Consider the following 57,671-nt stretch of genomic DNA (forward strand, 5'->3'; position numbering starts at 1 on the left):
GGATCTGTAATTGAATTAAAATGTTTCAGAAAAGTAGTGCTCATATTTATGCGACCAAGTAATTATTATGCCTTGATCTGATCACTACTTGCTCTATAAGTTCAATTTATAATGATCTTGCCGTGGTCTTTTAGTCGAAACTAATTTCCAATATGTCGCTAATAGTGGTGAGTCATGGTAGCGTTAGCTCAAACACACTATTTTAAGCGTAACAATGGATTTGATCAGTTGGCAGTTTTTGGGTGGAGATTTATTAAGTCCGATCAGCACAATCATGCTCATTGTGGTTGCGGGCTTTACTTCAATGATTTCAGCGGCTTTTGGTGCGGGTGGCGGCTTAATGCTGCTGGTGATCATGGCATCTATGCTTCCTATGAGTGTGGTTATTCCTGTCCATGGGTTAGTGCAGTTAGGCTCTAATGCAAACCGCTTTTTATTTACGTTTAAGTATATTGATGGCGCTATGTTTGTGTACTTCTCTTTAGGGGGAGTCATCGGAGCATTGGTTGCCTCTACGATTGTCACATCAATTCCCCTTGAATTAATGAAATTAGTGGTCGCTGCCTTTGTGCTTTATTTACTCTGGGGTGTGACGCCAAAGCTCAGAGAAACCTCAAAGTTATGGCGTGTTCTCGCTGGGCTTTGGACCACGTTTATCTCGATGTTTGTAGGGGCAAGCGGGCCTTTGGTTGGCAGCTGCTTATATGTAAATAATTATAATAAGCTTAAATTTACCGCCACATTTTCAAGCTGCATGACAGTACAACATACCTTAAAAGCGATTTTATATGGGGCTGTGGGGTTTGCATTTTGGCAGTGGTTGCCGCTGGTTATGCTCATGATATTGAGTGGTGCTTTAGGCACTTGGCTTGGTCTTAAGTTACTGCACCGCATTTCGTCAGATAAATTTAAAAAGATTTTTCGTTTAGTGTTAACGGTGCTTTCCCTGCAACTTGCGTGGCAGGGAATTATGGCTTTTAGTATTTAAACAAACCCAGTTTGGCAACGATGCCGCGTTCTAATTCATTGAGCTGGCCTATGGTGTTATCGAGGTGCTGAGCTTCTTGCGATAGGCTCTTAGCGCCTTGGTTTATGAGCTGCATGGTATTTAAGATATCAGCGGTCACACTGGTTTGCTCTTCAGAGCTTGCTGCAACGCTCTCGTTCATTTGATTAATAGTATTGATTTGTTTAGCAATATCTTTAAACACCGCTTGGCTTTTTTGATTCGCTTGGCTCACTTTATCGCTGAGTGACTTACTTTGCTCCGTTGCGGTTACACAATCAGAGGTATTGTTGTGTAGCGATACAATAATCGACTCAATCTCAGACGTTGAATCATAGGTTTTACTAGCAAGCGCTCTTACTTCATCGGCTACCACAGCAAAGCCACGACCAGATTCACCTGCACGAGCCGCTTCAATAGCAGCATTTAGAGCCAGTAAATTGGTTTGCTCGGCAATACTTTTTATAACATCGAGCACTTGGCTAATTTCATTACTACTGGCGTTTAGTTGTTTAACTACGTTTGATGTGTGGTCGAGCTGTGCAGCTAACTCATCCACCATGTTGCCATTGGCATTCATGTTTTGTTCGCCCTGTTGGCATAAGCGATGTACGTCGGTTGTTTGCTGCGCGGTTTGATTAGCCCCTTGCGCAATCTCTTTGGTTGCTTCACTTAACTGACTAAGCGCATTGGTTGCAGAATCAGTGCGGTTATATTCAAGTTCGGCTTCGTTTTTAGAGCGCACAGATGCTTCGTTTACTGTGCTGGCTATCATTTCAAGCTCACTGGCTGTGCTGCCTAGCTCTGTAATTATTTCTTGCACTTGCGCTATAAATCGATTGAAACCATCAACCAAATAGCCTATTTCATCATTCGATTGATAGCTAATACGTTTTGTAAGGTCGCCTTCACCTTTGACAATTTCATCAACAAGGTTATTTACGCTATCGATTGGTTTTATCACTAAAAGCCGCACGATATAAATAATCACCGCACCCAAGGCGATAAATGAGACCATCAAGGTAATAAACATGGTGCGTGTCGACTCAGCAATGGTGCTATGCAGTGCTTGTTGTGAGTAACCAATTTTTATGTGACCAATTAAATTATCTAAATAGTGCAAATCAATAGTTTTGCTAACCGATGCGTTATTGCTTTGTTTAGTGATAGCGGCCAGTGGCTTATTGCGATGATCTGTCACTGAAATGCTATGTACATGTTTGTTTTGCGAAAAGGCTTTAATAATCTGATTGATTAACGGCTCATCATAAGAGAATACCGGCTCGGCTAAAATAACCTGCATTTGCTCATTAAGGGCGGTGATGTCGTCTTGCCATTGTTGTGTTTGACTCGACTTTGCCAGCAGATAGTTTGCACTGATCACGAAGATCACGCTCAGTAAAAGGCACAAAGACAGTGCCAAGGTCATTTTATATTTTAATGATTTCATTGTGCGCTCATTGAAATGGGTTAAACCACAAAGGGCTATTTTTATTAGGTGTGTTCGACGATAACGTTGGGTTATCTAGCTCAATTACGCGACGCGAGCTTAAGTTGGCTTTTGATAAAACCGTTTGTACTTGGCTGTCTGCCAAAAACATGGCGTTAAATGTGCCATCAGCAATCATCTCGTTTAGCGCATCATTTAGCTGTTTATGTAGCGTGTGGTTGTTTTTGTTGACGAAAAAGTAAAGTGGTGCGGTGTACTTAATGACCAAGTGCGGCTCAACAGTGAGGTTAAGCTCTGAGTGATTGGCAATTTCATCCCAAGGTTCATTCACCCCACGCGGGAAGTAATCAAAGCGCTCGCCTTCAAGCATTGGGAACAAATTAGGGTATTTTAATGTAGTAACAACAGGCAGTTGATTTGCTTTTAATATTTTCGTATCTGGCCAGGTTTTACCTTGCCCAGCGGTAAAACGTTTTAAATCTTGTAAGCTAGTTACCGAGCTAAACAGTTCGCGATTTTGTGCTTTCACAATCGCGACTCGCATGCCAAGTAAGCCACGAAACAAGGGAATATAAACGGCTTGATAATCCTGTTCTAACTGAGTTGATGTCATGCTCCACATCACATCCAGCTGGTTGTTTTTTACATCGTTTAAGATACGTGCATTAGAGATATCTTTATTGGTTTCATAAGGGTGAATATACTCTAAGCCAGCACGTTCGATGGCGCTGATCAGTAATTTGTGGGGAAGGGAGGTATCGCCACTGTAGCTTTGAACTTTTACCGGTGCGGCAAAACAAGCCGACGTAAAAGCAAAGCAAAAAAGTAAAGCAAAATGACGCATAAAGCACCTTTGTTATTATTATGTAAACAATAAACTAAAGTGCTTTACGCGCTTTCTCAATCTTATTTCTTATGCATACGTATTCAATTGCTTAGTAGGCTGTCGATTGACTTATCACCATTAAACAATTCAAACACTTGCGGTTTTTTCGGTGTATGTTCAGCAAGGTATAGCAGGGTATCTGCCACATCTTCACGATTGATCACCGCATCTTGGCGTGTTGCAGGGCGCGTGGTGGTTAATAATCCCGTTGCTGCATCATTTAATAGCGTGCCAGGTCTGACAATGCTGTAATTTAATTCGCTATTGATTAAATGTTGGTCAGCCATGTGCTTTGCAATTAAATACGGTTTTATACTGCTTTCAATATTATCAGGGGCATCAGCACCGATTGAGCTCACCATTATAAAGTGCTTAACCTTGGCATCTACCGCATAATTAATCGCTTTGACTGCGGCCCATAAATCTATTAGTAAGGTTTTATCAGCACCCGTAGCGCCGCCGGATCCCGCGCTAAAAATCACTTGCTCAACCCCTTCGAAGGCGCGACTAAAATCGTTTTCTAGGTCTTGCTCTACAATCGTTATATGATTACTTTCAAGCGCAGTCAGTTTGCTTTTGTCTCTAACCAGAGCCACTACGTCATGGCCACTTGCCAGCATTTTTTCGGTGGTCATTTTACCTATTTGGCCCGTTGCGCCAATGATTAAGGTTTTCATATCAAACTCCTTCTAATTGCTGTGTAACTAAAGACCTTGGGGTGTGGATTTATTTTTAAAGGGGTACAAGCAAACTTTGAATAAAAAAGTATTATTTGGCATAGTATTTAATCAGGTACAAAATCAATTAAAAGGACTTAAAGTGAAAATATTTATTAAACTTTTGGTGTTAGTAATATTGGCATTTTGCAATGCGGTATCTGCTAATCAATGGCTATCGCCTTATCCAAATAGTGACGTTGAAAAGTCGGTTAAACTCAGTGGCGAACAGACACAATTACTGAGCCAGTTTGATGACAGTAAAAAGTCATCAGAACGATTTAGTTACACAGACTTTATTGGCGATGTAAACCACACATTGTACGAAATAAACAATGTTGCCACTCTCAAAGTATTTGAAAACTATAAACAAGCTTTACTCACCGATGGTTTTAATATTGTTTATTCTTGTCAGCTAGACGCTTGCGGTGACAGCAGTGATTTTGCAGAGGAAGTCGGTTACTTTCAGCTCTATAATTATCATCGTAAGCCATATTATCTTATTGCCACTAAAGGTGAAAAGCCTGAGTTTGCAGTGTCGTTATTTGTTGGCCAGTACAACAGTAAAACGCGTGTTATGAGTAGCTCAATTGCGATTAAAGAGCTTGAAACGGGTCTGATAAAAGCCAATACAGCTGCTTTTGCAAAACAGCAATTAAATCCAGTTACCAAAGCACCTAAAGACGATATTAGAGGCTCAAGCGATCATCCATTACTTAGCCGTTATCCTGGTAGTTTTATTGAAGACTACGAGCAAATTGATTACGAGGAATTTTCACTACCAACAGGAATATTTAACCGTAAAAACAAAGCGCTACCTGCTGAAGATGTGACAGGCGATATCACTCGTATTACTTATGAAATTAGAAAAGTATCAACCCTTAAGGTTTTTCATAACTATGTGTCTGCCTTAACAAAAGAAGGCTTTGAAACGGTATTTAGTTGCGAACGTCAAGCATGTGGTGACGACCGTAAGGCAATACAAGCACTTGGTGATCACTTGTCGGTAAAACAAGTTTATAACTATTATCGCCAGCCGCGTTATCAGTTAATGAAAAACACCATAGAAAATCAAACAACCTTTGTCGCATTTTTTGTGGGTAATTACCAAGGCACTACGCGAGTGCAGCTCGTTATAATTCGAACAGAGCCTTTACAAGGAGATTTAGTTAAAACCAATCCGGACCAGGTGTTAAAGCAGCTAGAGCAAAAAGGTAAAGCAGCCATTTATGGCATTTACTTTGATCATGATAAATCAGACATTAAGCCAGAGTCAGCAGAGTCATTAAAAGTGATTGCGGATGTTTTAAATAAAAATAACAGCTTAAACTTGTACGTTGTTGGTCATACTGATGATAAAGGAAGCCCAGAATATAATTTAGGGCTGTCATCTAAGCGAGCTAAAGCAGTTGTTAAAGCGCTCGTGAGTCAATACGGCATTAAAGAGTCGCGTTTAATTGGTTATGGCGTAGGCCCTTATGCACCAGCTGCCAATAATAAAAATGATTTGGGTCGTCAGCTAAACCGACGCGTAGAGCTAGTTGAGCGATTAAGTAATTAACAATCAAAAGGGGCTTTTTAGCCCCTTTAAATTTTATTACGAATTAGGTCGCGAACAATAAAGCGGGCGGGGTGAATAGCCTGACTCACACGTTCGCTAAATGGCCTTGGTTCATTGTTTAAACAAGCAATTAAATGTTCAGCACATAAAGGGGCACTGCACAGGCCTCTTGCACCAAAGCCTGTGAGTACATGCAAGCCTTGCTGAGGTTTCGTTAACGTTTGGTACTGATAACGCTTACCTAAGCGTAGATTAGCAAACGCGCTTACATAATCACTTTGTTCAGCCCATTCACCTGCCATAGGTAGATGGTCGATAAAGGTGCACCTTACAGCTGCTTTTGCCGCTGTTATCTCACCTAAGGTCGTTGCAAACTCGCTGTTTGTGTAAAAACTTAATAGTTGTTCACGATTGGTGTGGTTGTCTTGCTCTTTAACTTCACGGCTTTTTGAGTTTTTTTCAAAAGTCGCGCCCATGCAATGATGGCCCTGATATTCAGGAGTAAAATAGCCCTTATGGCAAAGCACGGTCTTTAGGCTTTTTGACTGCTCGCTTGCTTGCACATGCGAGACTTGGCCGCGCACACCAACAATAGGTAGCGCTTGAGTTTGGCTAAACTGGTCACTGTGTTCACCTGCACAATTAATCACATCGCTAAATGGCCCGAAAGTTTGCTCTTTGCTGTGTAGTAACCAGCCATCAGCGGTTTTTTCGAGCTTTTCAATATGGCAATTAAAGTGACTGTCCATTTTATTATTGGTAGTGGCAGTTAACGAATTTGCCGCATTAAATAGTGCTGTAACCAGGGCTGGTGGATTTACCCAGCCGCCTTTTGCAAAGAATACACCTGAGTAGTCTGTTTCTACACCGGCAATTTCGTCACCTTCTTCGGCGCTTACATTACGCATTAATTCAACTGGCCAAAGTTCTTTATCGGCAAGGTTTTGATGTTTATCAGCTAGGCCTTGTTTAACCGCGTGCTGTAATACACCACACCACTGGTGAGGGTAGTCAAAACCATCATCAAGTAATTGTTGATATAGACGCATCGCATATAAAAAGCTATGAGCGAACATTTCACTGTGCGGTGAGTTCTTCGCTTGCAAATGCGGATAAACAGCCCCTTGTACATTGTGAGAAGCACCCATGGCAAGCGCTTCATCTTGGCAAAACAGCATGGCTTTCAGGCCTCTTTTTGCCAGTGAATACAGTACACTGCTACTGGCAATACCACCGCCAATAACAGCAACATTACTTAGTTCACTTTGCTGATGAGCAAAATAGGCAGGCCCTGATTGTTGCTCATTAGGCTCAGTGAGCTCGCCAATCAGCATTTCGCGCTTTTTACCATAGCCTTTTGCTTTACTCATGCTGAAGCCTGCTTCGATTAGCCCTCTTCTTACAAAGCCTGCGGCAGTGAAAGTGGCGAGTGTGGCATTTGCTCTTGAGATAGCACGCATCTTGTTGAACAAACTCTGTTGCCACATATCTGGGTTTTTACTTGGTGCAAAGCCGTCTAAATACCACGCATCAACAACCCCTTCGCTTGGGTAGCTCATGGCGTCAATGCTGTCTTGCACGTCACCAAAGTAAAGGTCGAGTATTAGTTTGCCGCCTGCAAATTCAAGGCGATGACAGCCGGCCAAATTAATTGGGTATTGAGTAATTAGTTGCTCACTATACTTGCTTAAACTAGGCCAGGCTTTGAGTGCTTGAGCAAGGTCATCACGCTTAATAGGAAATTTTTCAAAAGAGATAAAGTGCAAGCGGGTAACACTTTTTTTACCACTATGGTCGGGTTGATTTTGAACTTCTTGCTCTGCATGCTGCCTATCAATGTGAGCAGCAAAGTGCTGCCATGTATTTAAAAAGTTAAGCCCGGTACCAAAGCCTGTTTCAGCAATTGCAAAGTGGTCACGGTCATGATTTTGTAATCGTTGCGGGATATGGTTTTGTTGATAAAACACATAATGTGATTCGGCTAAGCCATCGTCATTAGAGAAATAAACATCGTCAAACTGATCGGCGACAGGGGTACCAAGGTGATTAAAATGAATATGTGCGTTTTTGATCATGGTTTAACTAATTAACTACAAACTTTTTTCATTATTTTACGTGTTTTCTTTGAAATAGTCTGGCGTTATTTATAAGCTAGACATTCAGAGTACATGTGTACGCTAGAAAGCTGACCACTTCGAAAGTAATTTCAGCGTAAAATAGAACACAATTTAGTATAGAGCTAAGGTAATTACCCATGAGAAGAGCCGTTATTACGGGCATCGGTGTTGTTTCAAGCATCGGTAACAACAAAGAAGAAGTATTAGAATCATTAAAACAAGGCCGTAGTGGTATCGCGTTCAACCAAGAGTTTGCTGACTACAACCTACGTAGTAACGTATCTGGCAAAATCGATATTGATGTTAAAGAGTTTGTTGATCGTAAAGCAATGCGCTTTATGGGCGATGCTGCTGCATACGCTTATATCTCAATGTCACAAGCGATTGCAGATGCTGGCCTTAGTGAAGATCAAGTTTCAAACGAGCGCACTGGTTTATTAGTGGGTTCAGGTGGTGGTTCATCTAAATGGCAAGTTGAAGCGGCTGACATTTTACGTGAAAAAGGCGTAAAACGTGTTGGTCCTTACATGGTACCACGTACTATGGCGAGTACGACTTCGGCGTGTCTTGCAACACCATTTAAAATTAAAGGTGTTAACTACTCACTAAGCTCTGCATGTGCGACATCTGCACACTGTATCGGTCACGCGGTTGAGCAAATTCAACTAGGCAAGCAAGACGTAATCTTTGCAGGTGGTGGTGAAGAGCTTCACTGGACGCTAGCAATGGAATTCGATGCAATGGGTGCATTGTCTACTAAGTACAATGAAACACCAGAGAAAGCATCACGTACATACGATGCAAACCGTGACGGTTTCGTTATCTCTGGTGGTGGCGGTATCGTTGTTGTTGAAGAACTTGAGCATGCACTTGCTCGTGGAGCGCACATTTATGCAGAAATCACTGGTTACGGTGCAACGTCTGACGGCTACGACATGGTAGCTCCATCAGGTGAAGGCGCTGTACGTTGTATGAAGCAAGCAATGCAAGATCTTGAAGGCGGTATTGATTACTTAAATACTCACGGTACTTCAACACCTGTTGGTGATGTGAAAGAGCTTGGCGCTATTCAAGAAGTATTTGGTGGTAACTCACCAATGATCAGTGCAACCAAAGCGATGACAGGTCACGCTTTAGGTGCAGCAGGCGTTCATGAAGCAATCTTCTCGCTATTAATGCTTGAGCATAACTTTGTTGCTCCATCTATCAACATTGATGAACTAGATGAGCAAGCTGAAGGTCTAAATATTGTAACTGAGCGTAAAGACGTTGAACTAAATACAGTTATGTCTAACAGCTTCGGTTTCGGTGGCACTAACGCCACATTAGTAATGAGCAAATATAAAGGTTAAACCTCTCCAGTATTTGCTTAAAGCCGAGCAATAGCTCGGCTTTTTCATTTGTTATAAAGTCTTAGTTGTTACCTATCCGAATACTGATAAATTCGCTACAATAGCGCCACTTTCTGCCTCTCGGACACACAAATGAAAATTCTTGCAGATCAAAATATGCCATTGGTTGAGCAGTACTTTGCCGATTTTGGTGATGTTGAGCGATTTGATGGCCGTAATCTTCAACCCGAGCAGCTAGTCGGGGTCGATATTTTGTTAACCCGCTCTGTTACCAATGTAGATAAAACCTTACTCACTCAAGCAGATAAATTAAAATTTGTGGGCACAGCAACCATAGGTGTTGATCACATTGATACCGAATTACTTGCTGAGCAAAATATCGCATTTAGCAGCGCACCAGGTTGTAATGCCGTGGCGGTTGCTGAATATGTTATTAGCTGCTTGTATGCCTTGAGCCAAGAAAATGCTAGTTCATTACAAGGTAAAACCATCGGCATAGTGGGTGTTGGCAGTATAGGTAGCTGTTTACGTGATAAGCTAAGCTTGCTTGGTATGAATGTGCTGTTATGTGATCCACCGAAGCATGAAGCCGGTGAACTTGCAGAGCATATTGAGTTAGACACATTACTAGCTCAAGCCGATATTGTGACTTTTCATGTGCCATTGGTTAAACAAGGTCCGCATAAAACCTTGCACATGCTAGACGAAACACGCTTAAAAGCACTTAAGCCGGGTATGACGATTATCAATGCAAGCCGTGGTGATGTGATTGATAACCAAGCATTGCTAGCATTGTTTGAGCAAGGCGCAAAATTAGATTGTGTGCTTGATGTTTGGGAAAACGAACCCAATATACTGACACCTCTGCTTGATTATGTACGTTATGCCAGTGTGCATATTGCAGGGCATACACTTGAAGGCAAAGCCCGCGGTACACAAATGCTGTATCAGCAAGTATGTGAGCTTGAAGGCATCGCAGCGCTTAAGTCTCTGGACGATTTTTTGCCAGAACCAATTAGCCACTCTGTCACGCTAGGTGAAACCTTTAACCTAGATGATATAGGTCGCTTAGTGCACTTAATTTATGATGTGCGTCGCGACGATGGCATTTTACGAAGTAAATTAGCAAGCGAAGGCTTTGATAGTTTACGCAAGAATTACCCGCCACGACGCGAGTTTAGTACTTTGTCGGTGGCTGCCAACAGTGCATGTGAAGGCGCATTAGCTGCACTGGGATTTAGAATTAACGAATAAAGCCATTTGCTTTATTCAAAAGAGGAAAACACATGTCGCAAAAATTTAATGTAGCCGTATTAGGTGCCACAGGTTTAGTGGGTCGTCAGATTATCGAAACTTTAGAAGATCGTAAGTTTCCGGTAGACCAATTATTTTTACTTGCAAGCAGCCGTAGTGCTGGTGAAGAAATTCAATTTCGCGGTGAGAGCATTGAAGTAATTGATGTTGAAGAGTTTGATTTTAGCCAAGCTCACATTGGTTTATTTTCAGCAGGCGGCAGTGTTTCTGAAAAATACGCACCGATTGCGGCGGACGCAGGCTGTGTGGTAATTGATAATACCTCACACTTTCGTAATGACTACGATGTGCCACTAATTATTCCTGAAGTGAATGCATCAAGCTTAGCGGATTTCAGAAACCGTAACATCATTGCAAACCCTAACTGCTCAACGATTCAAATGCTGGTGGCATTAAAGCCAATTTATGATGCTTATGGCATTGACCGCATTAACGTATCAACTTATCAAGCTGTATCAGGGGCGGGTAAAGAAGCCGTTGATGAACTAGCTAAGCAAACAGCAAACTTAATGAATGCGCGTCCGATGGATAATGCCGTTTTCCCTAAACAAATCGCTTTTAACGTGATCCCACAAATCGACAGCTTTGAAGATAACGGTTATACCCGCGAAGAAATGAAAATGGTCAACGAAACACAAAAAATCTTAGGTGATAACAGTGTTGTGGTTAACCCTACTTGTGTTCGTGTTCCCGTGTTCTTTGGTCACAGTGAAGCGATTAATATTGAAACGCGTATGCCAGTAGATATCGAACATGTGAAGCAGCTATTAAACGATGCACCTGGTGTAGAGTTTATTGAAGACTTAGCCGATTACCCAACAGCAGTATCAGACGCAAGTGGTAACGATACTGTATACGTGGGTCGTTTACGTGCTGATATTTCGCATCCTCATGGTTTAAACATGTGGGTTGTTAGCGATAATACGCGCAAAGGTGCGGCAACAAATAGTGTGCAGATTGCTGAAGAGCTAATCGCAAATTATTTATAAATCTGATGATTTAGGCTGAGCTAAATTTAAGAAAAGCGGCAATTTGCCGCTTTTTTTGTGAATTCACTGCCAAATTATTGCCGCATACGCTGTAAAAGCGTATAAACTTAACGATAACAATAAAAAAGCCTCTCAGCCGCTATTATTTAAGCTATTTACTATCAAGGTGTTGCAATAGATATTGCAAGGCAACTAAGTTATAGTTTGCAGCTGGAATAGAGCTTGCAAGAAAACATAATTAAGAATCAATTCTGCAAGAATTACTTGATGTTTAAGCAACCAAGGTTGCTGCGTTAACATTTAAAACATAAAGGATCAGCATGCGCGGTTTAGCAACACTCTTCATATTAGCGTCTGCATTGGTGGTAACACCGACATACTCTGATGAAGGCACCACACTTAAAGGCCCTAAAGGTGTCGATTACGGTGCGCAGGGGCGCTCTATTGGTCCAATTAAACCGACCGATACATTATGGCGTATTGCCGCTAAAATTCGCCCTGACAACTCTGTAAGCATTTATCAGGTCATGCAAGCTCTGTATGACAAAAACCCATCGTCATTTTTAGATCAAAACCTAAATCATATGCGTGATGGCGCATACCTAAAAATTCCAACCATTGCAGAAATGCGTGCGGTCAACCCGACATTAGCAAAAGCCCGCTCTGAACAGGATGATGAGCTGTGGGAAAAAAAGAAAAACGGCACGCTGACTACAGCTGAAATTAATGAATCGCAAAAGAAAGTAACTCAAGCCCGTAAAGTTGATGTAGACGAAGCAAAACAAGAACTTAAGAAAGAAATCAACACCATTAAAACAGAGCAGGGCACGCAGCTAGTAGAGCTTCAAAAGCAGTTTAAATCGTCGGTTGAAAATGTTGAAGAGATTTTAGCTGAGAACAACAAGCTCAAAAAGCAACTGAGCGGTATTTCTAAAGAGCTTGAAACCGTTCGTGATCAACTTGGCCAAGACAGTGAAATTCAAAAGCAACTGAAAGAGCTGATAAATAAACAAAATGAAATCATAGAGCAGCAAAAAGCAAAAAAGATTGAAGAGGACAGTGGGTTTAGTTTTTCGAGTTTACTGAGCAACCCATTTGTTCTCGGTGCTTTAATGTTTATTCCTGCATTACTGATCATTGCAGCCGTTGTGATGTTTTTGAAAAAACGCAACAGCACCAATGATGATACAGATGCCAGCGATGACGATGGATTTTTACCACAAAGCCCAAGTTATAATGCTGATGATGATTTAGAACCAATTATAGAAACTGATCCGCTAGTTCCTGATCCGGTCGAAGACAATGATGACTTGAGTGTGCGGTTAGATGACGACTTAGACCAAGACATGCTGCCTGATGATGACATCATTTTTGACGACAGCATTGATGATAGTTTTGATGAAGATGACAGTGTTTTAAATCAAGATGAACTAGAAGGTTTATTAAGTGATGACATCGAGTTTAATGATGAGTCTTCAAGTAGTGCTGACGATGATGATTTAGATGCATTTTTACAGCAAGATTTCGATCAAACTGATGATGACAGTTTAGGTGATGAAATTGACCTAGATAGCGAACAGTCTCCAGCAGATTCATCGGGTGATATTTTAAGTGCTGATGACATTGATGACCTTTTTGATACTGATGAAGATGACTCGTTAGATAACGCCAATGATGAAATGGCAGCGCTTAGTGAAGAGCTTGCAGAAGATGACGCTGAAGATGATTTTGACATTGATAGCTTAATTGATGAGCAAAACAACACGGATTCTAATCAAGATGTAAACCTAGACGATATTGATGACTTACTCGATGAAAATAATGATGCCTCAACAACTAACGTTGAAGCTGAACTCATCGATGAAGATGATTTCGATATCGACAGCTTAATTGATGAAGCGCAAACAGACGAGCCAGCAGCCGAAGCTAACGATGCATTAGAAAACGACGATCTTGATGATGCGCTGGATGTTGATGACATTGACTCGCTATTAGATGAAGCTCAAGAAGAAGCGCCAGCCGAAGAACCAAGCGCGGATGAGCTCATCGATGAAGATGATTTCGATATTGACAGCTTAATTGATGATGCACAAACAGAAGAGCCAGCCGCTGAAGCTAACGATGCATTAGAAAACGATGATCTTGATGATGCGCTGGATGTTGATGACATTGACTCACTATTAGATGAAGTTCAAGAAGAACCTGCAGAAGAACCTAGCGCAGACGATTTAATCGACGAAGACGAGCTTGATGATGCCCTCGATGTTGATGACATTGATTCATTATTAGATGAGGCACAAGCAGAGCCTGAAGCGGAACTTGTTGAAGAGCAGGCTGAAGAGCTTGCAGAAGAACCTAGCGCAGACGATTTAATCGACGAAGACGAGCTTGATGATGCCCTCGATGTTGATGACATTGATTCATTATTAGATGAGGCACAAGCAGAGCCTGAAGCGGAGCTTGTTGAAGAGCAGCCTGAAGAGCTTGCAGAAGAACCTAGCGCAGACGATTTAATCGACGAAGACGAGCTTGATGATGCCCTCGATGTTGATGACATTGATTCATTGCTAGATGAGGCACAAGCTGAGCCAGAACTTGAAGAAACACTAGAACCTGAAGAGCTCGTAGAAGAGCCAAGCGCAGATGATTTAATCGATGAAGACGAGCTTGATGATGATTTAGATGTCGATGACATTGATTCATTATTAGATGAAGCTCAAGAAGAGCAAGAGCCTGAAGCAGAGCTTGTTGAGGAGCAGCCTGAAGAGCTCGTAGAAGAGCCAAGCGCAGATGATTTAATCGATGAAGACGAGCTTGATGATGATTTAGATGTCGATGACATTGATTCATTATTAGATGAAGCTCAAGCAGAGCAAGAGCCTGAATCGGAACTTGATGATGAGCAGCCTGAAGAGCTTGTAGAGGAACCTAGTGCAGACGATTTAATTGACGAAGATGAGCTTGATGATGATTTAGATGTCGATGACATCGACTCACTACTTGATGAGGTTGATGCAGAGTCAGAAGAACCTGAGTTTACAGATGAAAGTAGCTCAGATATTGATGACAATGCTGAGCAAGACGATGAACTCGATGTAGCAGATATTGACTCATTACTTGATGAAGACGCTAGTGATGAGCAGGACTCTGACGTTGATGATGAGCTTGAAGAGCTTATTCAGCAAACAAATGAGCTGAAGCAAGACACTGAAGCGCAGATATCAGATTTAAGTCATGAACAGAGTGACAGTGCAGAGCATGATGAGAATCTACAAGAGTCGCTAGAAGATTTAGCCGATGCTGATCAAGCGGTTGATGACATGAATGTTGAATCAATTGCATCAGAGTTGGTTGATGATACGGATGATAGTGACGAAGTTGATATCGATGAAGCGCTTAATCAAGAGTTTAATGAAGATAGCGATGAGCTATTAGATGAAGATGATAGCCTTGACGAGTTTGATGATCCGTCACTGAAAAGTGTTGATGAGTTATTAAATGAAATTGGTGAAGAAGATGACTATGTCGAAGCACCAGACTGGTCAATAGATGAACCAGAGCAAGACATAGAAGAAGTTGAAATTGATTTAGGCGATGATCCGCTAGCAGATGAAGACCTAACTGATGAATTTGATTTAACCGCCGATGAAGAGCCATTACAGCAAGATACCGTGACTCCTAGCCAAGAGTTGGAAGAGTATCCAGAGCTTGAGCTAGATGAAGCCGGTTTTGAATTGGATGAATCTGATGAAGACATTTCTGGTGAGTTAGATGAAGATGCACCATTACAGTTAAGTCAGGCAGAGCAAGACCTTGCTAATTCATTAGCAACGGGTAATGAGCTTGATCAGTTAGACGATGATTTTGATGATGAGATCTTGCTTGATAATGAATTTACAGAAGATGATGTTCTTGATCCTGAGGACGACTTATCGGATCAATCACAGAGTGAAGGCACAACAGAGTTAACGAGCGAAGCGCCAATTGACAATGAGGTGGCTGATAGCCAAGACGAATTAGAAGAGTTCCCTGAATTCGAATTGGACGATATTGAACTTGATGATGCCGTAGAAGCTGAGAAAACATTAGCTGATATCGAGTCTAATTTAGCTGACGAGGCTGATTTAAGTGAGCTGTCAGACGATGAAATCGATGATGATTTTATGGCTGACCTTACTCAAACAGACTTTGATGCACTGTTAAATGAACTAGCAGAGCCAGATGAAGCTGATATTGCTGATGCAAGTGAATTCGACGTTGATTTTAATGCACTATTAAATGAAGACTTACAGGGTGAAAGCGAACAGCCAGTTGAACCTGAAGTACAGGCATTAGATGCCGAGGAGCAACAAACTACTTCAACGGATGAGTTTGTAGATATCGATTCATTACTTGAACAAAGTGACGATGAAGCACTCGACCACGAACCTTATGATGAGGTTGATATGGATGTAGGACTGAGTGATTTTAATGACTTACTAGCGGGTGATAACCCAACTGATGTTGATGCCGAAAGTGGTGGTTACTCAGCAAAACTGGACTTAGCGCGGGCATATATCGAAATAGACGACTTTGACTCAGCGCTGCAAGCCGTTGAAGATGTTATTGCCAATGGCCCAGACGAAGTGCAAGAAGAAGCACAATCACTTAAAGCTAAAATTAACGAGTAATAAGTAAAACTGACAATAAAAAACCGAGCAACTAGCTCGGTTTTTTGTATCTAAGCGAAGATTATTGCGTGTCTTGTAAGCGACGAGCTTTGAAATCAGACTCGGCTTTCCACTTAGGCCAATCGCCGTTATCAGCAAGTTTGGCAGCAATATCAACGATCAGCTCGATATCTTGCTCAACACCACCCATAGACCAATCTGCTGAATAGTCGTCAGCTTCTTTATGATATTTGTGCGCGATGTAATCAGGATCTGTATCACCTAAACTCATAAATAGTAAGCTAGGAACGCCTTGCTTAGCTAGAGAGAAGTGATCAGAGCGGAAGAACAAACCATTTTGAGGACGCGGGTCCATTTTTACATGACGACCTTGTGCTTTCGCTGCATCTGCAAGGTAGTCTTCCATTTCAGACATGCCTTTACCGTATTGTAATATGTAGTCAACGCCGTCTAGCACGTTCATACCATCAATATTAAGCAGTGCGACCATTTGTTTAGTTGGTACAATTTCGCCAGTAGCGAATTGTTCTGAGCCAATAAGCCCTGTTTCTTCAGCCGTAAAGTTGGCAAAGATAATAGAGCGTTTAAATGGTTTTTTCTTATGCATTTCAGTAAGAATACGGGCTATTTCAACCGTTGCTGCGCTACCTGATGCGTTATCAACAGCACCATTGTAGATTTTCACACCGTCATCAGTTTGCTTGGTGCCAAAGTGGTCCCAGTGCGCACCAATTACAATGTACTCATCAGGAGTTTCGCTACCTTTAAGCGTTGCAACAACATTATGCGATTGCGCTTGAGAGATATCACTTTTCAGTGTCAGCGCTGCTTTCGCTTTTAAGTCGACAGGTTTAAAGTCAGCTTTTAGTGCGTTGGCTTTTTCAGTTTGATAATCAAGGCCAGCTTGAGCAAAAATTTCATTTGCCGCTTGCTCATCAATCCAACCCATTACAGGGATGTCAGAAGCATTTTTATCTTGGTCGATTAAGGTATATTTGCTACCCGTGTTCGAGCTTTCTACAACGCCCCAAGGGTATGCGGCAGGAGCCGTTTCGTGAACGATAAATACCGCTTTTGCACCTTGGCGAGCACCTTCTTCATATTTGTAAGTCCAACGACCGTAGTAGGTCATAGCATTACCGGTGAAAAGCGCGTCGTCTTGGGTGGCAAAACCAGGATCATTAACAAGCACAATGATTGTTTTGTCTTTTACATCAATATCTGCAAAGTCATCCCAATTATATTCAGGTGCATTGATACCATAGCCAACAAACACAACATCAGAGCCATCGATGTTGATTTCAGGGTTAATTTGTTGGGTACGGGCGGTAAAATCACTGCCAGCATTAAAGCTTAAATCACCCACTTGTAAGGTCATGTTTTGATCTGGGGTGAGTTTTGCCATAGTAACTGGCTGTAAAAACTCGCCATTAAAACTACCGCTTAAGCCGAGTTTTTTATATTCATCGGCTAAATAGTTAATAGTGAGCGTTTCGCCTTCAGTTAAAGGGCCACGGCCTAAGAATTCATCAGAAGCGAGGGTTTTAATATGTGAGCGTACATTGGCAATGTTTACGGCTTCATTGCTTTCAGCGTTCGGTTTATCAGTGCTTGTTGTTGGTTGCTCAGAGCATCCGAATATACCAATTGCAAGTGCCAAGCTTGCATACTTAAGGTGAGTTGTCATAGTTTTTCTGGTTGATTGCACAGGGTTTCACTATATGGGACGCGAAGGGGGGCTGTCCAGAAGGAGTCTACAAATAACTAATTATTCAGGATGAAAGGATAATAATGCACCTTTCATCCTGCCAATTTTACCACCACGTTTTATCAATCGCCGTATCTTGAATTTTAAATACCTCTCCAACTAGCGGAGTACTCAGTGATACTTGCTCTTGTCCTGCTTTTTTAGCGACACGTTTAAGTGGGTCATACCAAGCATGAAAGGCGAGATCGAATGTACCATTATGCACTGGCACCATTACATCACCTTGTAAGTCGAGGTGAGCTTGCACTGATTGTTCTGGTGTCATGTGAATGTCAGCCCAATCTTTGTCGTAAGCACCGGTTTCAATAAAAGTGATATCAAACGGCCCATAGCGATTACCAATCTCTTTAAAGCCAGCAAAATAGCCAGAGTCACCGCTAAAATAAAAGCGCTTGTCATTTACTTTAATAGCCCAAGAGCCCCAAAGAGTTTTATTGCCGTCTGTTAAACCTCGGCCAGAAAAGTGCTGGGTTGGTGTAAATACAATTTGGCTATTTGCCATATTTTGCTCTTGCCACCAATCAAAACTATGCACCTTTTTTTCATCAACGCCCCATTTTTTCAGGTCGTTTTCGACTCCTAATGGCACATAAAAAGAATCTGTTTTATCAACAAGCTGTTTAATTGCTGCTTTATCTAAGTGGTCATAATGGTTGTGCGAAATAAACACTTTGGCAATGTTTGGTAGCTCTTTAATGTTGATAGGTGTTGGCTGAAAGCGCTTTGGCCCCATGAATGAAAAAGGCGAAGCGCGCTCTGAAAATACCGGATCAAATAGCCAGTATTCGCCATACACTTTCGCTAAAATAGAGGAGTGACCTAACTTCACAAAATGCACTGTGTCATTAGATAAACGCTCAAGCTGTGCATGAGAAACACAGTGCATAGGAAGCTTGCCTTTTGGCTCTGCATCAACTTTCTTTTCTGTAATAAAGCGTTTGAAGATACCTAGCGTTTTCTTAAAGCTGGGTCTTTCTACCTCAGCACTATTGTGGAACTTGCCATCAGATAATTGCGCAGAGTGGCTGTTATCACTCACACCTTCAGCGGCTAATTGATTATTCATAATAAACACTCCTATCACGATGCATAGAGTGGCGATTGCGAGCCATTTTAGAAATTTCATATCGTCACCATAAGTAAACTACACGGTGTAGTTTTTCATGGTTTGCTATAAAAGTAAACTATCTAGTGCATTTTTTATTTTTGCGTTACACTAGTAACCCTTATCGGAGGGGTCCATGAAATTATCACAGAGAAAACGATTAGATATTTTGAATGCAGCTGAGACATTGTTTTTTCAGCAAGGTGTTGAGCATACCAGTATGGATCAGGTTGCAAGCTTAGCGGGTGCCTCAAAGCGTACCGTATATAATCACTTTGAAAATAAAGATGTGTTGTTTCAAGCCATTCTAGTGTTTATGTTTGAAAAAGTCCGCCAAGAGCAAGCAGTTGTATTTGATGCTGCTGTGCCAATTGCACAGCAGTTAACACGCATTGCTGAGCAAGAAGTGGCGCTTTTGACCTCTGAAGAGTTTTTAAAAGTAGCGAAAGTTGCTTTTATGCAGATGTTACAGCAGCCTGATTTAGCAAAATCATTAGCCAGTAATAACATGGGCTGTATGCAAGATCTGGTGGCGTTTTTAGAAGCAGGTGTGCAAGCACAGATTTTAACGATTGATGATGTTGAGTTTGCAGCAAAACAATTTGTGTATCAGTTAAAGTCTCTGATCTTTTATCCGTTGCTGTATGGCTTTGAGCGCCAAGAAGGCGACTCCGATAACAAAGTAATAAGCGAAACTGTAAAAATGTTCTTAGCGCGTTATGGGCGCTGATATTTTGGCACATAAAAAAGCCCGCTTAATGCGGGCTTTTAAATAATTGTAAAAGTATTACTTCACTTCTTTACCAGCTGCTTGTTGGTCTGCATGGTAGCTTGAGCGAACAAATGGACCACAGGCCGCATGTGTAAAGCCAATTTCGTCTGCATAATCTTTTAAAGCATCAAACTCTGCTGGCGGCACATAGCGTTTAACCGGTAAGTGGTGCTTAGAAGGTTGTAGGTATTGACCTACAGTTAGCATATCAACGTTATGCTCGCGTAAGTCACGTAACACTTCTTCGATTTCGCTAATTTCTTCACCTAAACCTACCATCAAACCAGATTTAGTTTTCACATCTGGATGTGCTTCTTTAAAGCGGCGTAACAACTCAAGTGACCACTTATAATCAGCACCTGGACGCGCTAATTTGTATAAACGCGGTGCTGTTTCTAGGTTATGGTTAAATACATCTGGCGGCGTCTCGATTAAGATATCAAGGGCTCTGTCCATACGACCACGGAAATCAGGTACTAGAATTTCAATCGTGATTTCTGGGTTGTGCTTACGAATTTCACGAATACAGTCAGCAAAGTGCTGTGCACCACCATCACGTAAATCATCACGGTCTACTGACGTGATTACAACATAGCTTAGCTTCATGTCTTTAATAGTCAGCGCTAGCTTTTCTGGCTCAGCTGCGTCTGGCTTTAATGGACGGCCATGGGCAACATCACAGAACGGACAACGACGAGTACAAATAGCACCTAAGATCATGAAAGTCGCAGTACCATGGTTGAAACATTCAGATAGGTTAGGGCACGAAGCCTCTTCACACACTGAGTGTAAACCATGTTTACGCATCGCTTGTTTAATACCATCAATACGTTCAGTTGATTTTGGTAAGCGAATTTTTAGCCACTCTGGCTTACGCAACATTTCGTTTTTTTCAGTCGGTAAAACTTTAACTGGGATCAGTGCCATTTTTTCTGCATCACGCAGTTTTACGCCTGGTTCCATTTTGACTGGTTTATTCATTCGTTTTCAAACCCTTCAGTGTGCTTAACCACAGTAGCATTAAGCTTTTTAATCATGTGTTTTACAAGCCCTGCACCTGCTTGCTCGAGGTTTTGCGGACCGTTAAGATCGGTTGTTTGCACCATGTTCATGCCAGCATAGCCGCATGGATTAATACGTAAGAATGGACTTAGATCCATACTTACATTTAGTGCTAAACCGTGGAAAGAGCAACCGCGGCGAACGCGAAGGCCTAATGAGGCAACTTTGCTGTCGTTAACGTAAACACCGGGTGCATCCGCTTTCGCGTAGGCATCAATGTCGTAGTCTTTTAACGTATCAATAATGCACTCTTCAAGCCAAGTTACTAGCTCCCTTACACCAATGTTTAAACGACGTAAGTTGAATAGCACATACATCATTTGTTGGCCTGGTCCGTGATAGGTAACTTGACCACCACGGTCCACTTGGATCACTTCGATATCACCGGTATTTAATAAGTGCTCAGCTTTGCCTGCTTGGCCTTGCGTAAATACTGGCTCGTGCTCTACAAGCCAAATTTCATCTGCTGTGTGCTCATCACGGGTGTCGGTAAAAGATTGCATTTTTTGCCAAATTGGCATGTAACGCTGACGACCTAATTGACGAACGATTAATTCTCTTTCGCTCACGACTTACTCCGTAATCGGCCTATAGCATGTGACGTACGTCATCGATGTTGCTGATCACGTTATAAATTTCTTCGATGTGCTCTTTACTTGTAACCGTTGCTACAAGCGTTACAGATTCGTAATTACCTTTGCTGCTTGGTTTTACCTTTGGCGCATAATCGCCAGGTGCAATTGGTTGCAGCTTTTCTAGGATCTGATCTGTTAGATTTACGTTAGCTAAGCCCATTATTTTAAATGTGAATGGGCATGGGAAATCTAAATACTCGTCAAACTTAGTATTTTTTACAGGTTGAACCACGACGGTGACTCCTCAAACAGTGAGTGTGCTTAATAGAGGTGTTCTCTGCCATTTCCTGGCGTTAAGCAAACTTAGATTACGACGCACTCGACCCAGCGCGACTGATATGGGGCGCATTCTATCATTTTTCAGACAAAAAAAAACGCCTTGCGGTGCAAGGCGTTTATAAACTTTATGACCAGATTACTGAATTTGTAAACGTAGGTAATCGTAGATCTTGCTAAAGAAGCTGCCTTCTTCCACTTCTTCTAGTGTAACTAGTGGATATTGTGCAATTTCTTCACCTTCAAGCTGTAAGAATAGCGTGCCTACTTTAGTACCTTTAGCAAGCGGCGCTTCTAATGTTTTATCAAGCTCGAAGTTCGCTTTTAAGTTTTTACGCTGACCACGTGGAATAGTAATAGGTGTATCTTCTAAGATACCTAACGATACGTTTTCTTTGTTACCCATCCAAATACGTTGCTCAGCAAAGCTGTCGCCTGCTTTATATGGCGTGATTGTTTCGAAAAAGCGGAAACCGTAGTTCAATAGTTTTTTGCTTTCAACTTTACGAGCACGTTCGCTTTCTGTGCCCATTACTACCGCGATTAAACGCATGTCATCTTTAGTTGCAGAAGTTACTAAGCTATAACCCGCTTCTGATGTATGGCCAGTTTTAATACCGTCAACGTTCATGCTTTCATCCCATAACAATGAGTTACGGTTGTATTGCTTGATGCCGTTAAAAGTGAATGATTTTTTCGCGTATACTTCGTACTCATCAGGTACATCGCGAATAAGTGCAGCACCTAAGGTTGCCATATCACGTGGTGTCGTGAAGTGTTCGTTAGTATCTAAACCATGGCTATTCACGAAGTGGCTGTTAGTCATGCCAAGCTTTTCAGCGTGGGCATTCATTAAATCAGCAAATGCGCTTTCACTACCAGCAATGTGTTCAGCCATTGCTACACAGGCATCGTTACCTGATTGAATAATGATACCGTGGTTTAAGTCATCAACACTGATCTGCTTACCGACTTCGATAAACATTTTTGATGACTCAGGAAAATTCTTTGCCCAGGCTTTTTCACTGACTGTAACCATATCAGTTGGTGCAATATTACCTGCTTTGATTTCAGTACCAATTACATAACTGGTCATCATTTTGGTTAAACTAGCCGGTGCTAATTTTGTATCTGCTTCGCCTTCGGCAATTACTTTACCTGTGGTGAAATCAACCAAGAAATAACCTTTCGCATTAACTTGAGGTGGGGCAGGGATAATTTGGGCTGTTGCAGTAAATACGCTAGCAGTGCAAACAAGGCCACAAACGCCACTTAAGATTTTATATTTTATAGATTTCATCGTACTCATTAATGGTTAAAGTTAAACATGTTGCGTTGACCTATTCTAAAGGTCTTACTCACTGTAAAGCAAGAACGCGTTCTGAAATTGGTTTTGTTTTAGCTTTTCTAAAACTGCTTGTGCTTCTGCGGCATCTTTTATTGGACCAAGACGTAATCGATAGATTCCATCTTTTTCAACAATGTTTGTTGGCACATGATATTGCTGACGAAGTTGAAACGCGAGCGCTTCAACATTAGCAAGAGTACTTCCCGCTGCAACCTGAATGTAGCTTAAACGAGGGGCAGAATTGGTAAGGGTAACAGCCTCAACCTTAACACGGGCTGTACCTTGTCGGTAATAACCTAATTTATAGGCCGCAGAATAAGATAAATCGATAATCCGGTCATCATGAAACGGGCCTCGGTCGTTTACGCGAACAATTACTGATTTTCCGTTGTCTAAATTTGTTACTCTGGCAAAGCTCGGTAGCGGCAGCGTTTTATGGGCTGCTGTCATCGCAAACATATCGTACACCTCGCCGTTTGAGGTGTGATAATTGTGAAACTTTCGACCATACCACGAAGCAATGCCTTCTTCAGAGTAGCCAGTTTCATCTAACATCGGCGTGTAGCGTTTACCACGGACTTCGTAAGGGCGACTAGCGCTTGCGCTTTTAACAACCGGGGTGACTATGGCATCTTGCATTTCAAGTTCGGTTGGTTTTCGAAGCGGGGCTGCATCATGCTCCATAGCATAACGGCCTTGCTGAGATGAAGAGCTACATGCTGCTAGCAGCACAGAAAATAACGCTATAAGTAAGTAATTGACTCGCTGTGTCATTATTTTAAAAGCATCCTTTTATCGGTAGCGATAGACATGATAATGCCAAACCCGGCCATCAAGGTCACCATTGAGGTGCCACCATAGCTTATTAGAGGTAACGGAACACCTACTACAGGCAGTAAGCCCGAAACCATGCCAATATTCACAAATACATAAACAAAGAAGGTCAGTGTTAATGCGCCGGCAAGCAGTTTACCAAACGCATCTTGCGCATTGACCGCAATATATAAGCCACGACCAATAATAAACAAGTACATACAAAGTAATAAACAAACCCCAAACAGGCCAAACTCTTCGCTCAGTACAGAAAAGATAAAATCGGTATGACGCTCAGGTAAAAACTCTAATTGTGATTGTGTGCCTTGCAGCCAGCCTTTACCTTCAACGCCGCCAGAACCTATCGCAATTTTCGATTGAATAATGTGGTAACCCGAGCCAAGCGGATCGCTTTCAGGATCTAAAAAGGTCAATACCCGTTGTTTTTGATAATCAAGCATCACGTAATGCCAAAACGGCCATGCTGCCAAACCAACAGTAGCAGATAAAAAACCAATAAGACGCCAACTTAGCCCAGATAAAAACAATACAAATATCCCTGAACTGGCAATCAGAATAGAGGTACCTAAGTCGGGTTGCTCTTTAATTAAAATGGTTGGCACCATTACAATCGCAAAGCCAATAATTAAATGAATGATTCTTGGCGGTAAATGGTTACGCCCGATATACCATGCAACCATCATTGGCACGGCTATTTTCATTAACTCTGACGGCTGGAAACGGGTCACTCCTAAGTCAAGCCAACGCTGTGCACCTTTTGAACTAACCCCAAATAACAACACCCCAACCAGCATTAAAAGCCCCACGCAGTAGAGCGGAATAACCATACTTTTTAATGTGTTAGGCGAAAACTGGGCGAGTATAAACATACCTAAGATAGCGCCAAACATACGTGTTGCGTGGCGTATCATCATTGCAGAGTCTTGGCCGCTAGCGCTGTAAACAATTGCTAGGCTGGCTACCATCATCGTCATAAGGGCGATAAGTAGTGGTAAATCGAGGTGTAGGCGCTGCCAAATTGAGCGTTTTTTATTTAATGGGATCATGGCGCGTCACTTTGGGCTATTTGAATCGGGTTCGCTGAGAAGTAGTAATCCATTAATTGACGCGCAATAGGCGCACCAACTGTACTACCACCACCGGTGTTTTCAACCACCACAGAGACCACAATTTGTGGATCGTTATAGGGTGCAAAACCAACATAGATAGCGTTATCACGTTGGCGCTCTTTAAGTGATTTTGCGTCGTAACGCTCACCTTGAGCAATACTCACAACCTGTGCAGTACCGGTTTTACCAGCTGGGTCGTAATTCGCCCCTTTAAATGCTTTATGGGCCGTGCCTGTGACTTTATGTACGGTGTTGTGCATCGCATCTAGCGCAATTTGCCAATGATGAGGGTTTTTTAATACTACAGGTGGCTTTTCATCATTATTGATTTGCGTTACTTCGTTTTCTTTTTTAGCGACTTGTACAAGGTGCGGAGGGTGATCGAGCCCGCGGTTCACTAATATGTTGGTTGCATTAGCTATTTGCATTGGTGTTGCGGTCCAATAACCTTGGCCGATACCCACTGAAATGGTGTCGCCGCGCCACCATGACTCTCTAAAGCGGGCTTCTTTCCATTCTCGCGATGGCATAATGGCAGATGTTTCTTCGTGAATATCGATTCCAGAGAGTTCGCCAAAGCCAAACTGCGTCATAAAGTCACTGATTTTGGTGATCCCTAAACGGTAAGCAACATCGTAAAAATAGGTATCGCATGACTCTTCAATAGCACGATAAACATCAACATGACCATGGCCCCAGCGTTTCCAGTCTCGCCATTTATGCTCCACATTAGGAATTTGGAAAAAGCCCGGGTCCCAAATTTGTGTTTGCTCGGTTACCAGTCCTTCTTCAAGGGCAAGGATCGACATATGAGGTTTAACTGTAGAGGCAGGTGCATAACGCCCTTGCGTGGTACGGTTAATTAGCGGTCGGTCTGGGTTTAACAACTTTTTGTAATCTGTGCTGCTGATACCATGAACAAATAAATTCGGGTCATAACTTGGATTAGAGTAGAGTGCTAAAACGCCGCCATCTTTAGCATCAAGCACTACAATGGCACCACGCATATCTTTTAAGGCATGTTGAGCAATTTGTTGCAGGCCAATATCCAAAGTAAGTACTAAGTCGTGACCAGGCTCAGGTGGTGTGAGGCTTAAAGTACGGATAACTCGGCCACGGTTATTCACTTCAACGCGCTGTGAACCAACCACACCATGAAGGAGTTCTTCGTAATACTTTTCGATACCGAGCTTACCAATGTCGTGTGTTGCACGGTAGTTAGTAGCTTGGTCTTCTGCTTCAAGTTTGGTGAGTTCTTTTTTGTTGAGTTTGGCAACATAACCTAGGGCATGGGTAAGGGTATCGCCATAAGGGTAATAGCGAGCTAAACGAGCTTCGATACTAAAGCCAGGAAACTTATGCTGATTAACCGAGAACTTTGCAACTTCGGTTTCGTCTAAACGGGCTTTTAATACTTGGCTTTTAAAGCGGCGGTTGTGCTTAATGTCATCTAGAAAGTCAGCTTTTTGTTGCTCAGTTATTTCAATAACTTTTTCAACTTCGCTCAGTGCCTCTTCAAGGTTATCAACTTCCTCGGGTATTACTTCTAAATTATAAACTGGCTTGTTTTCAGCAAGTAATACGCCATTTCTGTCGTAAATAAGCCCACGGTTAGGGGCAATTGGAATAACTTTGATGCGGTTATCGTTCGAGCGTGTCTGATAGTCTTGATGTTCGATAACTTGGATGTTGTATAGGTTAGATAACAACACACCAATTAACAGTGTAACAAACACAAAACCCACAAATGCTCGGCGAGCAAATAAGTTTGCCTCAGCCGAGTGGTCTCGAATCGTGGGTCTGTGTTTTCGCATTGGCTTTACTACTCGCGATGATAAGGGTGGTTGTTATTCAAGCTCCAGCCTCGGTATAGGCTTTCTGCAACAATAATGCGTACTAGTGGGTGCGGTAGTGTCAGGTTTGATAATGACCACTTTTGCTCAGACGCTGCAATACACTCAGGTGCTAAGCCTTCTGGTCCACCGATCAATAAGCTGACATCGCGACCATCAAGCTGCCACTTTTCCATACTTTTTGCCAACTGATGGGTATCCATTGGCTTACCGGTCACCTCTAGCGTAACAATGCGGTTGCCTTTAGGGATCGCAGCAAGGGTCTTTTCGCCTTCAAGTTGTAAAATACGTTTGATATCCGCATTTTTACCACGTTTACCTGCGGGGATTTCAATTAGCTCAAGGGGCATATCACGTGGGAAGCGACGTTGATATTCTGTGAATCCGGTTTCAACCCATGCTGGCATTTTGGTGCCAACAGCAATCAATTGTATTTTCAAAATGGTTACCTATGTCCTTGCTAAGGGTTAGCCCCAAAGTTTCTCTAGATCATAGAAGTCGCGAGATTGGTCTTGCATTACATGCACAACCACATCACCTAGGTCTACAAGCACCCATTCGCCTTCGTTTTGGCCTTCGTAACCGAGAGGCTCTTCACCTGCATGGCGTGCTTCTTTAGCAACATGATCAGCAATCGATTGTACATGGCGTTTAGAGTTACCTGAGCACACTAACATGTAATCAGTAATGTCAGACTTACCACGAACATCCAGCTGTACCACATCACGGGCTTTCATATCGTCGACTTTATCAAGGGCAAATGCGAGTAGTTGTTTAGAATCCAAAGTGTTTTCTCAAAAATAAATAATCTTAATTTGTTATTTTATCACGCAGGCAGTATTTATTCATCTGTTTGGTAAAGATGATGCTGCGCAATGTATTGACTTACATTGGTAGGTAAAAGTTCCGCTATATCATTATTTAAATGCAGCTTTTTTCTGATTTCGCTTGAGGCGGCATTAACTTGTAAGCCATTTAAAAAGAATAACTTACCTGCAGGGGCTTGTTGTAGCTGGCTAAGTTGCTCTGTTACGGCATTCTCTTTATAAGCTGCAAGTTCACCAGATACTTGGCAGTGCTGCCCCGGGCGCTGGTACACGACGATATGACAAAGTTTGACAATCTCTTGCCATTTAAACCATTTATCTAGGCTATTGAATGAGTCCATGCCGATTAAAAACATAATCGGCGCTGCTGGGTTTTCTGCACGAAGCTCTTCTAAACTCAGCAAAGAATAAGACGCACCTTCTCGGTTTAGTTCGCGGTAATCGATAGCAAAATGCGGATTGTCGTCAATCGCAAGTTTTAGCATATTAATGCGATGCTCATCACTTATTCCTGGCTTGGCTTTATGAGCAGGAATAGCGCAAGGCATGAAGTAAAGGGTATCGAGTTGGCACTGCTGAACACACTGCTGGGCCATATTAATATGACCTAAGTGAATTGGATCAAAGGTGCCACCAAAAATAGCAATCATGAATTGTTACTCTTAGTCAAAGACCGGGTGGCAAGGTAAAGGTATCGCCACAGGTTGGCAAAACACTAAGCATATTTGCATTAATGCTTGGTAGGGGGCTACAAGGTTGCCTTGTTTATATGCGGCATCAAACTGAGCTAATTGTTTGGTAATTTGTTCGAGTACTTGGATGTTCAAGCGATTTAAGGCCTGTTGTACAACAGCTTGTTGGTTTTTCCAAATATTATACTTTTTGTATAAATCAGCCATATTGGCACCATTCAAGCGCCCGTGTTGCATAGCCAGTAAGTTAGCTGCTTCTTTATTGATGGCCCAAAAAATACTCATGGCTTCAGTGTTATCAGCAGCCAGTTTAGTCATTACTTTAACCGCTTGTTCGGCGTGGCCATTTAACAAAGCATCACTTAAATCAAAAATATCAAATTTTGACTGATTCAGTAGCCCTTGCATAACGGCTTGCTGGTCAATTAGCTCACTACCATAAAGCAAAGATAGCTTTTCTAACTCTTGATGACAGGCAAGTAAATTTCCTTCAGTGGCATCAATTAAGCTTTGTTTCGCGTTGTTGTGAAGGTTTAAGTTTAAACGATAGCATTGCTCATCTAACCAGCGGCTCAGGTGATTACCTGTTAATGGGTAACAAGGAACAAATAAGCCTTGCTTATCGAGGGCTTTAAACCAAGCACTGCGTTGAATATCTTGGCTGGCTTTGGCACCTTTTAAAACCAAAATAGTATCGGGATTAGCAAGCTCAACAAGCTGCTTAAAGATTTGACTGCCTTGCGTACCTGGTTTCTGCTCGTTTAAATCAAACTCAATGAGGGTACGAGCGCTAAACAGTGACATACTTTGGTATTGAGCAACAATTTCTTGCCAATCAAAACCCGGCATTAAAGTAAATTTGATTACCTCGTCAAAGCCTTGCTGTTTAGCTGCTTGACGAATTTGCATGATGCACTGAGCAATTTGATAAGGCTCTTCACCAAACACCATGTAAAAAGGCGCGAGGCCTTTTTTTAACTGGCTAGGAAGCTGGTTTGCATAACAACGCATTACAGTTGTGATAACTCACGAACAATACGACGACTCGCTTGCTTACGAATTTCGCCTAATAGCAAATCAAGCTCTTTTGCTTTTGCAAGTGCATTGTCTGGGTCGTCTTGGTAGTTACGATACAATTCAAAGCTTTGATTAATCGCTTTTTGTCCAGGGCGCTTGAGGGTATAACTTACGCTATAGGCAAGTTCATATTCAGCAACCTGACCATTATCAAATAATGACAAGATTTGACGCTCTAAGCGGTCTTTGTGAATCTTTAACTCAGGGTGTTTACCAACTTGGTTAAGCTCAACTTTACTCGCAATCAGTTCTTTTTCGACTAATTCGAATAAGGCTGACTTTTCATCATCACCAACAAGGGTGAGTACTTTCAAGTCGTCAGGCAAGTTAGAGGCTTTCTTTAAGTGAAAGCCACAACTTGTCAGCAGTAAACAGACTAGCGCAAGGGCTAGTCCGTTTTTCAGTGCTTGAAGCGCTGCCATCTTAGTTAGCAACCACGTTAAGTAGTTTGCCAGGTACGTAAATTACTTTACGGATAGTCGCGCCTTCAGTGAACTTAGTCACGTTTTCTTCAGCAAATGCCAATGCTTCAACTTGCTCTTTGGTTGCATCAGCAGGCACTGTTAACTTAGCACGTAGCTTACCGTTAACTTGTACAATGATTAGCTTCTCATCTTCAACAAGTGCTGACTCATCAACTGTTGGCCATGCTGCATCTAAGATGTCGCCTTCTTTGCCAAGGTCTTGCCATAACTGGTGACACATGTGCGGTGTGATAGGCGCAAGCATGATAAGTAATGCTTCAAGTGCTTCGTTAGCAATTGCCACATCTTGTTTATCAGCAAGTGGTGCCTTTAGTAACTTGTTCGAGATTTCCATGATAGCAGCGATTGCAGTGTTGAACGTTTGACGACGTTCAACGTCATCAGTCACTTTTGCAATTGCTTTATGAAGTTCACGACGAAGAACTTTTTGGTCGTTGTTTAATGCTGATTTATCAAGCGCTTGGTAGCCTACTGTTTCTACATCAACAGCGTATTTCCAAATACGTTTTAAGAAACGCATTGCACCTTCAACACCTGAATCAGACCATTCAAGAGTTTGCTCTGGTGGTGCTGTAAACATCATGAATAAACGAACTGTATCTGCACCGTACTCGGCAATAACTTGTTGTGGGTCGATACCGTTGTTTTTCGATTTCGACATTTTGCTCATGCCCGCAGAGAACACCGGCTCGCCATCTTCTTTGTGCCATGCTTTAACAACACGACCTTTGTCGTCTGTTTCAGTTTGTACGTCTGTTGGTGAAATCCAGATATCACCGCCTTTCTCATCTTTACGATAGAAAGTATCAGCTAGTACCATGCCTTGACATAATAAGCGCTCAAATGGCTCATCTGAGTTTACTAAACCAAAGTCACGTAATAATTTGTGGAAGAAACGCGAGTAAAGTAAGTGCAAGATCGCATGCTCAATACCACCAATGTATTGGTTTACTGGTAACCAGTAATTGGCAGCACCTGGCTCGATCATGCCTTCGTCAAAACGTGGGCTACAGTAACGAGCGTAGTACCAAGACGATTCCATGAAGGTATCGAAGGTATCTGTTTCGTGGAATGCAGGCGCGCCATTTACTGTTGTTTTAGCCCACTCAGGATCAGCTTTGATTGGTGAAGTCACACCATTCATTACTACGTCTTCTGGTAAGCGAACCGGAAGCATGTCTTCTGTTGCTGCAAGCTCATCACCATTTTCGTCGCTAAGCATTGGAATTGGAGAACCCCAGTAACGCTGACGGCTAACACCCCAGTCACGTAGACGGAAATTAACTTTACGCTCACCTACACCAAGCGCTTCTAGTTTGTCTGCAACGGCATTAAACGCTGCTTCAAACTCAAGACCATCGAACTCACCCGAGTTAACTAACACACCTTTTTCTGTGTAAGCTTGGTTGTCTAAATCAACCGTTTCTTCAGAACCTGCAGCTGGTGCGATAACTTGAGCAATTTCAAGGCCATAAGCTGATGCGAACTCGTAGTCACGTTGGTCATGTGCAGGAACAGCCATAACTGCGCCTGAGCCGTAATCCATTAATACAAAGTTAGCAACCCAAATCGGTACTTGCTTACCTGTTAATGGGTGAATCGCATAAAAGCCAGTTGCAATGCCTTTTTTGTCCATGGTTGCCATGTCTGCTTCAGCGATTTTCGTGTTTTTACACTCATCAACAAACATAGCTACAGCGTCGCTGTTTTTAGCGGCTTCTTGTGCAATTGGGTGACCGGCAGCAACTGCCACGTAAGTCACACCCATAAAGGTATCTGGGCGCGTTGTATAAACACTGAATGTATCTTCGTTATCGGCACGCTTAAATTCGATTTCTAAACCTTCAGAGCGACCAATCCAGTTGCGCTGCATGGTTTTAACTTGCTCAGGCCAGTGATCAAGTTTATCTAAATCGTCTAGTAGCTCTTGTGCGTAATCAGTGATTTTGATGAACCATTGTGGAATTTCTTTTTGCTCAACAATGGCACCTGAACGCCAACCACGACCATCAATTACTTGCTCGTTAGCAAGTACAGTTTGGTCAACTGGATCCCAGTTTACTGTTGACATCTTTTTGTATACTAAGCCTTTTTCGTAAAGCTTAGTGAAGAACCACTGTTCCCACTTGTAGTATTCTGGGTGACATGTTGCGATTTCACGATCCCAATCATAACCAAAGCCTAATTGCTTTAACTGGTCGCGCATGTAATCGATGTTTTCGTAAGTCCACTTAGCAGGGGCAGTGTTGTTTTTGATTGCCGCATTTTCAGCAGGTAGACCAAACGCATCCCAACCCATAGGTTGCATTACGTTTTTGCCTTGCAAGCGTTGGAAGCGTGATACTACGTCACCAATGGTGTAGTTACGAACGTGACCCATGTGGAGTCGGCCGCTTGGGTATGGGAACATAGATAGGCAGTAATACTTTTCTTTGCTCTCATCTTCAGTGACTTTAAATACTTGGTTTTCTTCCCAGTAGGCTTGTACTTTTGACTCAATGTCTTGCGGGTTATATTGCTCTTGCATCTACGATTCCAGACTTCTTGCAAATTAATAAAAAATTGTCGATAAGGATAACCCAAAATACATGCTAATCACAGCGGCAAATAGGCGCTTTTGTTAATTTTCCAATGAAATATATTTTCAGGGCAGGTTAACCTATACTCAACTAGAATAACGGTTGATTTTTCATCATTTTTGAAGGAGTAAACGATGGCAGATTATAAATCTTGGCTTAGCGATTTAAGTGCATGGCTCAAAGATGTAAAAGATCATGAGCTAAAAGATGCGATGGAAAAATTTGTTGAGTCAGAGCAAGCACTTAAAGACTTAGGGCAAGAAAAGCTCAATCAGTATCGTGACTATCTACAGCGCGATATCGACCACATTAAAGAAAACGACAGTCACTATGATTCACTCGCATGGCTAGAGCTTAAAGAATCGCTTTGGTATGAGTTATCGCACATTGAAGATAAAACCCAGCTCGAATGGCAAGCCTTAAACCAAGATTTTCAACACAATGGTGTTTATCAAGAGGGAGAATGGATAGCCATGGGCACATTAGTATGTAAAAATTGTCAGCATAGTTACGATGTTTACCATGCTACGCAAATTACTCCTTGTACTGAATGTGGCGGTATTTATTTTCGCCGTAAGGCATTACAACCTTAATCAGTGACGCAGGCTTGTGCTGGGCGTTACCTATAATGCCCAGTCAAAACTGGGAAATAAGAAGTTAGAATGACAAAAAAACTAATCCCTCTACCTATTTCTGCGTTAGCGCCTAAGATTGCTGCAAGTCATGTTGCGACTTGTATGCAAAACCCATATCCAGAAGCGTTGCCATTTATTGGTCAACAACGTGCACAAAGTGCCCTCGACTTTTCACTCGGCATGGAATTACCTGGTTACAATGTTTATGTGATGGGTGAAGCGGCTCATGGTCGTTACACCTTAGTAAAAGACAAACTCACAGCCCATTCAAAAGACCGCCCAACGCCTAATGAGTGGTTGTATGTTAACAACTATGATGACCACCGCGAGCCAATCGCGTTATTTATGCAAGCAGGTCAATCAAAGCAGTTAGCTGACGATATAGATTCATTCATTGACGAAGTACTCGATACATTCCCAGCGGCTTTTGATAACCCAGGTTATCAACGCAAGAAAAAATCAATCGATCGTGAATTCACCGATACTTACGATGCGGCAATTACTGCTGTTGAAATTGCGGCTCTTGAACAAAGTGTGGCACTGATTGAAGAAAATGGCGTTGTTGGATTTGCGCCTTTAGTGAATGGTAAACAACTGAGCGACAGTGAATTTGCAGCCCTTGATGAGCCTCTGCGTATTGAGTTTTATGAGGTTATCGAAAAGCTTGAAGACGCGTTAATCGAAGCATTAATTGAGCTTCCTCGTTGGAAACGAGAGTCATCTGAAAAGCTACGTAACCTTAAAAAATCAACTGCTGAGCTTGCCACTAAGCCACTCATTAAAGCCCTTGAACATAAATACGCGACACACATCGGTGTATTACGTTATTTAAAAGACATTCGTGAAGAAATCATTGATGCGGTACTTGAATGGCTCGACGATGATGAAAACGACGAAAACAAAGAAGACTTTGACCGTAAAGGGATGCTCACAGACTTCTTTGCGCCAAACATTCTAGTCGAATACAAAGAGGGCGATGCAGCCCCTGTGGTGTATGAGCCAAACCCGACTTTTGGCAATATTTTCGGCAAAATTGAATATGCGACTTCGCAAGGCTCGCTTATCACCAGTTACCGCTCAATTCAGCCAGGTGCACTGCACCGTGCTAATGGTGGCTATTTGATTATGGATGCTGAAAAAGTCATGGCGAACCCACAAGTGTGGGATGGCCTTAAGCTTTCTTTAAAAACGCATCAAATCAAAAACGACTTACCATATCAAGACAGCTCAGTGGGAAGTAGCTTTACGTTACGTCCGCAGCTTATTCCTCTTGATGTAAAAATAGTGCTGCTAGGCTCTCGCGACCTTTATTACACCATAGGTGAATATGACGAAGAGTTTGCAGAGTTATTCCGTGTCCTTGCTGACTTTGATTATTACTTGCCAAGTAGCGATAAACTGCAATATCAGTTCATTACCAAGGTGACGGAATATTGTCAGCAAACACTTAATTGCACGGTAAATGAAGCGGCAATGGCAAGATTATTAAAGTTTAGTTATCGCCAAGCTGAGCACCATAACAAGCTCTCAGCTCGCTTTGCAGATGTATTAGAGTTAGTGGCAGAAGCCAGTTTTTATGCCAAACAAGATGGGCAAACCGTGATTGATGCTCATCACATAGATGAAGCCATTGTTGGCAAGCAATACCGCACAGGGCAAATTTCTGAAACCATGCTGAGTGATATCAAAGAGGGGCAAATTTTAATTGCAACCGAAGGTCACGCAGTGGGCAAAGTAAATGGCTTAACTGTGCTGCACATTGGCGATACCTCATTTGGTACACCTGCACGCATTACAGCCACTGTGTACGCAGGTGCAGATGGCGTAATTGACGTTGAACGTGAAGCCGAGCTAGGTAAAGCCATTCACTCAAAAGGGGTGATGCTATTAACGGGTTACTTAGGTAATAAGTATGCTCAGCAATTTAGCCTAACGCTCAGTGCCAATATCGCAATAGAGCAAAGCTATGGCTACATCGACGGTGATAGCGCCTCATTAGCAGAGCTGTGCGCGCTTATATCAGCCATTACAAACTTACCTATTAGCCAATCTATTGCACTTACAGGTTCAATTAACCAGCATGGTGATGTGCAATCAATTGGTGGCGTAAACGAGAAAATAGAAGGCTTCTTCAAACTTTGCAAAATGCGTGGCTTAACCGGTGAGCAAGGGGTGATTATTCCTAAATCAAACCAAGTTAATTTAGTGCTTGATGACGAAGTACTCGATGCGGTTGAAAAAGGGCGCTTTAATATTTATGCCGTTGAAACGGTTGATCAAGCACTGAGCTTATTAATGGATAAAGACGCAGGTGAAATGACCGCAGAAGGTTACCCTGAAGGCTCTATTAACGCGCTAGCCTTAGCAAGGCTTGCCAATATTGCAGATATCGTAAATGGCGACAATGATGATGAGAAGGACGCAGAATGATTAATTTAATACTTTTACTGATCATTGGTATTTTTTGTTTTTTAATCTTTAAAAACAGCAAAAAGGCGAAGATACAAGCCCTTGAAAATGAAAAGCTCGCCGCGGACTTTTTAGCGAATAACAGTAAAGCCGATGATGTTCATGAAACCGCATCTGGGCTGCAATACAAAATTGAGCAAAGTTCAGGTAATGACACAAAGCCAAGTGCAACCAGTAAAGTAAAGGTTCACTATCATGGCACGCTTATGGATGGCAGTGTTTTTGACAGTTCAGTGGTAAGAAATTCGCCAATCAGCTTTGGTTTGAATCAAGTCATTGCAGGTTGGACCGAAGGCTTACAGCTAATGAACGAAGGGGATAAGTTTACCTTTTATATCCCGCCTCAGCTTGCCTACGGCCGTAAACGCGTCGGCAGTATTCCAGCAGGCTCGCTACTTATATTTGATGTAGAGTTGATTAAGATAGAATCTTAAAATGTTAAAAAGGCTTCATCATGAAGCCTTTTTAATAGTTATTTCTTAACCCTTACAAAGACACCCACAGCGCTCAGTAATATCACTACCGCCCATACTGGCCAATTGCCATATTGACTATAGATACTATCGCCTTTGATTAAAGTGATATTGGCCTCAAGTACATCCGCTTTAAATTGTGGCATAGCTAATTGCGATTGAGCGATAGGGTCGTAAACGGCGCTAATACCATTATTCGTCACACGAATTAGCGGGCGCTGTAACTCTAAGGCGCGCATACGCGCTATTTGCATGTGCTGATGCGGGCCATGTGAGTCACCAAACCATGCATCGTTACTCACTGTGAATAGAATGTCGGAGTCACTGCGATAATTTCCGCGAACCAACTCAGAAAAAGCAATTTCATAGCAAATAGCCGGTAAAATATTTAAGCCATTTGCGCGTAAATTGTTTTGCACTTCATCGCCACGAGTGAAAGATGACATAGGTAAATCAAACAGTGGCGCAATTGGACGTAAGAAGTCTTGGAACGGCACAAACTCACCAATAGGTAATAACTGATGCTTTTGATAGCGGTTTTTACCTAAATATTGATAGTGGCCTTCACTGTCATTGTGTTCTTTTTTACCAAGCACTATTAAGGTATTAAAAATGTTACGCGTGTCGTATTGGTAATCAACGATACCGGTAATAAGCGCGGTGTCATTAAACGTTGCGGCACTATCAAGGCCTGTTAAATATTCGGTTGATAATGCTTCAAGCTCAGGCACAGCAGCTTCTGGCCAGACAATCAAATCAGCATTCCAATGCAGGCGAGTCATATCTTGGTATTTGCTCATAGTCGTCCAAAACTCAGACGGTTCAAAGCGAAGATGCTGTTTAATATTACCCTGCACTAGTACAGTCTTAATGGTTTTGTCTTGGTAGTGTAGCTGGCTGCTGCTTGCAATCGCATATAAGCCAGCTAATAGGGCTACAGAGGCGATAAGAGGTTTACCATCTTTATTTGCTAGGCGATATAAAGCAAACGCAATTAATATACATACAAGCGTAATCCCAAACTCACCAGTCACTGGGGCTAAAAAATTAAGTGGGCTGTCTGTTTGCGTATAACCAAAACTCAGCCACGGAAAGCCCGTTAGCAATGTGCCACGTAAGTATTCTGTGGTTGCGATAGCGGCGAGTAACCAACATATAAAGCTGTATGGGCCTGTAGCAAGGCGTGTTGCCAGCCAAGTAGCTAATGCAGGATAAAGGGCTAAATAAGCACAAAGCAGCACCATTAACGAAAGTGATGCGATTAATGGCATGCCACCAAAGGTCGCTATTGATACATGCACCCAGCTTATACCTGCACCAAACCATCCTAAACCAAATATAAAGCCATATTTAGCACTTTGTTTAGCGGCTAATTTACCGTTTGCGAGAGGGTTAATGCAGTAGAGTAGAGCACCAAGGGAAAGAAAAGTTATAAACCATAGGTTATAGGGTGCGTAACTTAAGGTTAAAAAGAGGCCCGCAATAAGTGCGAGCCAGGCTTTTTTATCTTTTGCAAGGTGACTTAGGTTAGTTAGCAGTTTCTTCACTGTCGTTATCATCAGCCTTTGGAATGGTGACTTGCAATTGTAAGATACGGCGGTTATCTGCGTTAGTGACTTTAAATTGTAAGCCTTCTACCTCGATTGTTTCACCACGGCTTGGCATGTGGCCAAATGCATGTAAAACAATACCACCTATGGTGTCAGCATCTGAGGTGCTGTAACCAGTTTTAAAATACTCGTTAAAGTCATCAACTTCGGTCAACGCTTGCACAGCGTATACGTGTTTTGCAACTTGGCGAATATCTTGTAGGTCTTCACTTTCATCGTGCTCGTCTTCGATTTCACCCACGATGATTTCAAGGATATCTTCGATAGTGACAAGACCAGACACGCCACCATACTCATCAATAACAATCGCCATGTGGTAACGTTGTTGACGGAACTCATTAAGCAGCGTGTCTACACGTTTACTTTCAGGCACTACAACTGCAGGACGCAAATATTCACGTAAAGAAGGCAGTTGCTCATCTTTGTTGATGATCAGTGGTAATAAATCTTTTGCTAATAAAATACCTTCAACATGGTCTTTGTCTTCACATACCACAGGAAAACGTGAATGTGTTGAATCAACCATCATAGGTAATAGTTCTTCTAATGGTGTATCAACCTCTAAGGTTACCATTTGCGAGCGTGGGATCATGATGTCCCGCACTTTCAGCTCTGATACACCTAGCACCCCTTCAATCATATCTTTGGTTTCAGGGTCGATAAGGTCGCGTTCTTGCGCATCGGCAATTACTTCTACCAGCTCTTCTCTATTCTGGGGTTCCCCTTGCAACATTTGGGCTATGCGGCCCAGCCACGTTTTGCCAGAAGAACCCTGGCTAGTTTGCGAGTTGTCGTCGCTCATTGCGTCTAATTGCTCCGTTAATTTAAATATCGTCTCGATATGGGTCAGCGATGTTCAGATCGGCAAGTAATTGCTTTTCTATGCTTTCCATTTCAAGTGCATCTTCGTCCTTTATATGGTCAAATCCAAGTAAATGCAAGCATCCATGGATAACCATATGGGCAAAATGGTCGTGAAAGGTTTTTTCTTGCTCAATTGATTCGGCTAAAACAATAGCCGGACAAATGATTAAATCACCTACTAAAGGTAACTCAATGCCCGGTGGTGCTTCAAATGGAAAAGATAAGACATTAGTCGGTTTATCTTTGCCGCGGTAATCATTGTTGAGCTGCTGGCTTTGTGCTTCATCGCTGATCACTATAGTCAGCTCTGCATCTTCACGGTAGTTGCTAAGGGCTTTGTCAGCCCATAGCTGGAATTGTTCAAAGCTTGGTAAGTCGTCAAACTCACAGGCTATTTGTAAATCTAATTCGGTCACGAGTTTGCTTCTTGTTGGTTTGCTTGTGCTTCTTTCGCACGTTGCTTCTCTGCACGTTTTAAACGTTCTGCTTCATCGTTACGCTCATAAGCTTCAACGATACGAGCAACAACCGGGTGGCGAACCACATCGTGTGATTGGAAGAAGTTAAAGCTAATTTCATCGACACCGTTTAATACTTCGATGGCATGACGTAGGCCTGAGCGGGCACCACGCGGTAAATCGACTTGTGTGATATCACCCGTGATCACAGCTTTTGAATTAAAACCAATACGAGTTAAGAACATTTTCATTTGTTCTGCTGTGGTATTTTGGCTTTCATCGAGAATAATAAACGCGTCATTAAGCGTACGACCACGCATGTAGGCAAGGGGCGCAACTTCAATCACGTTTTTCTCTATTAACTTTTCTACACGCTCAAAACCCAGCATTTCAAATAATGCATCGTATAGAGGGCGTAAATACGGGTCGATTTTTTGGCTTAAGTCACCTGGTAAAAAGCCTAGTTTTTCACCAGCTTCAACCGCAGGACGAGTTAATAAAATACGGCGAATTTCTTGACGCTCTAAGGCATCAACAGCTGCAGCAACCGCTAAATAAGTTTTACCTGTACCGGCTGGGCCAATACCAAAGGTAATATCGTGGTGCAAAATATTTGCAACATACACGCCTTGATTATCATTGCGCGGTTTAATAACGCCACGGCGAGTTTTAATCACCATGTCTTTGCCATATACACCTGGGTTTTCATCTTGCTCTAGCGCATTTGATTCGCTAATTGCCAAGTGTACGGCTTCAGGTTCAATCTCGCCAATCAGGCCGCGAATAGGTTGAGTTTCAATATAGAGGTTTTTTAGTATCTCAACAGCCGCTGCTGCAAGGTGCAGTTTACCAGTTACTCTGAAGAAATTATCACGATGTGCAATCTCAACACCAAGGCGGCGTTCAATTTGCTTAATGTTTTCGTCAAACGGACCACATAAAGATGAAAGGCGTTTGTTGTCGGCGGGTTCTAAATAAATCTCTAATGTTTTTAACTGATTACTCAAAATTGCTTCCTATTGATGGGTGCAGGCTGTGCCTGCACCAAGTGTCACCCTAAGGTACGAAAGTAGCAACGCCAATTTCGTTAGGGGCCGCAGCGGCCTCAGCTTCAGCAGCTTTACTTAAAATAGCTGAAGGTGCCACATCACGGCGTAAGTTCATTTCTGATTCTGTACGAATTAGTTCACCACGTAAAGAGTTTGGCAATGCTTCTGTAATACGTACATCAACGAATTGACCGATCACTGAGTGAGGGCCTTCAAAGTTAACCACTCGGTTGTTCTCAGTACGGCCACGTAATTCCATTGGGTTCTTCTTAGAAGGACCTTCAACTAGGATACGCTGTTCGGTATCAAACATTTGGCGGCTGATTTGCTGCGCCATTTGCGTGATACGGTTTTGCAGAATGTATAAACGTTCTTTTTTCTCTTGCTCTGTTACGTCATCTGGTAAATCAGCAGCAGGCGTACCAGGGCGCGCACTGTAGATGAAGCTAAAGCTCATATCAAAACCAATATCATTGATAAGGTTCATAGTTGCTTCAAAGTCCGCTTTACTTTCGCCAGGGAAACCAATGATGAAGTCTGAAGACATGCTTAGGTTAGGGCGAATTTTACGTAACTTACGAATCGTAGATTTGTACTCGAGTGCAGTATGACCACGTTTCATAAGGTTAAGAACACGGTCTGAACCACTTTGCACTGGTAAGTGTAGGTGGTCAACAAGCTCAGGTACGTCTGCGTACGCATCAATGATATCTGGCGTAAATTCTACAGGGTGCGATGTGGTATAACGAATGCGGTCAATACCGTCAATCGCAGCGACATAACGTAATAGATCAGAGAAGTAACAAATTTCACCGTCGTGAGTTTCACCACGATACGCATTTACGTTTTGACCAAGTAGGTTTACTTCGCGAACACCTTGCTCTGCAAGTTGGGCAACTTCAAGTAAGACGTCATCAAGTGGGCGGCTTACTTCTTCACCACGTGTATAAGGAACTACGCAGAATGTACAGTATTTAGAACAACCTTCCATAATTGATACAAACGCAGTAGGGCCTTCCGCTTTTGGCTCTGGTAAACGGTCGAACTTTTCAATCTCAGGGAATGAAACGTCAACTACCGAGCTGCTGTCGCCACTTTGCACTTGCTTAATCATTTCAGGTAAGCGGTGTAATGTTTGCGGGCCAAAGATTACATCAACAAACGGCGCACGTTGACGAATTGAGTCACCTTCTTGCGATGCAACACAGCCACCAACACCAATGATTAACTCTGGTTTGTCGTCTTTTAATAGTTTCCAACGGCCAAGCTGATGGAATACTTTCTCTTGTGCCTTTTCACGGATTGAACAGGTATTGAGTAAGATCACGTCAGCGTCTTCAGCTTCTTCAGTTAACTGATAGCCGTTAGTCGCATCTAGTAGATCAGCCATTTTCTGAGAGTCGTACTCGTTCATCTGACAACCCCAGGTTTTAATATGCAGCTTTTTACTCATTGAAATATAGCCTCGTTTTCAATTCGGTAGTGACACAAAAATGTGTTAGAAACAGGATTAAGTGGCAAGTATGCCGACTTAAAGGACGCGTATTTTAGCTGGATACCCGCACAGATCCAAGTATAGTTTTTATCTTTGTGGTGTGAAATCAAACAAGTCACTGTTTTGAAATTCATAAGCAGTAAATGCACTGACACGCAATATTGAATTACGTTACAATTTATCTCGTATTTAAATAGCCAAATGAGCGAATATTAAATGAATAAAAATAAGGTAATTGTTGTCGGTGGCGGCATGGTAGGTGCTGCTACTGCTGTAAAACTGGCTAAGCAGGGTAGGGATGTCACCGTTATTGAAAAGCACCTTATCGATGCTGATCAAATTTTAAGCTCAGATAAGGTTGATATTCGCATTTCGGCTATTAATCGTTTTTCAGAGAATTTACTCGATGAGCTTGGTGCAATGCCGTTACTTAGACAAAATCGTATCGCACCTTATCAACAATTAGAGGCCTACCAGCAACAAGGCGAGAATTTATTGTTTGATAGCCATGAGATTGGCGAAACGCATTTAGGTCATTTAATCGAAAATAATTTAATTCAAGCAAGTCTCTGGCAGCAATTCGCCAAGTACAACATCGAAGTGATAGAGCAGTTATCTGCCATCACGGATATTACTCAAACGGTTGATTCAATCACCTTACATTATGGCGATACTCAATATACCGCTGATTTAGTTGTTGCTGCAGATGGTGGACAGTCACAATTGCGAACTAAAGCTGGTTTAGGTGTAACGGGTTGGCAATATGGCCAGCATTGCATGGGCGTGTTAATCAAATTAGATGCCCCACAGCAGGTAAAAACGTGGCAACAATTTACGCCAACCGGGCCTGTGGCGTTTCTACCGATGCAGGCGCCTTATGCTAATTTAATTTGTTATCACGAGGCTGCGGTTTTAAAGCAGTGGCAAAAATTGTCGAATGAGCAACTTAAAGCGAAGCTCATTGACCATTTTCCTGAATTACCGGGCGACTTTGAATTACTTGAGCATGCTGTTTTTCCACTTGCACGCCAGCATGCCAATGATTACTCGCACGGACGTTTAGTTTTGGTGGGTGATTCGGCGCACACAATTAACCCGCTTGCTGGGCAAGGTGTGAACCTAGGGTTTCAAGATGTTGTAGCACTGGCAGATATTTTGGCGGATCAACCTGATGTTGGTCAGCAAGCGTTATTAAAGCGCTACGAGAAAAAACGCCGCCACGCTAATTTATTAATGATGAGTATGATGGATGCGTGTTATTTTGGTTTTTCAAACGAGATTAAACCACTGAGCTGGGTGCGCAGTAAGTTTTTAAAGCTTGCTAATAACACTGGCCCTGCAAAGAACTGGGTTTTAAAATATGCGATTAGCGGGACATTAAGTTAATCGTAAAAAAATTAATCGTACAAAAGACAAAGAAGCGGGGTAATGAAAATTAGCCCGTTTTTTTTGCTAATACCAAATATACTTTGGAGAAACTTGAAACTTGAAACTTGAAACTTGAAACTTGAAACTTGAAACTTGAAACTTGAAACTTGAAACTTGAAACTTGAAAGGGAAGTAAGTAGTTGGCTGGGATACCAGGATTTGAACCTGGGAATGGCAGGATCAAAACCTGCTGCCTTACCGCTTGGCGATATCCCAACGCTAAACTTGAAGAGTTTTAGTTCTACTTAAGAACATGGTGCGGAAGGAGAGACTTGAACTCTCACAACCGAAGTTACTGGAACCTAAATCCAGCGCGTCTACCAATTCCGCCACTCCCGCATCATAAGGTTTGCTAATTTAAGCTCTTAGCGTGAGTATTCTTATTCACTCTCTTGGTAGAGAAAGTGGCTGGGATACCAGGATTTGAACCTGGGAATGGCAGGATCAAAACCTGCTGCCTTACCGCTTGGCGATATCCCAACAAAGAATAATTTGATAGTTTTGGTTCTTATCAAGAACATGGTGCGGAAGGAGAGACTTGAACTCTCACAACCGAAGTTACTGGAACCTAAATCCAGCGCGTCTACCAATTCCGCCACTCCCGCATACCTTTTGCGTTTGTAGTAAGGGAACCTAAATCCAGCGTCTTAATCAAGACATCGGCCAATTCCGCTACTTCGCATCATTCGTACTAAAAGTACTGGTAGTTATTTTAAACTCTTCATTGAGTGCAGCTTTAACTCCTGCAGAGCCATTCTTAAGAAAGAATGGTGGCTAAGACGGGATTTGAACCTGTGACCCCATCATTATGAGTGATGTGCTCTAACCAACTGAGCTACTTAGCCATCGTGGCTGGGATACCAGGATTTGAACCTGGGAATGGCAGGATCAAAACCTGCTGCCTTACCGCTTGGCGATATCCCAACAAAAGCTTGATAGTTTGAGTTCTTATCAAGAACATGGTGCGGAAGGAGAGACTTGAACTCTCACAACCGAAGTTACTGGAACCTAAATCCAGCGCGTCTACCAATTCCGCCACTCCCGCATACCTTTTGCGTTCGTAGTAAGGGAACCTAAATCCAGCGTCTTAATCAAGACATCGGCCAATTCCGCCACTCCCGCATCATTCGTACTTAAAGTACTGGTAGTTATTTTAAACTCTTCATTGAGCAAAAAAGTGGTGGCTAAGACGGGATTTGAACCTGTGACCCCATCATTATGAGTGATGTGCTCTAACCAACTGAGCTACTTAGCCATCTTTTTTGTTAGCACTTCATCGCTGAGTGCGGGGCGTATTATGCTGATATGACCTAAATCCGTCAACACCTTTTTTGCAAAAAAATGCTTATCAGTGTTTGTTTGCATTAAAATTAAGCTAAGTGGCGAAATTTCATTTAAATTGCTGTTTTTTTGACTGCAATTTATGGGTTTAATTCCCAAACGCATCGTAAGAGTTTTAAAACGTACATTTAAAGTTGCTTGATTTTCATACAAAAATCAAGTTTCAAAATTAGTTAGCGTGATCTTTTAGGTGATTTAAACATAAAAAAGCGAAAGCGAATGAATTTATATAGGCTATTTTGTCACTAAGGGGGCTTATTTTTACTTTTAAAATACCCACAATTTGCTAATCGAGCAGTCAACAGTTTGCAAAATGGGGAGCGAGCTTTAGAAGTTCCCCTCAATTAACTGTTGTTCTCACTCTTAATAACATAACTCACTGTTCAGCTTGAGTAACATAATACATCACTAAAAAGAACAAGCAGAAGTATTACTCATCATGCTTTGATGTTTTACTGAGTTAGTAATATTTAGGCAATAAAAAAGGCTCGTAATAACGAGCCTTTTTTTATAATCGAATGAGCAAATATGCTTATACGTTAAATAAGAAGTTCATCACATCGCCGTCTTTAACGATGTATTCTTTACCTTCTTGACGCATCTTACCAGCTTCTTTAGCACCGCTTTCGCCTTTAAACTCAATGTAGTCGTCAAATGCGATAGTTTGTGCACGGATAAAGCCACGCTCAAAGTCAGTGTGGATTTTACCCGCAGCTTGCGGTGCAGTCGCACCTACTGGGATTGTCCATGCACGTACTTCTTTAACGCCAGCAGTGAAGTAGGTTTGTAATTTAAGTAACTCGTAACCACCACGGATCACTAAGTTAAGACCTGGCTCTTCTAAACCTAGGTCAGCCATAAATTCTAGTTTATCTTCTTCTTCAAGTTCAGATAACTCAGATTCAATCGCTGCACATACTGGAATAACAACCGCATCTTCTGCAGCAGCAATTTCACGTACTTTGTCTAGGTAAGGGTTATTTTCAAAACCATCCTCTGCCACGTTAGCAATATACATGGTAGGTTTGATTGTTAAGAAGTTAAGCGGCTTAATCGCTGCTTTTTCTTCTTTTGTTAGTTCTAAAGAACGTAACGTTAAACCTTCATCTAAGTGTACTTTTACTTTTTCTAAAACAGCATTTTGCTCTTTAGCGTCTTTGTCGCCGCCTTTTGCTTTTTTAGCATTACGAACAATCGCTTTATCAGCACTGTCCATATCAGCAAGTACTAATTCAGTGTTAATTACATCGATATCATCAGCAGGGTCAATTGTGCCAGCAACGTGAACAATGTTTTCGTCTTCAAAACAACGAACAACGTGACCAATCGCATCTGTTTCACGAATGTTTGCTAGGAATTGGTTACCTAAACCTTCACCTTTCGATGCGCCTTTTACTAGACCGGCAATGTCAACGAATTCCATCGTCGTTGGTAAAATACGCTGAGGATTTACGATAGCGGCTAAATCATTTAAGCGCGCATCAGGAACCGGTACCACACCCGTGTTAGGCTCAATGGTACAGAAAGGGAAGTTAGCGGCTTCAATACCCGCTTTAGTTAGTGCATTAAATAGAGTTGATTTACCAACGTTTGGCAAACCAACGATGCCACATTTAAAACCCATAGTAAGATACCTTGTGTAATTTCATTAAAACGGATTAAGGTTTAAATGAATGTAGTCTGTTTTGTGCTTTTAACACACCATCTTTTGCAAGTATTTCCATACAACGAACTGCTTCGTCAACGGCGGCGTCCATTTTTTCTTGATCGTCTTTCGCGGCTTTACCTAGCACCCAGCCTGTTACCATTTCTCGGTGACCTGGATGACCAATGCCAATGCGAAGGCGCATGAAATCTTTTTGGTTTGCCATTTTCGCAATAATATCTTTTAAACCATTGTGACCGCCGTGGCCGCCACCTTTTTTAAGTTTTGCAACCCCAGGATCTAAGTCCATTTCGTCATGAGCAACGAGAATGTTCTCAACAGGGATTTTAAAGAAATTAGCGAGACTACTCACCGCCTTACCACTTAAATTCATATAAGTTGTAGGGATCAGTAATTTAAATTCTTGGCCTTGAATAATCACTTTGCCGGTGAGGCCGTGATATTTAGGATCATGTTTGAGTGTGCAGTTATAACGTGCAGCCAGTTCTTCGATGAACCAAGCACCTGCATTATGGCGTGTGTTTGCGTATTCGGGGCCTGGATTAGCCAGGCCCACAAGCATTTGAATAGAATTCAAGGTGTTTACACCTTAAAAATTATTCTGCAGCGTCTTCTGAAGCTTCTTCTTCAGCTGGAGCTGCTTTGTTAGCTTTAACAGTAACAACTGACTGATCGTGATCAGCGCCTTTAGTTAGCTCAACAGATGCAACACCTGAAGGAAGTTTAAGGTCAGAAAGGTGGATTGAATCACCAGCTACTAAATCTGAAACGTTAACTTCAACGAACTCAGGAAGTGCTTTAGGAAGACACGTGATTTCGATTTCAGTTAATTGGTGAACAACAGTGTTACCAGCTTTAGTTACTTTCTCTTCACCGATGAAGTGTACAGGCACTTTAGTGTGAAGTTTGTGAGTAGCATCTACACGTTGGAAGTCTAAGTGAGTGATCTTAGGCTTGTACGGGTGACGTTGAATATCTTTAAGGATAGCTTCAACTGACTCGCCACCGATGTTTAAAGTAAGGATATGCGTGTAGAAACCTTCGTCTTCTTGCGCTTTGATCATATCTTTGTGTGCAAGAACGATTGATGCAGCTTCTTTGTCAGCACCGTAAAGGATTGCAGGAACTTTATCTTCACGGCGTAGGCGGCGGCTCGCACCAGTACCTGTTTCTGTACGTAATTCTGCATTGTATGTGTAAGTTGACATAATGTCTCCAATAATTAATAGTCTTAGGGCCTTTGCGACCAAGGTCCCCAGCCAAAAGGCGCGCTATCATACCACCCCTTTCGGGGAAAATAAATAACGACTACAAAAAAAGCACCTAAGCGGTGCTTTTTTTAGTATTGCAGTAATGTTGATTAGTGTTCAAACATCGCTGAAATAGATTCTTCGTTGCTGATACGACGGATTGTTTCAGCAAGCATATCTGCAAGTGTAAGCACTTTGATTTTATCAATTGCTTTAAGCTCATCAGATAGTGTGATTGAGTCAGTTACGATAACTTCGTCAATAACTGAGTTACGAATGTTCTCAGCTGCATTACCTGAAAGTACAGGGTGAGTAGCGTAAGCAAATACGCGTTTTGCACCGTGTTCTTTAAGCGCTGCTGCTGCTTTACATAAAGTGCCACCGGTATCGATCATGTCATCAACGATGATACAGTCACGACCTTCAACGTCACCAATAATGTGCATTACTTGTGAAACGTTTGCTTGTGGACGACGCTTGTCAATAATAGCAAGGTCTGTGTCGTTTAATAGCTTAGCGATTGCACGAGCTCGAACAACACCACCGATATCAGGAGAAACAACAACAACGTCATCGAAGTCGCGTTCTTTCATATCTTCAAGTAGAACTGGGCTACCAAATACGTTATCAACTGGTACGTCGAAGAAACCTTGGATTTGTTCAGCGTGTAAATCAACCGTTAGAACGCGGTCAACACCAACACTTGAAAGGAAATCTGCAACTACTTTAGCTGTAATTGGTACACGAGCAGAACGCACGCGGCGGTCTTGACGTGAATAACCAAAGTAAGGGATAACGGCAGTAATACGTCCAGCAGACGCACGACGTAGGGCATCAACCATAACGATAAGCTCCATTAAGTTATCGTTAGTAGGGTTACAGGTTGATTGGACAATGAAAACGTCAGAGCCACGAACATTTTCATTAATTTGAACACTGATCTCACCGTCACTAAAACGGCCAACAACAGCATCGCCTAATTCAATATACAAACGTTTTGCAACTTTTTGAGCTAGCTCAGGTGTTGCGTTACCAGCGAAGAGCTTCATGTCAGGCACGGTAGGGTTCCTCAGGCACTGAATTTTGGGACTAACAGGCTATGGTAGGCACCAAAGCAGGTTAACATTTACTTGTACGTTACTTCATTTCAAAGTGAGCATTTAATGCTGTATGAGCAGGAGAAAGTGTAGCACTACTTGCAACAAAACCTGTCCATTTTTCTGGTAATTGAGCTAAAACTTGTTGTGCTTGTGCCTCGGTTGAAAACTCAGCAAAGCAGCAAGCGCCTGTACCAGTCATCTTTGACGGGGCGTATTTTAGCAACCACTGCAGGGCTTTTTCAACCTCGGGGCAGAGCTTTTTAACTAAAGCCTCACAATCATTGCCTAAATTTTCTGTTTGCCAGTCTGCTTTTAGCTTAGGTGTGTCGCGCTTTAAATCTGGGTGGGTAAAAATTTTCGCGGTGCTCACATGCTGCCCTGGATGCACCACACAGAACCAACTTTGCGGTAATTCAACATTTTCTAGTTGCTCGCCAATCCCATGGGCAATGGCAGTGTGACCATTTATAAATACTGGTACATCAGCGCCTAATTTCACCCCAAGCTCTGCTAATTCTGTAAGTGATAAATCACAGCCCCATAGTTTATTAAGAGCAAGTAGGGTAGTGGCGGCATCAGATGAGCCACCGCCAACACCACCGCCCATAGGTAAACGTTTTAATAGCTTTATTGAAGCACCTTGTTGGCAATTACAGTGTTGTTGTAATAAACGGGCTGCTTTATATATAAGGTTATCTGCAAGCTCAATACCGTTTGTATCACCAGTTACAGAAATATCTGGCTCGTTACTAACCGTAAATGTTAAGTCATCACCAAACTCTAAAAAGGTAAATAAGGTTTCGAGTTCATGGTAGCCATCTTCACGGCGACCATTTATATGAAGGAATAAATTAAGTTTTGCAGGTGCTATTAAAGTTAGCGGGCCGGTTGAAGCGTGTGTCATGATTAATTTAACTGCCAATCATTAAGTTGAATTTTAATACGAATTTTATTGTTTTTAAGGCTTAGCTTAACAGGAAGCCAATAACCATCTTGTTTGATGTAATCTGAATAGGTAATCTGCCACTGTTGACCATTGTGAGCTTGCCAAACAAGACTTTTTAAACGGCCTTGCTCATCATAGCTGGCTTGATCGTTCTCGACGGTGCCTTTTAGCCACTTTGCGGCATTATCCAATGGGATTGAAAAACCGGTTAAACGATATAACAACATTGAGGCGTCACGGTCAGTATATACATTGTCGTCATACTCAAGTTCAGCGCCTTGTGCATTTTGCTTTAAAGATAGAATACGGGTACCAATAAAGCTGGTAAGCACCATTTCACTGTATTGCTCATCATGTTGCCAATTTAAATTGGCTGACTGGCGCTGCTCTGTACTAATAAATGCCATTTTGCCTTGCACTTGCCATTGAGCTTGTTGTTCTAATCGGCTTTTCCAGTCAGGATAAATGTAATCAACTGTTGAAATTTTTTGCGCACAACCGCCGATAAATAAAAAAAACATGAATAAAATCAAATATTGTTTAATCAAATGTCGTTCCTTACTTTCCATATTCCGCTGATTTTTGGTAAAATTAATGCCTTTACAGCTGGGCTTAGCAATATTTGGTACATATGACCATCGTAGCACTTGGTATAAATCACAAAACCGCATCCGTAGAATTACGCGAAAAAGTCGCGTTTTCGCCTGAGCAAATGTCTGAGGCGTTACAGCAATTAAGTGGTCATGCGCATTTTAATGAAGCGGTTATTGTTTCGACCTGCAACCGAACTGAAATCTATTGTAGCCTTGCCGAGCGTAATTCCCAAACCTTGTTGCGCTGGTTAGCCAGTTTCCATGGTTTGGATGAACAAGAACTGAGCAACAATATCTATTACCATGAAGATCACGAAGCAATTAACCACTTAATGCGGGTGTCTTGTGGTCTAGATTCATTAGTACTTGGCGAGCCGCAAATTTTAGGGCAAATAAAACAAGCCTACCATAATGCAAAAACTCACGATGCCATTGGTGTAACCTTTGACCGCTTGTTTCAAAAAACATTTTCTGTTGCAAAACAAGTTCGTACCGAAACTGACATTGGTGCCAGCGCTGTATCTGTTGCCTATGCCGCGGTTAATCTTGCGAAACATATTTACGGCAAACTAGATAAAACCAATGTACTGCTAATTGGTGCAGGTGAGACGATTGAACTAGTTGCTAAGCACTTATACCAAAACGATCCGCAAAAAATCACGGTGGCAAATCGTACTATTGAACGCGCTAAAACGTTAGCCAGTGAGGTTAACGCGGATGTGATTGCGCTTGCCCAGTTACCTGAGCGTATACACGACGCCGATATTGTTATTAGTTCAACCGCCAGTACCTTGCCTATTATTGGTAAAGGGGTTGTAGAACAGGCGTTAAAAAAGCGCCGCCACAAACCAATGTTATTTATCGATATTGCGGTACCGCGTGATATCGAAAGCCAAGTAGGCGAATTAGATGCTGCCTATTTGTATTCAGTTGATGACTTACAAGCCATAGTAAGCGAGAATATCGCCGCCCGTGAGCAGGCTGCGGAGCAAGCGCAAGCTATTATTCGCTCACGTACCGATGAATTTGCTATGTGGTTGCGTTCACTCGATTCGGTGGATCTTATTCGCCATTATCGCAACGATGTACAAGATATAAAGTCAGAACTTGTCGAAAAAGCCCTTGGCCAGCTACAAGCAGGTAAAGAGGCAGAAAAAGTAATACTCGAGTTGGCAAACAAACTGACCAACCGCTTGATGCACGCACCTACCCGTGCCATTCAAGATGCTGCTAAAAAAGGTGAAGCAGCGGAGTTAAGCCAATTAAAGAAAATGTTAGGTATTGATCAGGAATAGTCGTTAAATGAAAGAGTCTGTTTATAGAAAATTAGAAACCTTAGTTGAGCGTTATGAGGAAGTGCAAGCGCTACTAAGCGACCCCTCTGTGATCAGCGACCAAAATCGCTTTCGTGCCTTATCTAAAGAATACTCAGAATTAGAAGAAATCGTAAAAGCATTTTTAGCGTACCAACAAGCGCAAGATGATGTTGCTACAGCAGAAGAAATGTTAAAAGACTCTGATCCTGATATGCGTGAAATGGCGCAAGAAGAATACAAAGAAGCAAAAGCACAAATTATTGCATTAGAAGATGAAATCCAAATTCTAATGCTACCAAAAGACCCTAAAGACAATAATAACGTCTATTTAGAGGTTCGTGCCGGTACCGGTGGTGATGAAGCTGCTATCTTCGCAGGTGATTTATTCCGTATGTATAGCCGCTACGCTGAAACTAAAAAGTGGAAAGTAGAAGTAGTAAGTACTAACGAAGGTGAGCACGGCGGTTATAAAGAAGTGATTGCACATATCTCCGGCGAAGGCGTGTATGGTCAGCTTAAGTTTGAATCAGGTGCGCACCGTGTACAACGTGTACCAGAGACAGAGTCGCAAGGTCGTGTTCATACCTCAGCTTGTACTGTAGCCGTTATGGCAGAAATTCCTGAAGCGGAAGCAATTGAAATTAACCCTGCAGATATTAAAGTCGATACTTTCCGTGCATCGGGTGCCGGTGGTCAGCACGTAAATAAAACTGACTCAGCAATCCGTATTACACACATTCCAACGGGTGTGGTTGTAGAGTGTCAGGATGAGCGATCACAGCATAAAAACCGTGCCAAAGCGATGTCTGTACTAGGTGCACGTTTACAACAAGCTGAAGATGAAAAGCGTCAAGCGGCTGAAGCGTCAGAACGTCGTAATTTAGTAGGTAGTGGTGACCGCTCTGAGCGTATTCGTACCTATAACTACCCGCAAGGTCGTATTACCGATCACCGTATTAACTTAACACTTTATCGTTTGAATGAAGTAGTTGCCGGTGATTTAGGAAGTGTTATCGAACCTCTAATGCAAGAACACCAAGCTGACTTACTTGCTGCGATGGGCGATGAATAATCGTGCCGCAAAGCATTGAACAAGCAATTGTTGCTGCAACGGCGTTATTAACGCCTAGCAGCGACAGTGCTAAGTTAGACGCACAAGTTCTGTTATTATCCATTCTTGATAAACCTCGCAGTTATTTATTTACCTGGCCCGAAAAACAACTTACCGAACAGCAACAACGTGATTTTGAACAAGCATGTCAGCGTCGTTTAAATGGTGAACCAGTTGCTCACATTGTTGGTTTCCGTGAATTTTGGAGTCTTCCTTTAAAGGTTAATCCAACAACTCTGATCCCAAGACCTGATACCGAAACGTTAGTTGAATATGCTTTAAGCCTTGAGTTACCTACTGCTGCAAACGTGCTTGACTTAGGCACTGGCACAGGGGCAATTGCCTTGGCATTAGCCAGTGAAATGCCTAATTGGCAGGTGACAGGGGTTGATAGAGTGGCTGATGCAGTTGAGCTTGCCAAAGAGAATAAACAACGACTCAATATTAACAACGCCACTTTTGCGTTGAGCAATTGGTTTAGTGCAGTAAGCACACAAAAGTTTGACCTAATTGTTAGCAATCCTCCGTATATTGAACATGATGATGAGCATTTAAGCCAAGGTGATGTTCGCTTTGAACCGCTCTCTGCATTAGTTGCAGATGACGACGGTATGGCTGATATAAAACAAATTATTACTATCGCACGTGACTATTTAGCAACAAATGGCTATCTTTTAATTGAACATGGCTACAAACAAAGTGTGAAGGTACAAGAATTTTTTGCACAAATGTCGTATAGCCATATACTTACAATTAAAGATCTTGGCGGTAATGACCGTGTAACGTTAGCACAATGGCCTAAATAACAATTAAGTGCACTGTGCGTACATAGCCTTTGAGGATCCCATAGAATGGATGATTTTTTGTTTTCGGATGAAGCACTTGATGAAGTAAATGAGGTGGTTCAGGGTAGTTGGAAAGTCATCGTCGTAGATGACGAGCCAGAAGTACATGCCGTAACAAAGCTTGCGTTGAGTGACTTTGAATTTCAAGATAAACGTTTAGAGTTTATTAGCGCCTATTCGGGTGAAGAAGCTAAGCAGGTTATTCAACAGCATCCAGATGCGGCTATCGTACTACTCGATGTGGTTATGGAAACCGACGATGCAGGCCTCAAAGTCGCTAAGTTTATTCGCGAAACCGCAAAAAATAATCACATTCGTATCATTCTTCGTACAGGCCAGCCTGGGCAAGCGCCAGAGCGCCAAGTTATCGTTAATTACGATATCAATGACTACAAATCAAAAACTGAATTAACCGCACAAAAACTATTCACTGTGGTGATGTCGAGCTTACGTTCTTACCGTGACATTTTATCGATTGAGCAATCTCGCCAAGGCCTCGAAAAAATTATTAAAGCATCGCGAGATATTTTTTCGACTCATTCTCTTGAGAGCTTTATTGAAGGGGTGATGCAGCAACTTACCTCATTGCTAGGTACTGTTGATCAAGCTATGTATGCAACAAGTTTAGTTGCCAGTAACCCGCAAGATAACCAAAAAAAGCTTGTCGTGTTTTCAGGGCGAGGTGAGTTTGAACGCAGTGAAGGCAAGGCGATTGAAGAAGTGCTTGATGAGGAGCAGTTACAAGCCTGCCAACAAGCACTGAGCGAAAAAACCATCGTCTACCGTGAAAACTATTTATTTGCTTATTGCTGTAGTGAATGTAATCACAACTCGATGTTATTTATTTCCGGTATCCCGAAGCATTTAACTGACACTCAGCGCCATTTGATTGAAATTTTCTCGCAAAATGTACAGCTGGCGTATGAAAATGTGCAGCTACAATCTGAAATTGAAGCAACACAGCAAGAGTTAGTATTTAGACTTAGTGAAGCATTAGAGCAACGTTCAACAGAAACCGGTAATCATGTAAAACGTGTATCGCACATTTGTTATGAACTTGCCATGGGCTATGGTCTATCAAAACGCGAAGCAGAGCTTATTCGCTTAGCTGCGCCACTGCATGATGTGGGTAAAGTGGGTATTCCTGATGCTATCTTAAATAAGCCTGGGCCACTTACCGACGAAGAGTGGGCCATTATGCAGCAACATGCTGAAAAAGGTCATTTAATTTTAAAAGGTTCAAATCGTGACATTGTTAATACCGGGGCGATTATTGCGTTATCGCACCATGAGCGTTGGGATGGTTCAGGCTATCCGAAAGGTTTAAAAGGTGATGACATTCCAATTGCAGGTCGCATTGTCGCCTTAGCTGATGTGTTTGATGCACTGCGCCATAAGCGCTGTTATAAAGAGCCGTGGTCACTTGACGATGTAGTTAAAGAAATTAATGCGCAACAGGGTAAACAATTTGATCCTAAGCTAATCGAAGTGTTTAATCAGCGTGTTAAAGAAATTGAAGACGTACTTGTACGTTATCCAGATTAATTAAAATAAAATTAGGGGCATATGGATTATTTAGCAGTAAAACATACTCACATGTTATTTGCCGTGTTGAGTATTATCTTATTTTACGTTCGTTCTTTTTCACGCTTAAAGACGGGCGCTCTGGCAAAAAATAAAGTAGTGTTTATTGGCAGCCACAGTATCGACACCTTATTACTTGTTTCTGCCGTGGCATTGATTGTAATGGCAGGTTTTAACCCACTTGAACAATCTTGGTTATTAGAAAAGATAATCTTAGTGGTAGCTTATATTGTACTAGGTATTGTTGCAGCTAAGCAAAGCGCACAAGGCGCGAAGGTTATATTACTTGCTATAACCACGCTTATTTTATTAGCAATTGGTTATTTAGCGTCTGCAAAAACAGCACTTCTTTTATAACAAATCTCTAGGCGGTATTTGATGGCATTGGCTGTTGTACCGCTTTTTTATATCTCATCGCTCAGTATTGGTAACTTAGGGCAAAAGTAGGTAAACTAGCTGTTCGTTTTTGAAAGAGATGTAGCAGTATAAATGACCACCCCTTGGTTTGAAGATCAAAATGAATCCTATCAAGATGAGGCCTTTGACGCATTTTCTTCTAAAGTGCTTTATCGTTGTATCGACGCCGAATTAAAGTGGGACCAACAAGCTGATTTAACAGCCTGTTATGACACCCTTAATGAGCTTGAAAATACGGTAACAGCTCTTTGCGCTGAATTAAAAGAGCCACATGAGCGTCTCGATAAGTTACTTGATACCTTTTATCAGCAATGGCTGTTTAGCTCATCAAGCTTAAAAGTGCCTGAGTACACGTTAAATAGCTTTAGCTACACCATTACCATGCGCAGTGGCACACAAACCACGCTGGCAATTTTACTTTGTCATTTATTACAGCATGCTGAACTTGATGCCACAGTCACGCTTAGTCAGGGAGACGTGCACGTTCACGTTGGCATGAGTGATGAAGAAGGTTATTTAATTGAGCCAAGCACAGGTCAGCAGAGCTGGTATATAACACCAGAGAACGCCTGTGAAGAAAATGGCGATGAGCAAGAACCGCTTGAACTGATTTTTGAAGAAGAGCTGTATAAGCTGTATCTAGCTCAACAAAAATGGTCGTTTATCAGCGAAAGTAAATTTGGCCATGCTTTGCATTGTGTAGAAATGCTGATGGAATTACTTGGTGATGACCCGTATGAGCGTCGTGACCGCGGCTATTTACTTAATCAGCTAGATTGCCCAAAAATGGCACGTGATGATTTGCAGTACTTTGTTAATGAGTGCCCAGATGATCCAGCTATCGAAGTTATTCAGCATCAAATTGCTGAAATAGAAGACAACAATAATACACACCACTAATTTAAAGGAACATTTATGACTGACGCCCACAGTGCGCTAATTACCAATGACGCAGTCGTACTTGGTTTGCTTGCCGTTATTTTGGGGTTTATTTTTAAAACCTCGCACAGTAATAATGCTGCCTGCCAAAAATTTTATAAATATGTACCGGCATTATTGCTTTGCTACTTTTTACCATCATTACTCAATACCTTTGGTATTGTTGATGGCCATTCTTCAAATGTATATTTTGTGGCGTCGCGCTATTTACTACCAGCTTGCTTGATATTGCTTACTATTAGTATTGATTTAAAAGCGATCTTAAACCTCGGGCCAAAAGCATTAATCATGTTTTTAACAGGCACCATGGGTATTGTTATCGGTGGTCCACTGGCTATCTTAGTTATGAGTGCCGTTTATCCAGAAGCGGTGGGTGGTCATGGCCCTGACGCTGTTTGGCGTGGTATGACAACCATCGCCGGTAGCTGGATTGGTGGCGGCGCAAACCAAGCTTCAATGAAAGAAATGTTTGAAGTAGGCGGTGATATCTTCTCTGCAATGGTGACTGTTGATGTGATTGTGGCTAACTTATGGATGGCTGTACTGTTATTAATGGCAGCAAACCACAAGGCGATTGATGCTAAAACAGGCGCAGATACGCGTGCAATTGAAGATTTAAAAGAGCGCGTAGAAAAGTATCACGCTGAGCATGCGCGCATGCCTACCTTAAATGATTACATGACAATTATTGCAATTGCCTTTGGTATTACAGGCCTTGCGCATTTTTGTGCTGACTTTTTAGGTCCGTTTTTTGGGGATAACTTCCCGTGGGCACAAGAGTATAGTTTAAACAGTAAATTCTTTTGGTTAATCGTTATCTCTACCACAATTGGTATTAGTTTATCGTTTACTAAAGTTCGCCATATTGAAGCCTTTGGCGCTTCAAAAGTAGCATCAAGCTTTTTGTATATTCTTGTTGCTTCAATTGGCTTACACATGAATATTACCGCGATTTTTGACTCGCCAATGTACTTTGTACTCGGTGTTATTTGGATGATTACCCATGCAAGCTTGATGCTTATAGTGGCGAAACTAATTAAAGCACCACTTTTTTATATGGCAGTAGGCTCTCAAGCCAATGTAGGCGGCGCGGCATCAGCACCTGTTGTCGCATCAGCATTCCACCCATCACTTGCGCCAGTAGGTGTTTTACTTGCTGTTTTAGGCTATGGTGTAGGTACTTACATGGCTTATATTTGTGGATTAATGCTACAAGCTGTTGCACCTTAAGGAATAGAAATGAACAACCAGTTAATTAAAATTAACGAGATTGAATTAGCCAACGACAAACCATTTGTATTGTTTGGCGGTATGAACGTACTTGAATCACGTGATTTAGCGATGCGTATTGCGGAGCATTATGTAGAAGTTACATCAAAGCTAAACATTCCATACGTGTTTAAAGCCTCTTTTGATAAAGCTAATCGCTCTTCAATTAACTCATACCGAGGCCCTGGTATGGAAGAAGGTTTAAAAATCTTTGAAGAAATTAAATCTACTTTTAATGTGCCACTGATCACTGACGTACATGAGCCGCATCAAGCAGCTCCTGTAGCTGAAGTAGTTGATGTAATTCAGTTGCCAGCATTCCTTGCTCGT

At 42.1% G+C, this 57,671-nt stretch carries 50 protein-coding genes and 8 tRNA genes (1 of these 58 running past the window's edge); 19 read left to right on the forward strand and 39 right to left on the reverse strand.

Annotated elements, in window-relative coordinates:
- The first annotated feature begins 214 nt into the window (after positions 1-214).
- Positions 215-988, forward strand: a complete 774-nt coding sequence (locus tag ABMY41_RS09210) for a sulfite exporter TauE/SafE family protein (protein WP_349274544.1) — start codon at positions 215-217, stop codon at positions 986-988.
- Here ABMY41_RS09210 and ABMY41_RS09215 read toward each other — a convergent pair.
- From ABMY41_RS09215 to ABMY41_RS09225, 3 genes are all read right to left on the reverse strand, one after another.
- The gene (locus tag ABMY41_RS09215) at positions 978-2,456 is read right to left on the reverse strand and encodes a methyl-accepting chemotaxis protein (RefSeq protein ID WP_349274545.1); all 1,479 of its coding nucleotides are present in this window, start codon (positions 2,454-2,456) and stop codon (positions 978-980) included. The two genes, ABMY41_RS09210 and ABMY41_RS09215, sit on opposite strands and share 11 nt — an antisense overlap.
- A 7-nt stretch (positions 2,457-2,463) precedes the next feature.
- Positions 2,464-3,300 (reverse strand): transporter substrate-binding domain-containing protein, encoded by an 837-nt coding sequence (locus ABMY41_RS09220; RefSeq protein ID WP_251604237.1) that lies wholly within the window; start codon positions 3,298-3,300, stop codon positions 2,464-2,466.
- Between the two features lie 83 nt (positions 3,301-3,383).
- The gene (locus ABMY41_RS09225) at positions 3,384-4,019 is read right to left on the reverse strand and encodes an SDR family oxidoreductase (protein WP_289096729.1); all 636 of its coding nucleotides are present in this window, start codon (positions 4,017-4,019) and stop codon (positions 3,384-3,386) included.
- Positions 4,020-4,161: 142 nt separating this feature from the next.
- Here ABMY41_RS09225 and ABMY41_RS09230 point away from each other — a divergent pair, with 142 nt between their 5' ends.
- Positions 4,162-5,619, forward strand: a complete 1,458-nt coding sequence (locus ABMY41_RS09230) for an OmpA family protein (protein ID WP_289096728.1) — start codon at positions 4,162-4,164, stop codon at positions 5,617-5,619.
- A 26-nt stretch (positions 5,620-5,645) separates the two neighbouring features.
- Here ABMY41_RS09230 and mnmC read toward each other — a convergent pair whose 3' ends face one another.
- The gene (gene mnmC / locus ABMY41_RS09235; protein ID WP_349274546.1) at positions 5,646-7,694 is read right to left on the reverse strand and encodes a bifunctional tRNA (5-methylaminomethyl-2-thiouridine)(34)-methyltransferase MnmD/FAD-dependent 5-carboxymethylaminomethyl-2-thiouridine(34) oxidoreductase MnmC; all 2,049 of its coding nucleotides are present in this window, start codon (positions 7,692-7,694) and stop codon (positions 5,646-5,648) included.
- A gap of 179 nt (positions 7,695-7,873) precedes the next feature.
- Here mnmC and fabB point away from each other — a divergent pair, with 179 nt between their 5' ends.
- From fabB to ABMY41_RS09255, 4 genes are all read left to right on the forward strand, one after another.
- Positions 7,874-9,088 carry a beta-ketoacyl-ACP synthase I gene (fabB, locus tag ABMY41_RS09240; RefSeq protein ID WP_054561838.1) on the forward strand — a complete coding sequence of 405 codons (1,215 nt, stop codon included), beginning with the start codon at positions 7,874-7,876 and terminating at the stop codon, positions 9,086-9,088.
- 132 nt (positions 9,089-9,220) lie between these two features.
- Positions 9,221-10,342 carry a 4-phosphoerythronate dehydrogenase gene (locus ABMY41_RS09245; protein ID WP_349274547.1) on the forward strand — a complete coding sequence of 374 codons (1,122 nt, stop codon included), beginning with the start codon at positions 9,221-9,223 and terminating at the stop codon, positions 10,340-10,342.
- A 32-nt stretch (positions 10,343-10,374) separates the two neighbouring features.
- The gene (locus tag ABMY41_RS09250) at positions 10,375-11,391 is read left to right on the forward strand and encodes an aspartate-semialdehyde dehydrogenase (protein ID WP_054551679.1); all 1,017 of its coding nucleotides are present in this window, start codon (positions 10,375-10,377) and stop codon (positions 11,389-11,391) included.
- A 320-nt stretch (positions 11,392-11,711) separates the two neighbouring features.
- The gene (locus ABMY41_RS09255) at positions 11,712-16,061 is read left to right on the forward strand and encodes a FimV/HubP family polar landmark protein (RefSeq protein WP_349274548.1); all 4,350 of its coding nucleotides are present in this window, start codon (positions 11,712-11,714) and stop codon (positions 16,059-16,061) included.
- Between the two features lie 61 nt (positions 16,062-16,122).
- On the opposite strand, the gene ABMY41_RS09260 is transcribed toward ABMY41_RS09255, so the two are convergent.
- Together ABMY41_RS09260 and ABMY41_RS09265 are read right to left on the reverse strand one after the other, a co-directional pair.
- Positions 16,123-17,748, reverse strand: coding sequence for a M28 family metallopeptidase (locus ABMY41_RS09260; protein WP_349274549.1), 1,626 nt, complete (start codon positions 17,746-17,748; stop codon positions 16,123-16,125).
- Positions 17,749-17,875: 127 nt separating this feature from the next.
- Positions 17,876-18,895, reverse strand: a complete 1,020-nt coding sequence (locus tag ABMY41_RS09265; RefSeq protein WP_349274550.1) for an MBL fold metallo-hydrolase — start codon at positions 18,893-18,895, stop codon at positions 17,876-17,878.
- A gap of 175 nt (positions 18,896-19,070) precedes the next feature.
- Here ABMY41_RS09265 and ABMY41_RS09270 point away from each other — a divergent pair, with 175 nt between their 5' ends.
- The gene (locus ABMY41_RS09270) at positions 19,071-19,664 is read left to right on the forward strand and encodes a TetR/AcrR family transcriptional regulator (RefSeq protein ID WP_349274551.1); all 594 of its coding nucleotides are present in this window, start codon (positions 19,071-19,073) and stop codon (positions 19,662-19,664) included.
- A gap of 57 nt (positions 19,665-19,721) precedes the next feature.
- Here ABMY41_RS09270 and lipA read toward each other — a convergent pair whose 3' ends face one another.
- The 13 genes from lipA to leuS all read right to left on the reverse strand — a co-directional run bounded on the left by lipA (position 19,722) and on the right by leuS (position 32,431).
- A complete protein-coding gene (lipA, locus tag ABMY41_RS09275; RefSeq protein ID WP_054551675.1) occupies positions 19,722-20,687 on the reverse strand; it encodes a lipoyl synthase in 966 nt (321 codons plus the stop codon).
- Positions 20,684-21,337 carry a lipoyl(octanoyl) transferase LipB gene (lipB, locus tag ABMY41_RS09280; protein WP_082389180.1) on the reverse strand — a complete coding sequence of 218 codons (654 nt, stop codon included), beginning with the start codon at positions 21,335-21,337 and terminating at the stop codon, positions 20,684-20,686. The genes lipA and lipB overlap by 4 nt, the downstream gene beginning before the upstream one ends.
- Before the next feature lie 19 nt (positions 21,338-21,356).
- The gene (gene ybeD / locus ABMY41_RS09285; protein WP_054551674.1) at positions 21,357-21,635 is read right to left on the reverse strand and encodes a DUF493 family protein YbeD; all 279 of its coding nucleotides are present in this window, start codon (positions 21,633-21,635) and stop codon (positions 21,357-21,359) included.
- 183 nt (positions 21,636-21,818) lie between these two features.
- Complete coding sequence (locus ABMY41_RS09290) at positions 21,819-22,979, reverse strand: serine hydrolase (protein ID WP_138619642.1); 1,161 nt, start codon at positions 22,977-22,979, stop codon at positions 21,819-21,821.
- A 54-nt stretch (positions 22,980-23,033) separates the two neighbouring features.
- Positions 23,034-23,801, reverse strand: a complete 768-nt coding sequence (locus tag ABMY41_RS09295) for a septal ring lytic transglycosylase RlpA family protein (protein ID WP_349274552.1) — start codon at positions 23,799-23,801, stop codon at positions 23,034-23,036.
- Complete coding sequence (gene rodA / locus ABMY41_RS09300; RefSeq protein WP_062564348.1) at positions 23,801-24,907, reverse strand: rod shape-determining protein RodA; 1,107 nt, start codon at positions 24,905-24,907, stop codon at positions 23,801-23,803. Before rodA ends, ABMY41_RS09295 begins: the two co-directional genes overlap by 1 nt.
- Complete coding sequence (mrdA, locus tag ABMY41_RS09305) at positions 24,904-26,784, reverse strand: penicillin-binding protein 2 (RefSeq protein ID WP_054561830.1); 1,881 nt, start codon at positions 26,782-26,784, stop codon at positions 24,904-24,906. The genes rodA and mrdA overlap by 4 nt, the downstream gene beginning before the upstream one ends.
- Before the next feature lie 8 nt (positions 26,785-26,792).
- Positions 26,793-27,263: a 23S rRNA (pseudouridine(1915)-N(3))-methyltransferase RlmH gene (gene rlmH, locus ABMY41_RS09310; RefSeq protein WP_036967350.1), complete on the reverse strand. Its 471-nt coding sequence runs from the start codon at positions 27,261-27,263 to the stop codon at positions 26,793-26,795.
- 27 nt (positions 27,264-27,290) lie between these two features.
- Positions 27,291-27,608: a ribosome silencing factor gene (gene rsfS, locus ABMY41_RS09315; RefSeq protein WP_054561829.1), complete on the reverse strand. Its 318-nt coding sequence runs from the start codon at positions 27,606-27,608 to the stop codon at positions 27,291-27,293.
- Between the two features lie 56 nt (positions 27,609-27,664).
- Positions 27,665-28,300, reverse strand: a complete 636-nt coding sequence (gene nadD / locus ABMY41_RS09320) for a nicotinate-nucleotide adenylyltransferase (RefSeq protein ID WP_054551668.1) — start codon at positions 28,298-28,300, stop codon at positions 27,665-27,667.
- Positions 28,301-28,312: 12 nt separating this feature from the next.
- Positions 28,313-29,353, reverse strand: a complete 1,041-nt coding sequence (gene holA / locus ABMY41_RS09325) for a DNA polymerase III subunit delta (protein ID WP_062564350.1) — start codon at positions 29,351-29,353, stop codon at positions 28,313-28,315.
- A complete protein-coding gene (lptE, locus tag ABMY41_RS09330) occupies positions 29,353-29,841 on the reverse strand; it encodes an LPS assembly lipoprotein LptE (protein ID WP_054561826.1) in 489 nt (162 codons plus the stop codon). Before lptE ends, holA begins: the two co-directional genes overlap by 1 nt.
- A 1-nt stretch (position 29,842) precedes the next feature.
- Entirely contained in the window at positions 29,843-32,431 is a 2,589-nt protein-coding gene (gene leuS / locus ABMY41_RS09335; protein ID WP_175079005.1) for a leucine--tRNA ligase, read from the reverse strand.
- 186 nt (positions 32,432-32,617) lie between these two features.
- Here leuS and ABMY41_RS09340 point away from each other — a divergent pair, with 186 nt between their 5' ends.
- From ABMY41_RS09340 to ABMY41_RS09350, 3 genes are all read left to right on the forward strand, one after another.
- A complete protein-coding gene (locus tag ABMY41_RS09340; protein ID WP_054551664.1) occupies positions 32,618-33,076 on the forward strand; it encodes a zinc ribbon-containing protein in 459 nt (152 codons plus the stop codon).
- A 69-nt stretch (positions 33,077-33,145) separates the two neighbouring features.
- Positions 33,146-35,548, forward strand: a complete 2,403-nt coding sequence (locus ABMY41_RS09345) for an ATP-binding protein (RefSeq protein WP_055196909.1) — start codon at positions 33,146-33,148, stop codon at positions 35,546-35,548.
- Positions 35,545-36,021 carry an FKBP-type peptidyl-prolyl cis-trans isomerase gene (locus ABMY41_RS09350; RefSeq protein WP_289096720.1) on the forward strand — a complete coding sequence of 159 codons (477 nt, stop codon included), beginning with the start codon at positions 35,545-35,547 and terminating at the stop codon, positions 36,019-36,021. Before ABMY41_RS09345 ends, ABMY41_RS09350 begins: the two co-directional genes overlap by 4 nt.
- Before the next feature lie 38 nt (positions 36,022-36,059).
- On the opposite strand, the gene lnt is transcribed toward ABMY41_RS09350, so the two are convergent.
- From lnt to miaB, 5 genes are read right to left on the reverse strand one after another with little or no spacing between them, the layout of a single operon-like run.
- Complete coding sequence (lnt, locus tag ABMY41_RS09355) at positions 36,060-37,607, reverse strand: apolipoprotein N-acyltransferase (protein ID WP_349274553.1); 1,548 nt, start codon at positions 37,605-37,607, stop codon at positions 36,060-36,062.
- Positions 37,588-38,472 (reverse strand): CNNM family magnesium/cobalt transport protein CorC, encoded by an 885-nt coding sequence (corC, locus tag ABMY41_RS09360; RefSeq protein ID WP_054551660.1) that lies wholly within the window; start codon positions 38,470-38,472, stop codon positions 37,588-37,590. Before corC ends, lnt begins: the two co-directional genes overlap by 20 nt.
- A 22-nt stretch (positions 38,473-38,494) precedes the next feature.
- Complete coding sequence (gene ybeY, locus ABMY41_RS09365; RefSeq protein ID WP_054551659.1) at positions 38,495-38,950, reverse strand: rRNA maturation RNase YbeY; 456 nt, start codon at positions 38,948-38,950, stop codon at positions 38,495-38,497.
- Positions 38,947-39,999, reverse strand: a complete 1,053-nt coding sequence (locus tag ABMY41_RS09370; protein ID WP_054551658.1) for a PhoH family protein — start codon at positions 39,997-39,999, stop codon at positions 38,947-38,949. The genes ybeY and ABMY41_RS09370 overlap by 4 nt, the downstream gene beginning before the upstream one ends.
- Positions 40,000-40,048: 49 nt before the next feature.
- Positions 40,049-41,494 (reverse strand): tRNA (N6-isopentenyl adenosine(37)-C2)-methylthiotransferase MiaB, encoded by a 1,446-nt coding sequence (gene miaB / locus ABMY41_RS09375; protein WP_138602619.1) that lies wholly within the window; start codon positions 41,492-41,494, stop codon positions 40,049-40,051.
- A 258-nt stretch (positions 41,495-41,752) separates the two neighbouring features.
- On the opposite strand from miaB, the gene ABMY41_RS09380 reads away from it, so the two are divergent.
- Positions 41,753-42,922, forward strand: a complete 1,170-nt coding sequence (locus ABMY41_RS09380; protein ID WP_349274554.1) for an FAD-dependent oxidoreductase — start codon at positions 41,753-41,755, stop codon at positions 42,920-42,922.
- Positions 42,923-43,105: 183 nt separating this feature from the next.
- Here the strand turns inward: ABMY41_RS09380 and ABMY41_RS09385 are convergent.
- From ABMY41_RS09385 to lolB, 15 genes are all read right to left on the reverse strand, one after another.
- Positions 43,106-43,180, reverse strand: a tRNA-Gln gene (locus ABMY41_RS09385).
- Between the two features lie 38 nt (positions 43,181-43,218).
- Positions 43,219-43,303: transfer RNA gene (locus ABMY41_RS09390), tRNA-Leu, on the reverse strand.
- A gap of 66 nt (positions 43,304-43,369) precedes the next feature.
- Positions 43,370-43,444: transfer RNA gene (locus tag ABMY41_RS09395), tRNA-Gln, on the reverse strand.
- A 40-nt stretch (positions 43,445-43,484) separates the two neighbouring features.
- A tRNA-Leu gene (locus ABMY41_RS09400) sits at positions 43,485-43,569 on the reverse strand.
- Positions 43,570-43,732: 163 nt separating this feature from the next.
- Positions 43,733-43,809 (reverse strand) — tRNA-Met (locus ABMY41_RS09405).
- Between the two features lie 4 nt (positions 43,810-43,813).
- A tRNA-Gln gene (locus tag ABMY41_RS09410) sits at positions 43,814-43,888 on the reverse strand.
- 36 nt (positions 43,889-43,924) lie between these two features.
- A tRNA-Leu gene (locus tag ABMY41_RS09415) sits at positions 43,925-44,009 on the reverse strand.
- A gap of 133 nt (positions 44,010-44,142) precedes the next feature.
- Positions 44,143-44,219: transfer RNA gene (locus ABMY41_RS09420), tRNA-Met, on the reverse strand.
- Positions 44,210-44,458 (reverse strand): hypothetical protein, encoded by a 249-nt coding sequence (locus ABMY41_RS09425; protein WP_063528696.1) that lies wholly within the window; start codon positions 44,456-44,458, stop codon positions 44,210-44,212. The genes ABMY41_RS09420 and ABMY41_RS09425 overlap by 10 nt, the downstream gene beginning before the upstream one ends.
- Positions 44,459-44,837: 379 nt before the next feature.
- A complete protein-coding gene (gene ychF, locus ABMY41_RS09430) occupies positions 44,838-45,929 on the reverse strand; it encodes a redox-regulated ATPase YchF (RefSeq protein ID WP_055022130.1) in 1,092 nt (363 codons plus the stop codon).
- 34 nt (positions 45,930-45,963) lie between these two features.
- Positions 45,964-46,548 (reverse strand): aminoacyl-tRNA hydrolase, encoded by a 585-nt coding sequence (pth, locus tag ABMY41_RS09435; RefSeq protein ID WP_130167045.1) that lies wholly within the window; start codon positions 46,546-46,548, stop codon positions 45,964-45,966.
- Positions 46,549-46,567: 19 nt separating this feature from the next.
- The gene (locus ABMY41_RS09440; RefSeq protein ID WP_130167046.1) at positions 46,568-47,179 is read right to left on the reverse strand and encodes a 50S ribosomal protein L25/general stress protein Ctc; all 612 of its coding nucleotides are present in this window, start codon (positions 47,177-47,179) and stop codon (positions 46,568-46,570) included.
- Between the two features lie 152 nt (positions 47,180-47,331).
- A complete protein-coding gene (locus tag ABMY41_RS09445) occupies positions 47,332-48,279 on the reverse strand; it encodes a ribose-phosphate pyrophosphokinase (protein ID WP_054551652.1) in 948 nt (315 codons plus the stop codon).
- Between the two features lie 79 nt (positions 48,280-48,358).
- Positions 48,359-49,225, reverse strand: coding sequence for a 4-(cytidine 5'-diphospho)-2-C-methyl-D-erythritol kinase (gene ispE, locus ABMY41_RS09450; RefSeq protein ID WP_349274555.1), 867 nt, complete (start codon positions 49,223-49,225; stop codon positions 48,359-48,361).
- A 2-nt stretch (positions 49,226-49,227) separates the two neighbouring features.
- Positions 49,228-49,788: a lipoprotein insertase outer membrane protein LolB gene (gene lolB / locus ABMY41_RS09455; protein ID WP_349274556.1), complete on the reverse strand. Its 561-nt coding sequence runs from the start codon at positions 49,786-49,788 to the stop codon at positions 49,228-49,230.
- 110 nt (positions 49,789-49,898) lie between these two features.
- Between lolB and hemA the strand changes: the two genes are divergently transcribed.
- The 8 genes from hemA to kdsA all read left to right on the forward strand — a co-directional run.
- Positions 49,899-51,155, forward strand: coding sequence for a glutamyl-tRNA reductase (gene hemA / locus ABMY41_RS09460; RefSeq protein ID WP_349274557.1), 1,257 nt, complete (start codon positions 49,899-49,901; stop codon positions 51,153-51,155).
- A gap of 7 nt (positions 51,156-51,162) precedes the next feature.
- Positions 51,163-52,248, forward strand: coding sequence for a peptide chain release factor 1 (gene prfA, locus ABMY41_RS09465; RefSeq protein ID WP_054551648.1), 1,086 nt, complete (start codon positions 51,163-51,165; stop codon positions 52,246-52,248).
- 2 nt (positions 52,249-52,250) lie between these two features.
- Positions 52,251-53,093 carry a peptide chain release factor N(5)-glutamine methyltransferase gene (prmC, locus tag ABMY41_RS09470; RefSeq protein ID WP_251599858.1) on the forward strand — a complete coding sequence of 281 codons (843 nt, stop codon included), beginning with the start codon at positions 52,251-52,253 and terminating at the stop codon, positions 53,091-53,093.
- A gap of 45 nt (positions 53,094-53,138) precedes the next feature.
- Complete coding sequence (locus ABMY41_RS09475; RefSeq protein ID WP_175082132.1) at positions 53,139-54,677, forward strand: response regulator; 1,539 nt, start codon at positions 53,139-53,141, stop codon at positions 54,675-54,677.
- A gap of 21 nt (positions 54,678-54,698) precedes the next feature.
- A complete protein-coding gene (locus tag ABMY41_RS09480; protein WP_252948602.1) occupies positions 54,699-55,073 on the forward strand; it encodes a SirB2 family protein in 375 nt (124 codons plus the stop codon).
- 132 nt (positions 55,074-55,205) lie between these two features.
- Positions 55,206-56,033, forward strand: a complete 828-nt coding sequence (locus ABMY41_RS09485; protein ID WP_054561811.1) for a tetratricopeptide repeat protein — start codon at positions 55,206-55,208, stop codon at positions 56,031-56,033.
- 15 nt (positions 56,034-56,048) lie between these two features.
- Positions 56,049-57,302 carry a DUF819 family protein gene (locus ABMY41_RS09490; RefSeq protein WP_349274558.1) on the forward strand — a complete coding sequence of 418 codons (1,254 nt, stop codon included), beginning with the start codon at positions 56,049-56,051 and terminating at the stop codon, positions 57,300-57,302.
- A 9-nt stretch (positions 57,303-57,311) separates the two neighbouring features.
- A protein-coding gene (gene kdsA, locus ABMY41_RS09495; RefSeq protein WP_054561809.1) for a 3-deoxy-8-phosphooctulonate synthase crosses the window boundary here: on the forward strand, positions 57,312-57,671 show its beginning. The gene runs 495 nt beyond the window's last position; 360 of the gene's 855 nt are visible here — the first part of the coding sequence; it begins with the start codon at positions 57,312-57,314; its stop codon lies off the right edge, out of view.

Origin of the sequence: Pseudoalteromonas sp. BZA4, assembly GCF_040104395.1 — a bacterium.
Taxonomy (GTDB): domain Bacteria; phylum Pseudomonadota; class Gammaproteobacteria; order Enterobacterales; family Alteromonadaceae; genus Pseudoalteromonas.

Excerpts from the sequence above, each read along its gene's own strand:
- ABMY41_RS09210 (WP_349274544.1), top strand. The coding sequence starts at position 215 with ATGGATTTGATCAGTTGGCAGTTTTTGGGTGGAGATTTATTAAGTCCG.
- ABMY41_RS09215 (WP_349274545.1), bottom strand. The coding sequence starts at position 2,456 with ATGAAATCATTAAAATATAAAATGACCTTGGCACTGTCTTTGTGCCTT.
- ABMY41_RS09220 (WP_251604237.1), bottom strand. The coding sequence starts at position 3,300 with ATGCGTCATTTTGCTTTACTTTTTTGCTTTGCTTTTACGTCGGCTTGT.
- ABMY41_RS09225 (WP_289096729.1), bottom strand. The coding sequence starts at position 4,019 with ATGAAAACCTTAATCATTGGCGCAACGGGCCAAATAGGTAAAATGACC.
- mnmC (WP_349274546.1), bottom strand. The coding sequence starts at position 7,694 with ATGATCAAAAACGCACATATTCATTTTAATCACCTTGGTACCCCTGTC.
- fabB (WP_054561838.1), top strand. The coding sequence starts at position 7,874 with ATGAGAAGAGCCGTTATTACGGGCATCGGTGTTGTTTCAAGCATCGGT.
- ABMY41_RS09245 (WP_349274547.1), top strand. The coding sequence starts at position 9,221 with ATGAAAATTCTTGCAGATCAAAATATGCCATTGGTTGAGCAGTACTTT.
- ABMY41_RS09250 (WP_054551679.1), top strand. The coding sequence starts at position 10,375 with ATGTCGCAAAAATTTAATGTAGCCGTATTAGGTGCCACAGGTTTAGTG.
- ABMY41_RS09255 (WP_349274548.1), top strand. The coding sequence starts at position 11,712 with ATGCGCGGTTTAGCAACACTCTTCATATTAGCGTCTGCATTGGTGGTA.
- ABMY41_RS09260 (WP_349274549.1), bottom strand. The coding sequence starts at position 17,748 with ATGACAACTCACCTTAAGTATGCAAGCTTGGCACTTGCAATTGGTATA.
- ABMY41_RS09265 (WP_349274550.1), bottom strand. The coding sequence starts at position 18,895 with ATGAATAATCAATTAGCCGCTGAAGGTGTGAGTGATAACAGCCACTCT.
- ABMY41_RS09270 (WP_349274551.1), top strand. The coding sequence starts at position 19,071 with ATGAAATTATCACAGAGAAAACGATTAGATATTTTGAATGCAGCTGAG.
- lipA (WP_054551675.1), bottom strand. The coding sequence starts at position 20,687 with ATGAATAAACCAGTCAAAATGGAACCAGGCGTAAAACTGCGTGATGCA.
- ABMY41_RS09290 (WP_138619642.1), bottom strand. The coding sequence starts at position 22,979 with ATGAAATCTATAAAATATAAAATCTTAAGTGGCGTTTGTGGCCTTGTT.
- ABMY41_RS09295 (WP_349274552.1), bottom strand. The coding sequence starts at position 23,801 with ATGACACAGCGAGTCAATTACTTACTTATAGCGTTATTTTCTGTGCTG.
- rodA (WP_062564348.1), bottom strand. The coding sequence starts at position 24,907 with ATGATCCCATTAAATAAAAAACGCTCAATTTGGCAGCGCCTACACCTC.
- mrdA (WP_054561830.1), bottom strand. The coding sequence starts at position 26,784 with ATGCGAAAACACAGACCCACGATTCGAGACCACTCGGCTGAGGCAAAC.
- nadD (WP_054551668.1), bottom strand. The coding sequence starts at position 28,300 with ATGATTGCTATTTTTGGTGGCACCTTTGATCCAATTCACTTAGGTCAT.
- holA (WP_062564350.1), bottom strand. The coding sequence starts at position 29,353 with ATGCGTTGTTATGCAAACCAGCTTCCTAGCCAGTTAAAAAAAGGCCTC.
- lptE (WP_054561826.1), bottom strand. The coding sequence starts at position 29,841 with ATGGCAGCGCTTCAAGCACTGAAAAACGGACTAGCCCTTGCGCTAGTC.
- leuS (WP_175079005.1), bottom strand. The coding sequence starts at position 32,431 with ATGCAAGAGCAATATAACCCGCAAGACATTGAGTCAAAAGTACAAGCC.
- ABMY41_RS09340 (WP_054551664.1), top strand. The coding sequence starts at position 32,618 with ATGGCAGATTATAAATCTTGGCTTAGCGATTTAAGTGCATGGCTCAAA.
- ABMY41_RS09345 (WP_055196909.1), top strand. The coding sequence starts at position 33,146 with ATGACAAAAAAACTAATCCCTCTACCTATTTCTGCGTTAGCGCCTAAG.
- ABMY41_RS09350 (WP_289096720.1), top strand. The coding sequence starts at position 35,545 with ATGATTAATTTAATACTTTTACTGATCATTGGTATTTTTTGTTTTTTA.
- corC (WP_054551660.1), bottom strand. The coding sequence starts at position 38,472 with ATGAGCGACGACAACTCGCAAACTAGCCAGGGTTCTTCTGGCAAAACG.
- miaB (WP_138602619.1), bottom strand. The coding sequence starts at position 41,494 with ATGAGTAAAAAGCTGCATATTAAAACCTGGGGTTGTCAGATGAACGAG.
- ABMY41_RS09380 (WP_349274554.1), top strand. The coding sequence starts at position 41,753 with ATGAATAAAAATAAGGTAATTGTTGTCGGTGGCGGCATGGTAGGTGCT.
- ychF (WP_055022130.1), bottom strand. The coding sequence starts at position 45,929 with ATGGGTTTTAAATGTGGCATCGTTGGTTTGCCAAACGTTGGTAAATCA.
- ABMY41_RS09440 (WP_130167046.1), bottom strand. The coding sequence starts at position 47,179 with ATGTCAACTTACACATACAATGCAGAATTACGTACAGAAACAGGTACT.
- ispE (WP_349274555.1), bottom strand. The coding sequence starts at position 49,225 with ATGACACACGCTTCAACCGGCCCGCTAACTTTAATAGCACCTGCAAAA.
- lolB (WP_349274556.1), bottom strand. The coding sequence starts at position 49,788 with ATGTTTTTTTTATTTATCGGCGGTTGTGCGCAAAAAATTTCAACAGTT.
- hemA (WP_349274557.1), top strand. The coding sequence starts at position 49,899 with ATGACCATCGTAGCACTTGGTATAAATCACAAAACCGCATCCGTAGAA.
- prfA (WP_054551648.1), top strand. The coding sequence starts at position 51,163 with ATGAAAGAGTCTGTTTATAGAAAATTAGAAACCTTAGTTGAGCGTTAT.
- ABMY41_RS09475 (WP_175082132.1), top strand. The coding sequence starts at position 53,139 with ATGGATGATTTTTTGTTTTCGGATGAAGCACTTGATGAAGTAAATGAG.
- ABMY41_RS09480 (WP_252948602.1), top strand. The coding sequence starts at position 54,699 with ATGGATTATTTAGCAGTAAAACATACTCACATGTTATTTGCCGTGTTG.
- ABMY41_RS09485 (WP_054561811.1), top strand. The coding sequence starts at position 55,206 with ATGACCACCCCTTGGTTTGAAGATCAAAATGAATCCTATCAAGATGAG.
- ABMY41_RS09490 (WP_349274558.1), top strand. The coding sequence starts at position 56,049 with ATGACTGACGCCCACAGTGCGCTAATTACCAATGACGCAGTCGTACTT.